The following is a 57,671-nucleotide window of genomic DNA, read 5'->3' as shown; positions in this document are numbered from 1 at the left end:
CCGGCCCAAATACCAATCGCATATTCAGGTGTGACTCCGACGGCCCAGGCATCTTTAAACCCAAAACTTGTTCCGGTTTTCCAGGCAATCGGCTGTGATTCATCAAAGAATTGCCAATTTTCTTCACCCTCAGGTCTGTTTACTTCTTGCATTGCTTTAAAAGTATGGTATATAGAACCAGCATTTAATACTGGGGCTTGAAACTGGTCCTTACCGAAATTAATTTGTTCGTTCAAAAGATAGGAGGCAGATTGAAATTCATTAGAACGGTAAACACTAGAATTTGTATTAAAATAATTCAAAGTGGAGGCCAAAGATGCGTAGGATTGGGTAAGTTCAATTAAAGAGCTTTCTGCTCCGCCTAAAATGATAGGCAAGCCATAATATCCTGCAGATTTATCTAAGCCCTTAAATTGTAAATCATTTAGGTTATTGTAAAATTTTTGAAGTCCGTACTCTTGTAATAACCTCACTGCAGGCACATTTAATGATCGTGATAAAGCACGGTCAGCAGGTACCGCACCAGAATAGTTCTTGTTGAAATTTTTAGGGTTATAGCCATTTATTACCGTTGGTATATCTTCCACCAATGCTTTAGGTAATAACCGACCTTCATGCAATAGCGATGCAAATAAAAAGGGTTTAAGAGTGCTACCTGTACTTCTTTTTTTGGTTAAAATATCAACATAATTATCATGCTCTTTTGAAGTGGGTGAATTTCCTAAATATGCCAGTATTTTTCTAGAACTGACATCCATTACTAGTATGGCTAAATTGTGTATTTCATTATTTTTTAATCGTTGGTAATTTTGGTTTGCAATACGATTTACCTGTTGTTGTAAATTATAATCTAAAGAACTACTTACACGTTCGCCACCATGTTCTTTTTTAGCCCGTTCCGTTAAATGAGGAGCAATATTAGGTAGGGGTAATGGCTTTTTTGGTAATGGTTCCGCTACGGCTAATTCATAAGTGATTTCATCAATTTTATCTTTTTGAAATAGCTTTTTTAGTAATCTATTTCGCTTTAACAATAGCGCTTGTTCATTTCTACCCGGAAATATTAATGATGGTGCATTGGGCAAAACAGCAAGTGATGCAGCTTGCCCCCAGCTTAATTCGTTGGCAGGTATACCAAAATAGCGCCATGAAGCTGTTTCTAATCCAACCACATTACCTCCATAGGGTGTATAGCTTGCATATAGCGTTAAAATTTCATCTTTAGAAAATCCGGCTTCTAAACGCGTTGCTAAAAAAACTTCAATTACTTTTTCAAGATAATTACGTCTTTTATTTTTTCTGCTTAACCTGATTACTTGTTGAGTTATAGTACTTCCACCCCTACGCGTATCTTTAGTTAGATTGTGTTTGATTGCTTTTAAAATTGAAACAGGATTAAAGCCAGGGTGATTGTAGAAATGCTCATCTTCAAATAATAATACAGATTGCTTAAATTTCTCAGGAACACTATCTAATTGTGGAAAACGCCATTGACCATCTTCCGCAATACGAGCGCCAATTAAGGTTCCATTCGAACTTTCTACAACTGTTGATATTGGGTCGCTAAAAAGTGATTTAGGTAAACAAAACAGCCATAGAATAATGAAAATCAGTAAAATACTGAACTTTATTTTATGTTTATAAAATGGCTTCTTCAAAATTCAATATAGATTTCATTTCTTTAATCTAGGCGTATACATATTGATTAAAAAAATCAACTAGTCCCTTTAATTAAAAATTATTGAACAACTTTAACCCATTGTCCTTTAGTTCTTGCAATAGCAGTATTATCATACATAGCTTCAGCTTGACTACCTGGTAAATAATACTCCCCTAGAAAGGAAGCATTCAATTTAATATGAAAAACCTTCGCTTTTCTAGCCTCTAAACCAAAATATAAATTGGTTCTATCATCACGTGTGTCAATGTAATCTGTTTTCTTAGTATTGCTGTTACCAACATTTGCATATGAAGTATCTACAATTTCCCAACCGCTAGGTACAACTTGAGTTAGTGCAATATTATTAATAGCATCATCTGTAGCATTAAAAACAGTGATTTTTGCTTCAAATTCTGTCCCTTGTTTAATCGAGGATACATTTATTAATTTCGAAAGTGGATCTAAATACTGAACCTTTAAATTAAGTTTTTGCTGCTGCGCCAATTCTTTACCAACAGGTAATTTTCCTGATTGCGTCAAAGTAGTATAGATGATGTTATTTTGATTATTTTGAATTGCAATATGCTCTACATTATTGTTAATGCTAATATTTCGTTGGGCAATAGCACGGTCTGACTTCACATTAATTTTTTGACCGTTATGAGTGTAATTTAATGCTATTGATTTTCCACCATTCTTCATAACCATTTTAGCCATGGATAATAATGCATAAGCCGTTTCTTGGGTGCTATACCAACGTTGAGAAGAAAGATTTTTGGCCAATGAAATAGCCAAATCACGTTGTTTAGGACTTTCAAGAAGTACTAAGGTCTCTAAGGCCATGGCTCTATTTCTAAAAACAGACCCATAGGTGTAATAATCGTAATTGTTAGCTTTAAAGTTGACATTAGCAGTTTTTACAAGTAATTCAGCTACTTCTTTTTTTCCAACCATAATATAAGCTGCTGCAAGTCTCCATTTTGCTTCATTACTCATATTTTTTGACTCCCGAAGACGATTCATGGCTGCTAATTCTGGCTGCTGAGCTAGAGCTAATGTATACAATCTATAAGCCTGAGTTAAATCGTTGTTATATGAAGCACTAGTTCTGCTCCATTGTCTAGCTGCATCTTTTTGATAACGTAGCCAATTACTCAAAAAGGTTAATGGCAGTTGATACCCTTTATTTCTTGCTTCAAGCATAAAATGTCCGGCGTAAGAGGTTCCCCAGTCATCAGTATTACTGTAACCGGGCCAATAGCTTAATCCACCGTTAGGAGCTTGAAAATCACTTAATTTTCTAATTCCGGCTTTTATGTTCTTTTGAATATTCTGTTTTTTATCATAAGTAATGTCCAAAATTTCAGATAAAAATAGCTGGGGAAATACCGCTGAGGTTGTTTGTTCAACACAACCATGCGGATATTGAAGCAGGTATTCCATTCTTTTTGAAAAATCCATTGGAGGCAATGTAGAGAATTCTAAAAATGCGGTGTTAGTTCCAGAAGTTCCAAAAGGCTCAAATGAAATCGTATCTGATTCATTTTTTCCAATTGTAAATAGTTTACTTTTTGACGTAATTGGATTGGGGTTTTCAATGTCAATTTCAAGGACCTCACTAGCATTTTCACCAGCCCCAGATGCACTAACTTTTATAGTTTGAAACTTAGATGAAGGTTTTACTTTGAATTTGAAATTTACGATTTGTTCTCCGATCGCACTAAACGTAATATTCTTAGAAGAACCATTTATAGGCTCAAGGGCGCTACCAGTTTCAATGCTAACTTTTACATTTTTCACCTTCTTTTCCATGGCAAATACAGTGACCGGTATAGTTACAGTTTCACTAGGTGTGAGCTTGCGCGGTAAAGATGTTAATACCATTAAAGGCTTTCGAACAGGAGTAGACTTTTCGTAATTACCATAGGCACTTGACTCATTTCCCGCAATAAGCATAGTACGCACAGAGCCAATATAATTTGGCATTAAAACATCGTGTTTTGCCTGTTCTCCCGGTTTTAGGTTAAAAGGCCCCAAATAAGTCACGACAGGTTTAAAACGTTGTGCTTTCCTATTTTTTGCTCCGTTAGCGATTCCCCCGCCACCAATTGCGTATATATTGTCAACACTTAATGAGTAGGCACCCATCACATCATCGAAAATATCAAAGGTCTTTACACCTAAAGCTTGGCGTGCATAAAATGAACTATGGATATCAGGAGTTCTAAATCTGGTTAAATCTAACAAGCCTTCATCAACTATTGCTAGAGTATAGGTCATAGGTTTTTTATTGGCTTCAGAAACCTTTACCGTAAATGATTTTTCGGGCTCAAGTATAGAAGGTAATTCCATTTGAGGTTCTAGAACAGTTGCTTTATTTGTAACTAATAATGGTACTGCTCCATAAAGTCTAATTGGTAGATCATTGGTGGCTTGATTATGCGGTTGTAATAAAGAAATATTGATATAAATGTTAGGGGCCATTTCTTCCGTAATAGGAACGGTTGCCACTGTTTCTTTACTTGAAGTTTCTATCCATTGTTGCGATAAAACTTCGGAGCCATTCTCAATACTCAATAGAGCTCGGCTACCAGCATCGGAAGGAAAAGTGATAATGGCATTTTCTCCAGTGTTATATTCTTCTTTATCGGCAGAGAAAATTAATATTTTGGAGCTTTCAGTATCCCCTGAGGCTGGTCTTTTCCACCAATTCCGGTAAAAGTATGCAACACGCCCAGTGGCATGACCACTAACTTCATCGATAACGCGAATTAAGAATCGCCCTCCTTCATTATCAGGTATGTTTATTTTAAACTTACCTTTTCCATTGGCAGCTGTAGTAACACTCATTTCTTTAAATGGGCGATGAACAGTCGCGTTTTCATAACGTGAGAGATTATCACGACCTCGATTCCACCACCATCGCCACTCTATTTTAAAAATCTGAACAGTTAGTTTTCTATTTGGAGCGGGGTTTTCATTTGCATTTAAGGTAACCACATCAAACTCGGTATTTTCGTCGGTTAAGTAAGATCCGTATTGTCGAGCTTTAGGAGATTTTAATCCAACAAAATGAGTATAAGGTGCTAGCTTTTTAGAAAACACATCAATTGAAAAATCGCCACCACCTTCGAAAACTTTAGTAGTAAAAGTGGCCTCTAACATGCCTGGGGCGTTTGAGTTGACAGGTATTTTTTTATTGATTTTTAGGTTACCCTCAGCATCTAAATCTGAATTTAAAAACTGAATTTCCGTTTCGTTAAAAGTGCGTACGGGGTCTAGAAAAGTAAATTCTTTATGCGAAGCAAAAGAAGTTGAAATAGCTCTGAGCTTGGTGTTGATATCTATTTTTAAATTCCGAGCAGGAGCACCATGCAACCATTTTACATTTACTTTGCCGGTGTTGGATTCATTTGCTTTTAGAACTTCTTCGTCAAAAGTAATCGCAACTTTCAGGCGGTTAGGTTTGACTGTTGCAATTTTGATGCTTTTATTAAATGTTGCCCCTCCTACTATTATTTTTGCATTCCAATTTCCTGTCGGTGCAGCTATTTCCGTTGGTATAGGGAAATAGTAAAAACTACCTTCTTTTTTAGCATATATTCCTTCAGATATTTGGGCGCTTTCCGTTTTTAGTACGGTTCGCTGTACAAGTTTCCCACGGGCATCAGATACTTCTAGTGTAACAGGGTGATTTGTTGGTAAGGGATTACCCTTGTCATCTAAAACAAAGGTCAAATGTACCATATCGCCAGGCCTATGCACACCTCTATCCGTGTATAAAAACCCCTGAAGCCCTTTCTGTAATTGCTCGCCTGAAATATCAAATTTACTCATTGATATAGCATTACCATCTGCCAGCTTAGCGTAAGCGAAGTTATTTTGATTTTCCGCTACCGCGAAAGCAATATTTTTTTCACCATCGTAAATAGCGAAACCTTTGACATCAGTAACAACCTCTGCAATTGCCTGTTGTTGATAATTATACAAGCTAATTTTTGTGTTTGGTTCTGGTTTAGCGGTTAGTAAATTAGTAGCTGCAAAATGATGAGATTTATTATTTCCTTTTTTTACAATAAGTCCCAAATTACTTCCCAAAAGGTTGGTAAAGGCTATTCTATCAGGATTGTAATAAGCTGAATGACAAGGGTTTTCTTGTTCTTCCCAATTATAATTATAATTTCGCCAATAATAAATCTGGTTATCCCAATAGCGCTCTTCTAAATCAAGTTCACTTTGATTTTGCTCAAGGGAAATTGAAGACTCTTCTTCTTTTTTAATTTCAGAATCACAAGCGTAAGAAGTATGTTCTTTTTTAAAGCTCAACTCAATTCGATATAAGGAACCGGGACTGACTTTTATTAGCTCTGAAAGGTCTAAAGCATGTGCTTTCCAATAGCTATTATTTTCATCATTGCTTTCAATAAGTGGAATTACTTTGTAAGCCACCCTTCTTCCTACGGGTCTTAAATCAGAATTATAGCTTTGAGTTAAATCGTTGTTTTGTAAAAATTGCAACACATTGTCTTCAAATATTTCAATTACACGTACTTCCACCGCATTAAGATTAACTGTCTCAAAATAAATAGGTGTGGAGGTTGCGTCTGGTAGTATGGTGCCTTTTGAAATTAACCGAACGTTAGGTTTTAATTGTTCAAAAGAAACCAGTTCAGAAAAAGTAGATTTAAGAGAAAACCCGTAGGCACTTTTTATTCCTTCAAAAGCTTTGACTCGTACTTGTCCTAAGATCCTATTGGATGGATAAACTTTTAAAACGTTTCCATCTATTTCATACCGTAGGTTTTCTGCATTTTCAATAGTTATTAATCCGTTTAGATTTTGATTTTGTTTAAGAGGCTCAGAAAAGTTTAGGGTTAATGCCGCGTTAGGAGCAATAGATGTTTTAGCATCAAGAATCACAAATTTGTTCAATCCAGGAATGACATACTTCTCAGACCCTTCATTTTCAGCTCCAATAGCTTTACCTGACCAATTAATCGTGATAGATTCATCATTAATACCCCTTGGGATACTGTCAATTCTGAAACTGAAATAATTTGCAACGTTTGAAGCTTCATCCCATTTTATTTTTAAAGAGGAATTCTCTTTTTTAGCAGATAGTATGGTTTTAACTTCTTTAGTACTAACTAAATCTGAAGCGTCAAGAACTCCTTCAAGATATTGCCATTCTTTGCTATAAGACTGAAGGTTTCTCAGGTTTACTTTAAAGTTTGGGGTGATTGTTTTGAAAGAAAAATTATAACGATTAAATTCTGAGGGTACATCTTCTACAAGTTTATTCAATAATATAGTGACTGTATATTCAGTATCTGGTTTTAAAAGTTCTAAAGGTTGAAAACTAAGTTCTCTTCCATTTTCAATAACCAGTTTACCCTCAACTTTAGGATTAATTTTTAAGTAACCTGTGGGTATCTCCTGAGCCAACTCAAATTGCTCCAAAGGATTTGCTAATAGAATTTTTATTGAAGTACCAATACTTTGTTGACCCTGTGTATGTGAGCTTATATAATCTTTGAATTTAAATAGATTATCCGTAGTGTTGGTTTGATTCTTTTGTTTACAAGAATTAAAAAAGACAAACAATGTTATAATAAAGACTTTTATATAACGACTCATTATTGCAGTGATTAAGATTAAACATATATACTACCATTGCAAGATAACCTAAAATTAAGGCAGGTAGTTCACTGAAAATGGGGTTTTTGAGTGTTTAACTCTTAGTAATTACGCAGTTATTTTGTCAACAGACTATACATTAAGAATAATTTGTGAAGGTTGTTCAGACCGGTTTAGTCTAGGGTAATGTTGTAAAGTCCAGTATTGTTTTCTTGTAGAATACCGTTGATTTCAAGACTTTTTAATCTAGGGATGCCACCACAACAACCGCCAGATTCAGACAGTTCTATCTCAATAACAAGTGGAATTATGATGTTGTTTTCTAGCACAAGATTATTTTGGAAAGTACCTGTTGACCAGTTATAGTTTTCTAAAACCAATATGGCGTCTGTATTTTCAGTATTGAAAGTGGAAAGACCTATCATAAAGTCATTGGCATTATCTCCTGTAACGGAAATGTCTTCAAGCGTATAGATTTCAGTTATAAAAACATTAGCGTTGTCTTGTTCTATATTGAATGCCAAAACTGGTGGCCCTAGGCATGAAACTGCAGCGCAATCATCTTCAGGACAACAGGTTGCACATAAAAAAATGAAGCTAGCTACAAGTTGTTTTAAGAGCATGAGTTTTATTGTAAGATTCTGAATTGTCTAAGGGTTGCTTAATTTTTGGAAGAAATTCACTTTGTATGATGCTACCAACCGCCAGATGCCCCACCACCGCCAAAGCCGCCACCGCCAAAGCCACCACCAAAGCCTCCACCACCAAAACTTCCACCGCTTCCAAAACCACCTCCAGAGGAACCGCCTTTGTAACCACCGCGCCCCATATTGCTGAGAATAATAATATCCCATATATCTAGTCCACCGCCATTACGTCCTCCACGGTTGTTTTTACCGCCCCCTCGACCTTTTCTACTTGCCAAAATCAGTAGGATAACAAAGAAAATTATAAAGGGTAAAAATGCTTTAAAAGAAAAACCTTGATTGTTAAAGTTTCGTTCTTCGCTAAATTGACCCGTCAGCACCTGAAATATGGCGTCTGTTCCTTTATTGAGTCCATTATAATAATTTCCAAGTTTGAATTCTGGTATAATCACAGATTCTATAATTCGTTTACTTCTGAAATCTGTGAGATACTCTTCCAAACCATATCCAGTACTTATTGCAATTTTTCTATCATCTTTCGCTAATAGAATTAACACACCATTATCTTCGTCTGCCTTGCCAATACCCCATTTTTGCCCCCATTTGGCACCTATGTAATTGATATCTTCTCCTTTTGTAGAGCTTATTACAGCAATAACTATTTGAGTAGAGGTACTATCAGAATATTGAACTAACTTTTGCTCTAACGAAGATTTTTGAGAGCTTGAAAGTAGGTTTACATAATCGTAAACACTAGTTTGTTTTTTGGGTTTTTCAGGTACCGTGAATTGGCCCCATGCAAGTGAGATAAATAAAAAGGAGATAAGAAAACTAACCCTTTGAAATTGCATCGCTCAGTTCATTTGTGTCATTATGATTCCATGGAAAATGTGCCTCTAATTCTTTACCAGCAGTTAAAACACCCTCAACAATACCATCTTTAAATGCATCCTTCTTGAAATGGCTAGCAATAATGGTTTTTGTTGACTCCCAAAAGCCTTTAGGCACGGCTCTGTCGATACCTTTGTCACCATAAATAACAAATTTTTTGTCATGAACAGCAACATACAGCAATACTCCATTTTCATCTTTTGTGTTATCCATTTTTAGAAAATGAAAAACTTGTTGGGCCCGGCTAAAGTGGTCTATTTTTGATGATGCTTCAATATGCACCCGGATTTCACCAGAAGTATTCTTTTCAGCTTTTAATATTGCCCTAACAATTTCTTGCTCTTCATAAACGGTAAGAAAATCTTCTACTTTTGACATCTTTAATTAAAATCAAATTCTACGTCAGGAGCATTCTCTGAACCTGGGTCAGAACTAAACAACGCTAATGCATCAAAACCTGCAATATTTGCAATGAAATTAGTTGGAATTTTTTCAATAGCAATATTATAATCTCCTGCTAAATCATTAAATCGATTACGTTCAACGTTTATTCTATTTTCAGTTCCTTCTAATTGCGATTGTAGTTCTAAAAAGTTCTTATTAGCCTTTAATTCTGGATAACGTTCCACAGTGACTAGAAGCCGAGATAATGCGGATGATAATCCTGATTGTGCCTGTTGAAAAGCGGCAAGTTTTTCAGGAGTTAGATTATTGGCATCAATGGTTGTTGAAGTTGCTTTTGAACGAGCCTCAATAACATCTTTTAACGTCCCTCTTTCAAAATCAGCTGCTCCTTGAACGGTTTTAACTAAGTTGCCTATTAAATCACCTCTTCTTTGATAAGAGCTTTCTACGTTAGCCCATTGTTTTGTTGCTTGGCCCTTCATGTCTACAAGACTGTTATTTGTATTTACATACCAACTTCCTAAAACAAAAATTAGGACACCAATAATTACCAATGGAATTAATAATTTTTTCATTTTCTAAGGTTTTAAGTGTTTATCTTGATTATAGTTATTAATAGGTCAGAAAAAATAGATTTTGTTACAACCTATGAAAGAATACTTCAAAGGTTTTCTTTGATTTTTACCAATTCAGCACGTACTTTTTGAAGTTTTTCAATAACATCAAAATTTGATAATGTTTTGTGCTTTTCTTCCTTCAGGTGAGTTTTGGCTCCTTCTAAAGTAAAACCTCTTTCTTTAACTAAATGATGAATTAGTTTTAGGTTTTTAATATCTTCCGGAGTGAATTTTCGATTTCCTTTAGCGTTTTTTTTGGGTTGTAAAACATCGAATTCTTTTTCCCAAAATCGGATTAAAGATGTATTTACATCAAAAGCCTTAGCAACTTCACCAATACCATAATAGCGCTTTTCAGGAAGGTCTATGTGCATTAATCTAGAGATTGATTTTCTTGTGTAGCAAATTTGAGCATGTTCTCAAACTCTTGTGGAGATAAACTTCCATAATAGAAATTAATTGGATTTATTCGTTCCTTATCTTTCCAAACTTCGTAATGTAGATGTGGTGCTTCAGAACGTCCGGTATTGCCTACAAAACCTATCAAATCGCCACGCTTAACTTTTTGACCTTTACTTACATTGTACTTGCTTAAGTGAGCATATACGGTCAAATATCCGTAGCCATGATCTATTCGTATGTGTTTGCCAAAACCAGAAGAATTGTTATCAGCCCTGGTTACCTTGCCGTTACCTGAGGCATAAACTGGTGTACCTCTTGGTGCTGTAAAATCCATCCCGCGATGCATTTTTCTCGTTTTTAAAAAAGGATCAGTACGCCATCCAAATCCCGATGCCATTCTAGTCAAATCTTCATTGCGAACAGGTTGTATAGCAGGAATAGCTTCAAGAAACTTTTCTTTTTCCTCTGCAAGAATAGCAATCTCATCTAAAGATTTTGATTGAATCACCATTTGTTTCTGAATGATATCTAACCTTTTGGTGGCATCAATAATAATTTCAGAATTGTTGAAACCTTCGAGTGATTTGTATCGATTAACTCCACCAAAACCAGCTTTCCGTTGTTCTTCCGGTATAGGATTGGCTTCAAAATAAAGACGATAAATATTGTTATCACGATCTTGAATATTGGCTAGAACATTTTCAATCTGTTCCATTTTTTTATCCAATATTTCATATTGTAGTTCATAATTAGAAACCTCTCTTTGTAAAGAAAGCTCTTTTGGTGTATTAACTAAATTGGTATTTAGTAAAAAGAGAAGGCCTAAAAAACCAAAAAGAGATGCGCCTAATAAAAAGAACAACACATTGCGATACCGTTTCGATTTTTTCGGCTCAATCTTTCTATAAGAGAGCGTATCTGGATCGTAATAGTATTTTACTTTAGACATGAAGTGAAATTATCCTATTTTTGGTCATTCGTTTTAAGGTAACAAACAAATATAAAAATTGTTTTGTTTATTCTGCTAAAATTAATTAAAGCTTAACTCCCAAGATGACATCTCAAAAGGTTAGAGAACAGTTTTTAAACTTTTTTAAATCAAAAGAACATAAGATTGTTCAATCAGCACCAATGGTCATGAAGAATGACCCTACTTTAATGTTTACCAATGCTGGTATGAACCAGTTTAAAGAATTTTTTCTCGGAAATTCTAAGGCTAAATCAAAAAGAGTTACCGATACTCAAAAATGCCTACGCGTTAGTGGCAAGCATAATGATTTGGAAGAAGTAGGTAAAGATACTTATCACCATACGATGTTTGAGATGCTAGGTAATTGGAGTTTTGGGGATTACTTTAAAAAAGAGGCAATTCATTGGGCATGGGAGCTTTTAACGGAAGTCTATGGAATAGATAAAAACAGTCTATACGTATCCGTTTTTGAAGGCAGTGATGATGCTGATAATCTTAAAATGGACCAAGAAGCTTTTGATTTGTGGAAGGGTATTGTACCAGCGGATCGCATAATCATGGGTGACAAAAAGGATAATTTCTGGGAAATGGGGGATCAAGGTCCTTGTGGCCCTTGTTCAGAAATACATGTAGATATTCGCTCAAAAGAGGAAAAAGCAAAAATATCAGGTGCTTCATTAGTGAATCAAGACCATCCATTAGTGGTTGAAATTTGGAATCTTGTATTTATGCAATACAATCGTAAAGCCAATGGAAGTTTGGAAGATTTGCCTAATAAGCATATTGATACAGGGATGGGCTTTGAACGTCTATGCATGGTTTTGCAAGATGTAAAATCAAATTATGATACTGATGTTTTCACCCCTTTAATTAGAGAAATTGAAACCATAACCGGGGCAGATTATGGTAAAGATCAAGAAATTGATATTGCCGTACGAGTAATAGCCGATCACGTTAGAGCAGTTGCGTTTTCAATTGCTGACGGACAATTACCAAGCAATACTGGAGCGGGCTATGTTATTCGAAGAATTTTAAGAAGAGCTATTAGGTATGGTTTTACATTTTTAGATACTAAAAAGCCATTTATATATAGATTGGTAAAGGTCTTAGGAGAATCAATGGGGCAAGCTTTCCCAGAATTAAAACAACAATACCAATTAATTGAAAATGTAATTAAAGAGGAGGAGGCCTCATTTTTAAGCACCTTAGAACAAGGATTAATCTTGCTTGACTCTGTCATTAAATCAGCAAAAACTAAGACAATTGATGGCTCTAAAGCTTTTGAATTGTATGATACTTTTGGTTTTCCAATAGATTTAACTTCATTGATTCTTGAAGAGCGCGGATATGAATTAGATGTCGACGGATTTGAAAAGGCTTTAAAGGCTCAAAAAGATAGGTCTAGAGCAGCTTCTGAAACCTCAAAAGAAGATTGGACGGTTTTAACTGAAGATGCTGAACAAGAATTTATCGGATATGACAGTTTAGAAGCTACAGTGAAGCTTGTCAAGTATAGAAAAGTAACTAGCAAAAAAGAAGGTGATCAATATCAATTAGTCTTTAATTTGACGCCCTTTTATGCTGAAGGAGGTGGGCAAGTTGGTGATAAAGGGTATTTAGAAGCTTCAAATGGTGATGTAATTTACATTACTGATACTAAAAAAGAAAATAATGAAATTGTTCATTTTTCTGAAAGTCTTCCAAATCATATTTCAGACCATTTTAAAGCCGTTGTAGATGCAAAACAACGCCAACGTACAGCAAGCAATCATTCTGCCACTCATTTATTACATCAAGCGCTAAGAGAAGTTCTTGGAGAGCATGTGGAGCAAAAGGGCTCCGCTGTACATTCAAAATATCTACGTTTTGATTTTTCGCATTTTTCTAAATTGACTATAGAAGAATTGAGAGAAGTTGAGAATTTTGTCAATGCACGTATTGAAGGACAATTACCTTTTGAAGAAGGTCGCAATATACCTGTTAAAGAAGCGCTTGCACAGGGGGCTATGGCGCTTTTTGGAGAAAAGTATGGTGATACTGTGCGCACCGTACGTTTCGGACAGTCTATTGAGTTATGTGGAGGCACTCATGTTAAAAACACAGGTGATATTTGGCATTTTAAAATTACTTCTGAGGGAGCAGTTGCTGCAGGAATAAGAAGAATAGAAGCCATCACCTCGGATGCGGTAAAAGACTTTTATTTTAAAAACAACAGAACACTTTTCGAAATAAAAGATTTGTTGAATAACACTAAAGAACCTGTAAAAGCAGTTACGGCTTTACAAGATGAAAATTCACAATTAAAAAAACAGGTTGAGTTATTATTAAAAGATAAAGCCAAAGGACTTAAATCCGAATTACTAAGTGAATTGACTACTATTAATGAAGTTAAATTTTTAGCAACGAAGGTTGATTTAGACGCTGCGGGTATAAAAGACCTTTCGTTTGAGATAGGGAATAATAAACAAGACCTTTTCTTGCTTTTAGCTTCTGAAAAAGATGGTAAGGCTATATTATCATGCTATATCTCAAAAGAACTGGCTTTTGAACGTAATTTAAATGCTGGTACTATAGTTCGAGAATTGGGTAAATATATTCAAGGCGGCGGCGGCGGACAGCCCTTCTTTGCAACAGCAGGGGGTAAAAACCCAGCTGGTATACCTGAAGCATTAGAAAAGGTTAAAGACTATTTAAAATAGATGAAAAAAGTTCTTGTAGGTGTAGTAATGACATTGGCTTCGGTTTTGATTTATAAGTCATGCACTGATGATTCAAAACAGAAATCCAACCTGCAAGAGAATTCAATGCTAATTGAGCAGCAAATTAAAAATGTTTCAAAACTAATTGTGACCGAGGGTCATTTTGCCGAGGTTTACAATTACGCAGATTCCAAGGAGCTTTTTGGGCCATTGATTACTGCAGATAAAAAGGCCTTAGTAGTGGTAAACGCCGAGGTCTTAATTGCCTATGATTTAAGTAAAATAAATTTTGAGATTGATCAAGAATCAAAGACGTTGTATATTAAAGATATACCTCAACCTGAGATTAAAATAAATCCAGATTTTGAATATTACGATGTTACTGCGGACTATCTAAATCAATTTGACGCCAAAGATTACAATAAAATCAAACGTAACGTTAATACATCGCTTCTAAAAAAAATAGAACAATCTTCTTTGATAAGCAATGCAGAAAATCGGCTTTTAAGTGAGCTTTCAAAGTTTTTAGCATTGACTAATTCTCTAGGATGGAAACTGGTTCACAATAATCAATCACCAATTATTGAAATAAATGATTTAAACCTGAGCGGTAACGCTTTGATTGACTAAAGCCAAACCGTCATCAATTAATTGCCCAATCTTTGGGGTATTCTGTTTTACCTGCTCTAAATGTTTTAAAATATTATTTGCGAGATTATTTTCGTTGGTAGATTTGGCTAACTCATACAACTCAATTGATAATAACCAATCATTCGGAAACGTTTTACTCACTTCTTGAAATACTTTGTTTCGTGAAATTGTACTGTTGATTCCATTACGGTAATCACGAACTTGTTGATAGTAATTTTCTAAGACAGTTTTTTCTTTACTTTTTTTGTTTTTTTTTGGTGTATTGCTTATTTCATGACTAATCAAATCAAAACTGCTTAAATCAGCGGGTCCGTTAAACGCGGAAGTGATATGTTCGCCAACCGCCATATGGTACAACCCCCATTCTGGTAAAAATAATACAGTGTCATCATGCGTTACGCGACAATCTTTGAAAGTAATCAATACGATTTCTCCTTTTAAATTTCGCGTTCCGGTAATAATTTCACCAGTCACAATTACTCCACCTTCAAATTCTAGAGTCACCTGCTCACCTTCAAAAATATTGTAAGCTTTCAAATCGCGCGGTCCCATGTCCTCTATAGCGAGATTTATACCTTTTAATTTTCCAATTGGTGAGCCAAATCCATTTGGGTGATTATTAGTGCCGTGGCCTACTAGTTCTTTTTCTCGATAAGCTAATGCTGTTGGTCCAAAGGTTCTAAGGTAAATCGGTTTGCCATCATATGCTATAAGGTTATCAAAAATCCCTGAAATTTGAATTCCTGTACTCAGTTCTATCGTCCCTAATGCTTTTGAATGTACTACTTTTTTTAAGCCTCTTAAACCTCCTGTTCTAAGAGCCATGCTATTTGCAAAGTCTTCAAGAACTTGACTTAAATGAGCAAAATCAGGCGTAACAAATAGTTGTGGTTGAGGTTTGGTAATATCAAAACCTATATAGGTTGCATCCAAGGTGTATGGCTTCTTTTTTACATCATCGGTCATACACCATGCACTTTCGCCAATTGATGATAAAAGACCAGCGCCATAAAGTTGCGGTTTCTCTATTGTTCCTATGAGGCCATATTCGACAGTCCACCAATGTAAATTTCTGATTAATGCCATTTCGCTAGGCTCACCCATATTTTCTTGAAGAAATTCAATATGTTTTTCTGCTTTTTCAATTTCATCATCTGGGGTGCCTTCAGCTTCTTTGATGATTGATAAATGACGGACGGCTTCATAAAGCTCATAATCCTTGGCGCTTGAAATTGCTTTACAGCCAATTTCTCCAAAACGTCTTAAGTATTCTGCATATTCTGGGTTAGCAATAATTGGTGCATGGCCTGCTCCTTCGTGGATAATATCCGGAGCAGGGGTATATTCAATATTTTCTAATTGCCGAATATCTGAAGCAATTACTAAAACGTTAAATGCTTGAAACTCCATAAAAGCGGATGGGGGAATAAACCCATCAACAGCTACTGCTGCCCAACCAATTTCTTTGAGTATTCTGTTCATTCCGTACATGTTCGGAATGTTGTCTATGTCAATACCTGTTTTTTGGAGGCCTTCAATATACGATTGGTGTGCAACTTTACTGAGGTAATCCACATTTTTTCTCATTACATAGCGCCAAACAGCTTGGTCTATTGCTGTGTAATCTTCATAATTTTGAGGTTTTATATATTGTCGTAAATGCGGTGGTAATTTATCTAAAATAGGATTGCTTTGGTATGTAGTTTCCATAAATCAATGCTTCTTTATTCTAATGATTCTAATTTTTTAGCCGACACTTTTTAAATGACTTCTCCTTGGGCATTAAATAACTGTTTCATTGAAAAAGCTGAAGCTGTATCGCCATTAAGCTCTAATTCTTCAAGCTTGTTTTTAGCCATTTGTAAACTTGGTAATTCATTTACAGGTAACCACCACATTACAAATTGGGAAGGCCCTTTAATATCAAACCACTTCTTTTTGTTTTTTAAAAAATAAGAATGTACTGTACCGTAAACAAAAGCTTTAAAAGAATCAAGATCTTTCCAAACGCTTATATTCACAGCCATCATTTCATCTTTAAAAGGAGATTCGATGTAACTTGCGGATCTTCCTGTATCGTCTTTCAAGCGCCATACAAATCCATTACTTTCTTCAGCAAATTTATTAACGGGCTCTAAAAAATCAACGAATTCTTTCATGATAGGGCTATCAAGGCTTGCATTAAAACGAGCAATATTCGCTTGTGTTAAATGATATTTCATTAAAGGCATATTTCTTATAAAGTTAAGATGAAAAGTTTAAATAGTTGTTTTAAATATAAAAAACAGTAATATTCACTATTTTGTAAATATTTTTAAGGAAAAAGTGTTATTTTGACTGTAAATTGTTTAGGTAAAGAGGAAAAAATATGTATTCAGATTTGGATGATACCGATAGAGCGATATTAAAAATCTTAGAAAACGATTCAAAAACTATTGCAAAAACTATTGCAGAACAGTTGGGTTTAACTAAAACCCCGGTTTACGAACGCATCAAAAGATTAGAGCAAGAAGGTTTTATTAAAAAATATGCTGCCATCATCAATAAAGAAAAAGTGGAGAGTAGTATAACGGTATTTAGTTTTATATCCTTAGAGGTTCAAAAGGGAGCGATGATGGATGATTTTTTAGAGTTGGTTAATCAGTTTCCCGAGGTGGTTGAATGTTTTGTTGTTGGTGGTGAGTTTGATTTTTTACTAAAGGTTATTGTAAAAAATCTTGATGCTTACTATACATTTGCTAAAACTAAAATCGCCTCTTTACCAAATATTGGCGCTGTAAAAAGTGCTTTTGTGCTAAAAGAGGTTAAAGACGAAATTGCTTTTCCATTATTATAATAAACAGCGAAGTAATTAAGCTTATTTGCGATAAACACTTAAAAAGGCTTACTAATTACTTCGCTGCTTGAAATTATCTTGCGACTATAGAAGGTGGATAAGCTTCTAATATTTGAGAAACAAATTCTTTGATTCTTTCTTCCTTCTTTTCAATATTCTTTGTGTTATTCAAAGTGCCAACACCACGACCTTGCCAAACCAATTCTTTATTCTTATTGTCAATAAGGTCAATGAAAAGTGATCCTTCGGTTCTAGTTGAAACATTAGGGCCAAAATTACCGCCCCAACCAAATCCAGGGCCCCAGCCCCAACCCCAACCAGGTCCCCAACCGTAACCGCCCCAACCAAAGTTGTTGTTGTATACGTCAACTTGCTCACGTTCCTTGGTAAATATGCTAACTAGTAAATCTGGATCTTGCGATTTTGAAAAACCACGTGAAGTCATTTCAGCGTCAATTGCTCTTAATATGCGTTTTTTATCTAAATCTGAAATTTGAGCTTTGTCAATTCCGGTTTTGTAAAAGGCATATGTCTTGTAGGTATTAAAATTAGCCTCTTTATCATAATCAGCTAATACACGAACCGAAACACATGAACTTAAAAACACCAGCGCTATTAAGGGTAAAACAAATAATTTCCATTTTTTCATAACAATTTTATTTTGAGTTAAACCAGAACTTTATGCTCTTTAAAGACATCAAATACTATGCCGAAAAGCTATATTTAACTAGTAGAATTCGTTTTTTGGTTATATCCATAAGGGCAATGTCTGCAACCACTTTCGCAGCAGAAGCCCCTCTTTAAATGATATTTTTCAGTAAACACCTTATATCCTTCCGGTGAAAGGTAAAAGTCACCATCTTCTAAGGGTAATATTTTCTTCATTTATCATTTTTCAATACTTTCAAAATTAGCTATTTAGCCTATGAAACTAGTATCGTTTTAGAACGATTTAACGAGTTATTTAGGTTTTTGACAGTAAAAGGGTAAGAAAATTCCTTTGTTTCCGTTCTTAGCACTGTTAAAAAATTATATTTGTGAGCCCCACTATTCAAAACAACCTCAAAGTTGTCAAAGATGGTCGTAGTATTTAAACATTTTTTTCGAAAGAATTATGTGGGTCTTACCATATGGCCTTTTATAATTGTCAAAGAAGATAATTATAAAGACGATGCCGTTCTTATCAACCACGAACGTATTCATCTGAAACAACAACTAGAGTTGTTGGTTATTCCTTTTTACTTATGGTACTTTTTAGAATGGTTGTTGAGAACAATCCTATATTTAAATAGCTATCGAGCTTATCAAAATATTTCTTTTGAACGCGAAGCTTATGCTAATGAAGATGATTTGGATTACACTAAAAGTCGAAAATTATATAGTTTTATACGCTATATTTTTAGAAAATAATTTTTGCAAGTTCTCAATCAACAAATAAACTTACCGCTCCTCCAAGAAAAAGGTATTTCACTTTCAGTTAAGAGAGAAGATGCTATACATCCGCTGATTTCAGGTAATAAATATCGAAAACTGAAGTATAACCTGCTTGAAGCCAAAAGACAGAATTTCAAAACCCTTTTGACTTTTGGGGGCGCTTACTCGAACCATATTGCAGCTACCGCTTACGCTGGAAAAATTCATGGTTTCAAAACCATAGGTGTTATAAGAGGAGAAGAGCTTAAAGAAAAATGGCTTGACAATCCCACATTATTTCAAGCCAATAAAAATGGAATGACTTTTCATTTTACAAATAGACAATCTTATCAATTAAAAGAATCAGAGTCGTTTTTAAACCGACTACGATTAAAATTTGGTTCTTTTTTTGTGATACCCGAAGGTGGTACAAATTCTCTGGCTATTAAAGGATGCGAAGAAATATTGACAGAAAATGATAAGGAATTCAATTTTATAAGTTGCTGCGTGGGCACAGGGGGTACAATTGCCGGGCTAATCAATTCAAGTAATAGTAATCAAAGAATTTTAGGGTTTCCTGCTCTTCAGGGCGATTTTTTAAAGGACGATATTCGTAAATTTGCACAAAATGAAAATTGGGAACTAATTTCTGATTATCATTTTGGTGGCTATGCTAAGGTTGATAAAAGCCTGGTTTGTTTTATGAATGATTTTAGATCTGAAACAGGAATAATCCTAGATCCAATCTATACAGGCAAAATGTTTTATGGGCTTTTTGATAGAATTACTAAAGATTATTTTCTTCCGGGAACAAAAGTTTTGGCTATTCATACTGGAGGTTTACAAGGCATAATTGGAATGAATAGTATACTGAAAAAAAAGAATTTACCGTTGTTAGACCTATGAAGAAGCATTTTCTGCTAATTATTTTTATTAGTGCCATCCTAGTTGCTTGTGGCACAAAGAAAAGAACCACAGCAGCCAAAAAAGTTAATACCACTGATAAAGTTGGAGTTTACAAGCCTAACACAGGCATTAATGATACCAAATTCAATAAGTCAGAATTATACCCTTTACCCGCAGATCCAGGATATTTTAAAAAGTTTCCGATTGCATCTACTACAGAATATATAAATGAGTTTTCAAAAATTGCGCAGTATGAAATGCGTGCTTTTGGTATACCTGCAAGTATAACATTAGCGCAAGGTATTTTAGAAAGTGGTTCTGGCAAAGGAGAATTAACACAAAAAACGAATAACCATTTTGGAATAAAATGTCATACCGGATGGCAAGGCGAATTTGATTTCCACGATGATGACGCCAAAGGAGAATGCTTTCGCAAGTATAACCATCCTATGTTTTCGTTTAGAGACCACAGTATATTTTTGGCCTCTCGTTCTAGATATCGTTTCTTATTCAATTATAGAAGAGATGACTATAAAAAATGGGCGTTTGGATTGCGACAAGCTGGTTATGCAACGGATAAAAAATATCCTCAAAAATTAATAGCTCTCATCGAACGCTTTAATCTTGATGAATTTGATGATGAAGTTGTAAAGGGTGGTTTTGAAACTATACGTAAAACAAAAAAGTACGATGTCTTTACCCATCAGGTCAGAAAGGGTGATACCCTTTATGGCATTTCAAAACAATATGGAGTTCCGGTCGATGAGATAAAGCGCTTCAATAGTTTAAAAAATAACACCATTTCTGTAGGTCAAGTAATTAACCTAAGAAGGATAACTTCTAAGTAAAGATTTTTCATGCGATATCAACGTAGTAGTGCACTATTTTCTGAGGCAAAAAAATACATTCCTGGTGGTGTTAATTCGCCGGTTAGGGCTTTTAAAGCGGTCGGTGGAGATCCTATTTTTATTAAAGAGGCTAAAGGTGCTTATCTATATGATGAAGATGATAATCAGTATATAGATTTTATCGCGTCTTGGGGTCCACTAATTTTAGGACATGCACATGAACCAGTTTTGAATGCGGTAATAGAAAAAGCTAAGAAAGGCACTTCTTTTGGTATTCCAACAGCTATAGAAACTGAGCTGGCTAAACTGGCAGTTAGTATGGTGCCTAATATTGATAAGATTCGTTTTGTGAATTCTGGTACTGAGGCTTGTATGAGTGCTGTTCGACTAGCTCGTGGTTATACAGGTAAAGATAAAATCATAAAATTTGCTGGATGTTATCATGGCCATTCCGATTCTTTTTTGATACAAGCGGGTAGTGGTGCAGTAACCTTTGGTAGTCCTAATAGTCCAGGAGTTACTAAGGGTACTGCGAAAGACACACTGCTTGCTAATTATAACGATTTGCAAGGAGTTAAAACCTTGGTAAAGGCCAATAAAGGAGAAATAGCCGCCATTATTATAGAGCCTGTTGCAGGAAATATGGGCTGTATTATTCCAACTGATACCTTTATAAAAGGACTTCGAGAACTTTGTACGCAGGAAGGCATTTTATTGCTTTTTGATGAGGTAATGACTGGTTTTCGATTAGGCAAAGGTGGTGCTCAAGAAGCTTTGGGTATTGATGCTGATATTGTAATGTTCGGCAAAGTCATAGGTGGAGGTTTACCTGTAGGTGCTTTTGCAGCACGCGATGAAATAATGAGCTATTTAGCCCCTGATGGACCTGTTTATCAAGCAGGTACTTTAAGTGGAAATCCATTAGCGATGAGTGCAGGTTTGGCTATGCTAACAGAATTAAATAATAAACCTGAAACCTTTACTAGTTTGGCAAATAAAACGAAATTCTTGCATGAGGGTATCGCTGAGGTTTTAAATGAAAAGGGGGTTACTCACCAAATCAACAGATTTGGGAGCATGATAAGTGTGCATTTTTGTGATGAACCGGTAATTGACTTTGCTTCGTCAGCAAAGGGGAATAATGAGTCCTTTAAAAAGTATTTTCATGGAATGCTAGACAAAGGTATTTATTTACCACCTTCTGCTTTTGAAAGCTATTTTTTAAATGATGCTATTAGCTATGCTGACTTAGCAAAAACTATTGAAGCAGTAAGGAGTATTTTTTAATTTTTGGTTGCTTTCCATATTTTCCATCCAAATAAAAGACAGCAAAATACAAGTGTAATCAATGCCAAATAATGAAACCAAAAAGGTTGAGCGCCCTCAAAATCACCTTTGGCCCTTGCAACATAGGTAATTATCATTACAATACTCACATAATTAAAATAGACCAATTGCCAACCTAATTTAAGTTTATGCAAGACTAATGGAGCACAAACTATCATTAGATAAGCTAAAGCACCACCAGTTAGTTTAATAGGTACAATTGGTATTTTATTTAAAACCACATTTGTAGCTAAAAACCCAAAATGAATTAAATGAACTACTGCAAAAAGTATAAGCCAATAACGTAGTCTTTTATTTTCATTAATTGGTTTTGGGTGGCTAAAAGTGAAAAGGTAAAAAGTCACTAAAAATACTCCGAAAGACAAACGTCCGGAATATCGGGCCGCATGCCGGAAGGTTTCTTCTAATGAAGGTTGCATTAGATAGGCACAAACAAAAATTAGTATTTCAATTATACTGCCGAGAACTAACAGCTTTCCTAAAGGATTTTTCATATTGGGTTGGTTAGACAATGCTAAAGATATAAGAATTATCTATTTGTTTTTTTAGAACTAGTTAATGCGATGAGCCCAAAGATTGGCCCGACTGCTAGTGACGTATAAATCCAATTACTAGCGTAATTTAGTTGTAAATAAACCATGAGCTGAATGCTTATAATGGTAATGGTGAATCCAATACAGTTTACGATTGTTAAGGCAGTTCCTTTTAACTCTGGTGTGGCATTTTGCGCAACTAAGGTTGAAAATAGTGGAGAATCGGCAATGACTACCATTCCCCAAAAAAACAGAAAACCTACAAAAAGGCTTGTGGTAGTAAGAGTAAAAAACAATGGTGCTGCTAGACAACAGCATCCTGAAAGAAATAAAGCGGTACTTGCCGTTTTTTTTACTCCAATCTTTTGTGAAATATGACCACTTAAAACACATGCGATTCCTCCAATGGCTATTATACCGAATGAAAGCAATGGAATATTTAAGGATGATTGGTTTAAGCTCTGGTAAGTGCCTAGCATTATGGGTACAAAAGCCCAAAAAACATATAACTCCCACATGTGCCCAAAATACCCCAAAGCGGCAGCTCTAAAATTTGGGTTTTGAAATACTTTAAAGAAGGCGCCTAAATCTGGTTGCTGACTTTTCTTTCTAAAAGGCCCATTAGGCACCAAAATAGCCAATAGTATTCCACCTAAAATGGCTAAAACAGAAGTTGTTATAATTACTGATTGCCATGAAAAGTATGTTGTTATTCCTTTTAATAAATGTGGAAATGCGGTTCCAAGTACTAAAGCACCTACTAAAAAACCTAATGACTTACCTAAACCTTTGTCAAAATAGTCAGCTGCGATTTTCATTCCAACTGGGTAAATACCTGCTAAGAAAAACCCTGTCAAAAATCGGAAAGCAATTAATGTCAGTAGTGTGTTCCCTGGCCAAAGCATACTCCCATTAAAGATTGCCCCTAGAATAGCGCTCATTAAAAATACTTTTGACGGAGAAAATCGATCTGTAATAGTCAATAAAGCAAATACTAAGGTGCCAGATATGAAACCAAATTGTACTGCAGAGGTTAAGTTACCGAGCGTGTTGGTGTTTAAATTAAAATTAGTTATGAGTTCTTCTAAAACGCCGTTACTCGCGAACCATAATGTAGTGCAACAGAATTGTGCAAGCACAATGATAACTAAAATTTTTTTTTTTGATTTCAATGTATGTTGCGTTGTTATATGCGCCATGGAGGATTTAGCCTATTTTCCCCGGCAAAATATAAAATTAATAGGTTGCCATCTGGGTCTTTTAATCTAGCTTCTCTCCATAACCATGACCTATCACTTGGCAGTTCATCAAAGGCAATACCATTTTTCTGTAAATCTGAAACCCTTTCATCTAGGTTCTCACATTCAAAATATACATAAATGCCTTGACCTTTAATCAGTTTGTCAACCAAGTGAATCGAAAAAGTGGTATTACCCTCAGGGCAAACAAAACGTGCATAATGGGGTAATGCCTCTACGATAAGTTCTAAACCCAAAGTTTTATAAAATGCTATCGATTTAAGAACATCTAATGATGGAACAGTGATTTGGTTGAGGTTCATACCTCTAAGTTAATATATTGGTTTAAGTTAAATCTATTATTAGTTATTAAACGATATTGATATGAATCAGTGCCGCAAGTTTTCTTTTGAAGTTTAGCCAAATTGTAGCAGAGGAGTTATAGTTTTTTCACAGTTCATCGATTATTGGATTAAACAGTCCATAAATTAAAAAACAATTCTACCGTGGTGCCTAAAATAAAACTACCAAAAGCCCCAACCATAGAAATACGCCCAAGCGCAAAGGTATGACTGAAAGACAGCCAAAACGAAACTAAAGCGCAGCCAACAAGTATTATGGTTGCATTAAGGGGTAGTAAACTTGTAAAAAGCCCAGTTGAACTAAATAATGAATCTAAAAGGGCCGTAAAGGCAAAAACTGCTAAGGCAAAATTGGTTTTAAGGTGTTTTTTAAATAAATAATAGCCCGCAATCAGCAATTCTATACTTATGGCCAATGGCTCAAATTGATTGTAGTAAACTTAATTGAAGTACCCGCTAAATGTTTCTAGTAAATTAATCTCAAGTAAAAAAGCGTACTAAGAACCAAGGCTATACTAATGAATAGTGTCGCTGCCATTTTTCTCTTTTTCATTTCAAAATAATTCTACTTTAAAGTTAGTCAAGAAATCTAAAGAAAGATTTTTGAAGGACAAATTAAGCGAAATGTGGTACTAAAAGTTCTCCTAGTTCTTCTACGACTTCACCTGCAGGTCTAGTGCTGTATTTTAAATTTAAAATCACATGATTTACTCCATGGTTCTCAAGGTTTTTCACAAACGATTGTAAATAGTCCATCCCTGTTTGAAAACCTAAGTGAATAGGTTTCGGCATTGCCTTTGTATCTTTAATTAAATCTATATAGAGTGATTGCATGTAAGGTTTCCAAGGCTGTTTGGTCTTCTCTAAACTATCTTGCCAGTTTTGCATGCTTTGTTGTAAAAAATTCAAATCCCGAGGGTAATATAACCAGCCATCAGCATGTTCAGCTATCCAATCTAAACTTTGACCAGAATGGCCGGTAATAAAAAGTGGTGTTTGAGATTCATACTTGGGAACTAAATCTATTGATCCATTTAATTCTCCAAAGTCTGGTGAGTAATATCTGGGAAAATCAGCTTGTAATGCTTTTACATACCCAAAACTATCACGGAACAGTTGGCTTTTTTGGTTGAGGTTTTTTTGAAACGCTGGATATTCATTGGGGCGGTCACCTGAGGCAACACCCATAAGTACTCTTCCTTTAGAAAGTACTTGCAAACTCGCCAATGATTTTGCTGTATGTACAGGGTGTCGTAATGGTAAAATAATACTTCCTGTGGCTAAAGCAATTTTCTCTGTTTGATTCATGATATGAGTCATATAGATCCATGGGTCATACAGCTGGCCAGCATCGCCGAAAGTAGGGTCATGAAAAGGTACATCTCTGAACCAAAGTGCTTTAAAACCTAATTCTTCAGCCCGTTTAGCCAATTGCTCTTGATGCTCCATTTTGGCAATAGAACCTTGATAAGCCTCTATCGGAAAGACAAGACCTAAAGTGAGTTTTCCTTTTCGAGCTACTTGTTTGAAGACGTTCATTTTATGTAATTAATCTTGTCAAAAGTTCTTCGGTAGCGCTAATAAGTTGCCCAATTTTAATTTCATTATAGGCGTCAGCATGGGCTTCACCAAAAGTACCTCTAGGGTCACCCTTGTCATTGTCAAAATACAAGCCTGTTTTTTCTTCAAATTCTGATAAAATAGCCAAGTCATATAGGAGCGAAGCCCCTTTATCCGCTGAAGACCAATGGTTGCCATATGCTTCTTTAACCATTTTGGTATTCAATAATGATCCTGGGTTGACGGCAATAATGGTGACATCTTTTTCTTTTTGGGCCAAATCGAAACTCCACATAGTTAGTGCTAATTTACTTTGTGCATAACCCTCTTGGACACCAATAGTTTTGCTTCCTTTTAACGCTTCTAATGAAACTGATGCTTGGGCTGCGGAACTTAAATTGATAATACGTGGGGCTGTGGCCTTTTTAAGAACAGGTAAAAGTCCTTGTGTAAAAAGATATGGTGCTAAGTAATTCACTACAAGCCTTAAATCTATTCCATTAGAATTTACTAACTGAGAACTTTTAAAAACTCCGGCGTTATTAATAAGGACATCTAATTTAGGAAGTTCAAGAGCTGTTCGTTTTGCCATTTTACAAACACTTTGCAAGTCTGAAAAGTCGGCAACGGAACCAAAAATAGTTTTGGTATTAGCTTCTTTTCTTATTTCAATGATGGTGGCTTCAAGCTTTTTAGGGTCACGACCATGTAAGAAGAGAGAATGTCCCTCTTTGGCCAATTTTAAAGCGGTTAATTTTCCAATACCATCGGTACTACCTGTGATTAAAATGTTCTTTTTCATGATCTTAGTAATTTACACCGTGACTATAACCTTGCCAACCGTTCTTCCGCTTTCTAATTGTAAGTGTGCATCGCCCATATTTTCTAAGGGGAAGGTACTTGAAATATGCGGTTTTATGGTGCCTTTGTCTAGTAGCTCGGCTAGCGTTTTCATACCTTTTTCACTTGATTGTACCATAAGAAATTGCAAGTCGACATGACGTTCTTTGGCTATTGCTAGAATCTCTTCTGAAAAATCTGGAGTTGGTAAAGAAATAATGCTACCGCCTTCTTTTACTACTTTCAGGGAATTTAAAAGGATATCTCCGTTGAACATATCAAACACAAAATCCATGTCAGTTAAGAGTTCTTCAAACTTTTGAGAACGATAGTCTATAAACTCATCTGCGCCCAAAGACAATACGAAATCTTTATTTTTTAATGAACTTGTAGTAATAACATATGCTCCCAAAGATTTTGCAATCTGAATGGCAAAATGTCCGACACCACCAGAACCAGCATGTATTAATACTTTATCACCTTCTTTAACTCTTGGTTGAAGCACTTGTAGTGCTGTAAGCGCGGCTAAAGTTGTAGCGGCAGCATCTTCAAAAGAAACTCCATCAGGTATTTTTGCCAAGTGATTTTCTGGTGCTGCCACGTATTCTGCATATGCATTACCTCGACCAACAAAATTGACCATTCCGAAGACCTTATCCCCAATTTTAAATTTAGAAACCTTATCTCCGACTTTAGTTATGGTGCCCGCAATATCCCAGCCTATTACAACAGGACGTTCTTTACCCATTATCATATCAATTACTGCTGGATTACGTCTTACCTTAAAATCCACTGGGTTAACACTAATGGCCTTGGTTGAAATTAAAACTTCATGGTCTTTTATGGTAGGTTTTTCTACCTCTTTAATTAAAAGATTCTCAACTCCACCTGCTTGTTCTAATAGGATTGCTTTCATAGGTTCTTATATTTTATATATACTATCATTTTTATAGTAGCAAAAATAGTTATAGTATATTAGCAAGTCAAGAACGGTCAAAATTGATAGTGCAAATTTTAATGTTAGTCTGATGTAAATATTTCAATTACCGTTTTTTTTAAAACTACTGAAGAACTAATTTTTTGTCTTGTTTGTGTTTTTTTTAATGAGTAACTTTCATAAAGCTATGACAAGAGACATTATTAATATCAATAATTTTTCATATCAAGGGACAAATTTTCGGTACTAAAACCTTCAACATTAAATTCTTTTTTTATATCCAACTTAATTCTGGAAACCTAAAAATATGATGGTTAGACTTCGGAAAAATATATTTGACAAAGTGGTTTTGTCTCGTTAATTTAATTTTAGAGTCTTCCTTATTAACGTATCATAATTTAACAGTTAAATGAGAACTTTTTGTACTTCTAAATAACTTTAAGGAGTAACATCTTTTGTTAAAGAACTAGATGAGTTTAACTAAAGATAATTCTGATTACTTAACATAAACTAAAGAAAACTAGAACAAGCTTAATTTTCTAGTAATATTCTACTAACCCAGAAGCTATTTCCGTTACATATTTTTAGAAGAAACTAGAGAACACATAAAAATGGAAAGAAAAGTACAATCAAGAAGAGCCTTTTTGGCAAAATCGATATTAGCTTCGGGCGGGGTAATTTTAGCCTCTCAACTCACGGCCTGTGAAAAATTAGATGATTTTTTAGGAGGTGGAAATGATAATGATGTTATACCTAGGTTTTTACATGGGGTGGGTAGTTTTGACCCAATAGCGAATGCTGTTATTATATGGACACGATTTACCCCAACGGCCGATGAGGTGCAACAGGCAATTCGAATTAATTGGCAAATGGCAACGGATATTGATTTTCAAAATATCGTTAAAGAGGGGATGCAGTACGCCAATTTAGAAAATGACTTTACGATTGTACAAGATGTTACCGGTTTGAATTCAAATGGAAAATACTACTATCGCTTTATGCAAGAAGATCTAGCCGTAACCTCAATGATAGGTGAAACTATTACGCTTCCTGAGGCAGGTGTTCCGGTTGATAATCTAAAAGTAGCAGTCTGTTCTTGCAGCAATTATCCAGCGGGACTTTTTAATGTCTATGATGCTATTGCAAATAGTGATGCTGATTTAGTGCTTCATCTTGGAGATTATATCTATGAATATCAGGTTGGCGGTTATGGCACAAATGAAAATACTTCTGTTTTGGGCAGAGAACATGATCCAGCAACTGAAATTTTGTCTTTAGAAGATTACCGATTAAGATATCGTCAATACCGTACCGATGAAGGTTTGCAATTGGCGCATCAGAAAAAACCTTTTGTAGTCGTTTGGGACGATCATGAGATAACCAATGATGCTTATAACGAAGGTGCCGAAAATCACGATGAATCCGAAGGAGATTACGAGGCTCGTTTGCAACGTGCCATTCAAGTTCACAGTGAATATTTGCCAGTTCGTACAGATACGCTGGGGGTCATTTACAGAAACTTTGAGTACGGTAATTTAGTGAACTTGGTTATGCTGGATACGCGTATCATAGGTCGCGACAAACAACTTAGCTTTACCGATTTCTTTGGTGCCGGTGGCGCTTTTGACTTTGCGGGTTTTGCAGACGCCTTAGGAGACCCAAGCAGGGCATTGATGGGACAAGAGCAATTGGCTTGGACCGCTAATGCGGTTGGCGGCAGTAGCGCTAAATGGCAGGTACTGGGGCAGCAAGTATTAATGGGAACTATGACGGTTCCTGCAGAATTATTGATTTTAATTGGCCAAGTAGCGGCTGGTGACACCTCCCCAGAAACTTTAAGCGCCTTGCAAACAGCAATTGTAGATTTATCTACCCTAAAAGCACGTGCCTTGGCCGGAGACCCAACATTGACAGAAGCAGAATTAGGGCGATTGGCAGCTCAAGTTCCTTATAATCTAGATGCTTGGGATGGTTATGCGGTTGAGCGAGAACAGCTCTATGGCATTTTAAATGGGAAGTCCGCTGTTGTCTTTGCTGGCGACACCCATAATGCATGGCATAATATTTTGACCGACATCAATGGAAATAAAGTGGGTGAAGAATTTGCGTGTTCATCGGTGACATCCCCCGGTTTTGAAGGCATTTTTGGGACTGACCCTGCGACCATAGCCGGTATTGAGCAGGCATTCACTTTATTAATCGATGGTCTTCAATATTTTGATGCTAAACAACGAGGTTATGTTCTTGCAGAGTTCACACAGGGCGCTGCTACAGCATCGTATCGTTTTATTGATACCTTAGCTTCTGCGGCTTATACCGAAGTAGAAGGAAATACAGTAACATATTCAGGGTAGAAAAATATAAAGCCCCCTTGGTACTTTGTAACCACACAAAGCAGGGGGCTTTAAAATCAACAAAAAACACTATCCTCTGCGTCCCTCTTTCTGCATTCTTTTTTTGCCTTGAGCATGCTTTTTCATGCTAATTTCTTTCCACAACTGGTATTGTTCATTGTTAAGAATCTGTTTCATTTGTTCTTGATGCGCCAATTGTTTGTCTAAACGAGAGTTTATCATCTCAAAACGTTCTTCTGAAGATGGTTTTTCAGGTTTTGAAGTTTCACTTTGTTCTTTTCGTTCTTCCATTTTTGCTTTTCTTTCTTCAAGTCGAACAATCGTCAAATCCATGATTTGTTTTTGTTGTGTTTTAGAAAGATCTAATGCTAGCGTCATTTTTTTAGTTTTCAGCGTCGCTATTTGCTCTACCGTAAGGTCTTTTGCAAATTGTTGCTTTTTCCCTTTATGACCGCCTCTTTGGGCGAAGGCTGTAAAACCTGCTAAAAGCATTATTACTACGATTACTTTTTTCATGATATTAAATTTTATGATTTACTCATAAGACAGGCTTTAGAGATCATGGTTTAATAGCACAATGAAGTTTGTGAAGTATTTAACAAGTAACGTTAAGAAATATTTAAAATGCTCTATTGCATTTCAACGTCTTCTTCTTCAACCTTATCATTTTCTAATTCAATATCGTCTTCAAAAGTAGTATCTACAGTTTCGGAACTAATAAATTGGTTTTGAAAAGTATTTTCTTCGTATCGGTTGTACAGAACTGCCGCGAGGATAAAGCAACTCAAATAAATGAGACTTTTAACTTTGTAGGATTTCATAATGTAGGATTTGGGATTCCTAATTTACAAAAACTAAGCAAACGAATTTTTGATATGTTGTGAAACGAATCATTATAGTTGTGAAATAGCGATTTCTATAATCAAAACACTACAATTTCATGGTAAACGATATTTCTCATACTTTTCGCTACTTTACAACAGAGTTCTAATAACCTTTAACGACTCAATTATTTAAAATCACCAACTTCTAAGTCCTTTGCATCAGCCATTGCATCTTCGAATTGATTTTTCGAAATTTCAATAGACTCTACATTTTTATCAAGTTCACTTTGAATTGAAGTACTCTGATAAAAGGTTGCAGCTGCTATAAAAAAACATAGATATATAAAACTCTCGATTTTGAAATTTTTCATAATAGTTAGATTTGTTGAGGCTAAACTATAACATCAAAAAGCCCAATTGTTTTAAAAACATACGAATACAAGATAAGTGTAGACGAATGGTAAAAACTGTTGGTTAAGAAAAGGGCAAACCAACTAGTTTGCCCTTTTTTTATACTGAAAGCAATTTGCTTTAACTATTTTATTTTGGATCTAGAATGTTATTAATACGCTCTAATGCATCTTGTAAGTGATATTTGCTCATGGTGTCACCATTTCTAGAAATACCGTTTCTAACATCACGCTTTAAGTTATTGAGCTCCGCTCGAGCAACAGAACGAATGTCGGATTGACTTGTATTAACTACCGTCGATTTTTGATAACCTCCGAAAGCGGGTCGTTTTTTTAAATTTTCAGCGGTCATTAAATAATGCAACCTATCAATATGAGCTTTTTGAAGATTACGTCTGTAAGTATCGATTTTTTTACCAGACCGAGTTTCTGCCCATATTCCTCGTCTTAAATCTGACATCATATCAACCAATTTATAGGCATCACTACCATTCAAGGTTTCATTTTCAATCATACGAGCCATTTTTCCTAGGTGCAATACAGTATTCAAGCTTCGTTCTTGCATAGCTCGAATTCGTTCGACAGAACCAGAGTATTGTACTTTATTGAAAATATTATTATCTAACATCCATTCCGGAGTTTCAAATAATTGCTCGTGTAAAAATTTCAAACTATTTTTTTGATGATCCGCCGGAACATGAGTATAAACTGCTCCTTCTTGATCTGCAGTTTTATGATATTCATAAACTCCACCAATATTGTTAGCTACATGGCCCATATAACGTCTGAATTGATTAACAACTTGGCCATACATCGTTTCTAAATTATCATAATCTTCACCATCTTCAGTGGTCCAATCCATGAGCTTGGGGACTATTCTTTTAAGATTAGCTATACCATACTCACTTGCTTTAATAGCATCATCCCCTAAATCTTCAGTTTGAGAGCTTGGGTCATGAATGTCACCAATTTGTTGATGACCAAAACGATACATTGGGTCGTCAGCATGTTCCAAAATCCAACTATTTAAAGTAGCTTTTTCATCTTCTGCTGATTTATCTAAAATTGGCCGATACCCCCAATTTATTGCATGCTTATCATAAACACCAATATCTGGCATTAAAGCAACACCTTCGTCACCTGGTTGCGCTACATAGTTAAAACGTGCATAATCCATTATAGATGGTGCTGTGCCAAATTTTTGAGTAAATGATTTTGAACGTAGTGAATCAACCGGAAAGGCTACACTACTGCCCATATTATGCGGTAATCCAAGTGTATGACCTACCTCATGAGACGACACAAAGCGAATCAAACGACCCATAATTTCATCTTTAAATTCGGTTGATTGAGCTTCAGGGTTAATAGCAGCGGTTTGCACAAAGTACCAATTGCGCAATAAACTCATAACATTATGGTACCAATTGATGTCAGATTCTAATATTTCACCACTTCTTGGATCACTTACGTGAGGCCCATTTGCATTAGGTATTGGAGATGCTAAATAACGCACTACTGAATAACGTACATCTTCAGGTGACCATTCTGGGTCTTCCTCAACCGTTGGTGGGTCTTTTGCGATAATCGCGTTTTTAAAACCAGCCGTTTCAAAAGCTACTTGCCAATCTTCAATACCTTGTTTAATATAAGGTAACCACTTTTTAGGTGTTGCTCTATCTACATAATAGACGATTTGTTTTTTAGGCTCTACGAGTTCACCAGAATTGAATTTTTCAATGTCCCCATCTTTTACCTCAAGGCGCCATCTGTCTAGATAAGTGACCCTTTTGCTTTCTTGGGCATCAAGACCGTAATCTACTTGACCTCGAGCGAACCATCCCACACGCCTATCGAAATAGCGTCTCTTCATGGGTTCTTTAGGTAGTAGAATCATAGAATTATTTATTTCTATGGAGATAGAACCTAGACTTCTATTGCTAGGCGCACTTTTAGCTGCATAGGTTTTTACATGGCGAGCCTCAATATTTAAAGGGTAACTTTTGATGTTTTCTATATAACTTCTTTCTCCGTCTAACCTACTTACTTTATATCTTGTTCTATAAAAATCAGGCATTCCCAAAGCATTAACATCTTTAGTAAATAGCGGGTCAACCTCAATAACTGTTGCAGGATTTAAAGAATCTTTTTTATTGATTGCCTTAATATCAAAAGCAAATAAAACTGGTTCAAAATTTGAGTTGACAACAGCTTCGTGTATAGGTAATGAATCTGCGGCAACATTTCCATATGATACTACTCGTAGTAGTACTTTTTTGGGTTTCTTCTCCCAACGTAAGACTTGTGTGTTGATTTTACCGCCTCCAAAACCGATACCGGTTGCAGTTTTTGAAATTCTGGTTACCATTAGCATCTCACGTTTAAATAGTGAATCAGGAATTTCGTAGAAATGTTTATTCTCAACTTGATGCACTTTAAATAGACCTTCATCAGTTTGGGCATCTTTTGTAATCACTTTGTCATAAGGTTGAATGTCTCCCTTTTTTGGTTTTGGAGCCGCCTTTTCAGTTTCTTTTTTCTTCTTTTTCTTGAAAATCTGAGCATTTGAAGTTTGAAAAGTTCCTAATAAGAAAATAAGGAACAGTCCACGCGTAATAAATTTGATATCCATTTTGGTCAATTTTGATTTAGTCAAAGTTTTCAAAGAACTTAAAAATACTTTTAACATAGTGTTAAAATCATATTAACAAGAAAAATATTTCTAAAACAGTTGAACCTTTCGGAACCTTGCCTTTTATTGATATTTCAGCTTGTATTGCCCAGTATAGTTGAGCTTGAGAGTATCGATAGAATTGTTAAAAATCTTCAAAACCTGTAACAATTTTAATTTTAGATAGTCTTATAAGCATATTACATCAATCATCAAATCAATCAAAAAATGAACAAATTATTATTAATTTATGGGTGTTTCTTTATGAGTAGTTCACCCATAGCAGATGAACAAGTAAGTACGGTGAATGCTAAATTAAATGCCACGCGTACCATTGAAAACAACTTTACAGCATTAAATGTTTATGCTGAAGACAAAGAGAGTGCTCCACTTTACATAATGAAATTTAATATTGAGGAGCCAGTTGAATTAAGTTTAAGTGAAATAGAATTCGTTGAAGAAGAATCAGTTCTGGATTTAGGTTTTGATACTACTGATTACCTTCCTGAAGGTTTTAATCCTTATGAGAGTTTTGTCGACTTAAATAGTATAAGCTATATAGACGAAGAGAATGAGATAGACCTTGGTTTTGAAACTGAAGACTATTTACCCGAAGATTTTGATGCTTACGCAAATAATTTCGATTTAAATTCTATCAATTATATAGAAGAGGAAGATATGGAGCTTGGTTTTAATACTTCTGAATATCTACCGGCAGAATTTAATCCTTATACAAGTTATCTTGATATAAAATCAATTGAGTTTTTAGAAAATGATTTTGAGTATGAATTAGGTTTTGACACCTCAAAGTATTTACCAGTGGGTTTTGATGCTTATTCAGAAACCTTAGCCATCAGTTCGATAAACTATATCGAAGAAGATGATATGAATTTGGGCTTTGATACGGTAAAGTATCTTCCCAATAATTTTGACCCGTATGCAAGGTCAAACTAGGTAGGATGTTTTCATTTTATCAAAATTTTTGAGTTAGTTAGTTGAAAGAACCCCGGCAATTAGTCGGGGTTCTTATTTTGATATGTTTTATAAGCTCTTAACAGAAATATAACAATAAAATCGATAAAGTGTTTTTGTTAATATTACAATAAAAACAATGGTAATAATGCAAATTTAAGCCCTTAACACTAATTATTTATCAGTAATTCAAAAGCCTTATTGATAATAATTTTCTTACAGATTTTAGGGGTATGTTAATGAAAGTAAAAAGCATACTAATAATAGATTTTAACAGTTTTACCTTTGAAGAAAAATTGAAAATATATTATTATGAAATATAGAAAATACATAGCAATTGCTTTTATCGGAGCGCTTTTCTTGCCTTTATTGAGTGCTAAAGCAGAAAAGACACCAGTTGAAAAATTTAATATCAAATCAATAGTTTTTGTAGAGCAAGAACAAGAAGAAGCATTTGATTTTGATACTGCTGATTATTTACCGGAAGAATTTAATGCCTACGATTCTAATGAGTCAGTTAATTCATTAAATTTTATAGAAAACGATGTTATCGATTTAGGTTTTGATACGACAGACTATTTGCCTGAAAATTTTAATCCGTACGGTAAATAGAACGATTCATTCTATAGTAAAGGAATACAATATTTTAAGAGCCTCGATAATAATCGAGGCTTTTTTGATAGTATTTCATCGAAAAAATGGGAATATAGTAGAATACAAACCTCAATTTTACCTACTTTGAGAAGCTAATTAAACAGTTACACCACATTTTATTGTATTTAGTCGATACATTTTTGAATTTAGTGTTGTTGTAGCTTGACCAAATCAAATTATAGATTATGAAAACATCAAGATTATCTACCTTACTAGTAATTTTAGTCTTATTCTGTGCCAACCTACTTATTGCTCAAGATGAAGTAAGTCAACGAGAAGTTATTGCTTTATTAGAGTTAAAAGCCAAAACTAAAGGTCATCAATGGACCAATCAATGGGATGAGAGCAAACCCATTTCTACATGGCATGGTGTTACAGTTAAAAATGGTAAAGTTGTTGGTTTAGATTTATCTAACAACAACCTTCAAGGTAAAATTCCGATTACCATTGGTAATTTAAGATATTTAGAAAGTCTGAATTTATCCAATAATAGTATTAAAGGTAAAATCCCAGGTTTATTTAGAAAGTTTGATAATTTAAAAGCTGTTGATTTGGGTAAAAACGAATTGGTAGGCAATATTCCAAACACGATAAACAAACTGCAAAGTTTACAAGAATTAAATCTTAGTGATAACAAGCTTGAGGGTACTTTACCAGAAACAATTAACGAGCTGTCAAAGCTAAACACTTTAGCTCTCGCTAACAATGATTTGGATGGTGCAATGCCATCTGGAATGGAAAATTTAAAGAAGTTGAAAAAACTATATCTTTCAAACAATGAGTTTTCAGATATGAACGGTTTGAGAACCTTATCTGAACAACAATTAGTATTGACTGATTTCAAATTAAAAGATGGTGCTGTATTACCTATTGACTTTACTCAATCTCAAGAAGGATTATCAAAATTAGAATTTGAAGATTACGAGGAAGAAAATTAGTGCTTTAATCCCATAATATTTTAAAAAGCTCCATAAAATGGGGCTTTTTTTATTTAGAATAATAATGGTATTACAAATTGAAATACAACAATTAGTAATGCAACTGCTATTAAATTGAGAATGATACCAACCCGAGCCATTTCAGGTACTTTTACATACCCACTGGCAAAAACTATTGCATTCGGAGGTGTTGCCATAGGGAGCATAAATGCACAACTACTAGCCATCGTTACTGGAATCAACAAATAAAGAATTGGAATTTCTAAGCCTATGGCTATGCCTGCAACGACAGGCGCTAAAACTGCCACCAATGCCACATTACTCATTAATTCTGTCATAAAAAGCATCAAGAGAATAAGTAATGACGCTGTTAATAAGATACTTATTTCACTACTAGCAATGGCATTTGCAACCAAATCTACAATACCGCTAACAGACATACCTTTAGCCAAAGCCAAACCACCACCAAAGAGTATTAAAATTCCCCATGCCAGTTTTGAGGTATCTTTCCAATGAATAATAAAATCCCCTTTCTTTATATTATAAGGAATCGCAAATAACGAGATAGCCGCAAAAATGCTAATCATGGTATCAGAAAGCCCTAAATCAGGAAAAATTTTATTTATAAGGGTTCTAAAAATCCATAAAAAAACGGTTACACCAAAAATTATTAACACCATTTTTTCTTTTCCTGAAGTTGAGCCAAGTTTTTCAAGTTCTACTTGAATCACTTCTTTTGAAGCATTAAATTTCAAGTCTCTATTTGGGAACATCCATTTTACCAATACTAAATAGGAAATGGAAATCATTACAATGGAAAATGGCAGACCTAAGGTCATCCATTTTAAAAAGGAAATTTGAATGTTATATTCATTTTCTAAAAGACCAATAAGAACAGAATTTGGCGGTGTTCCTATTACAGTTGCAATTCCACCAGCGTTGGCTGAAAAAGCAATTCCAAGCATGACACTTAGCGCAAAATTTTTATCATTCTTAGTAAATCCATCTTCATCATTAATCAATAGATTGATAACTGATAATGCAATGGGTAACATAACAACAGTACTGGCGGTATTGCTAATCCACATACTTAATGATGCAGTAGCTATCATAAAACCTAGAACTACTTTATTTGGAGTAGTACCCGTTAATCGTATAATATTTAAAGCGATACGCTTATGAAGGTTTACTTTTTCTAAGGCTAAAGCCATAACAAATCCACCAAAAAAAAGAAACACAATGGGGCTACCATAATTAGCGCCAACTTCTGCAATTGGTAATATTTTTAGTAAAGGAAAAAGTAAAAGTGGCAATAAAGCAGTTACAGAAATGGAGACAGCTTCTGAAATCCACCAAATAAGCATCCAAACTGCAACGGCAATGACATTATCTCCCTCTGCAGAAACTAGTTGAAATGGTAGATTGATTAGAATTAAAAATACGATTGGCCCAAAAATCAGGCCTAGTTTTTTGCTTAGTTCCATGATGATTCTAAACTAGGCTATTTTTTGGAAATAATAAAAAATAGATTTTAACCAACTTTTTTTGCAAACAATCCGTCATCGCGTTTTTCAACAACGAATATCCCCAACTTTGATAGATTTTTAGTGCTTTTATCCCATTTTTTACCGCTAAGACCAGCTTTATTTTTTAATTCTACTAAAGGTAATTCTTCAACAGTTTTAAGCAAATCCATGATGACTTTCTCCTCATCAGTCAATTCAATTGCTTTTTTCTCAGGTCTCATTTGAGGGAAGAATAAAACTTCTTGAATTGATGAATTATTGGTCATTAACATCACCAAACGATCAATACCAATGCCAATACCAGAGGTTGGTGGCATTCCATATTCTAAAGCTCTTAAAAAGTCTTGATCAATGAACATTGCCTCGTCATCACCTTTTTCAGAAAGTTTTAATTGCTCCTCAAAACGTTCACGTTGGTCAATAGGGTCATTAAGCTCAGAATAAGCATTAGCCAATTCTTTACCATTAACCATAAGCTCAAAACGCTCCGTAAGAGCCGGATTTTCTCTATGTTCTTTGGTTAACGGACTCATCTCTTTTGGGTAGTCGGTAATAAAGGTAGGTTGCACATAAAAGTGCTCGCATTTTTCGCCAAATATTTCGTCGATCAGTTTACCAATACCCATGGTGTCATCAACCTCTAATCCTAATTTTTGAGCAACTTCACGCAATTCAGCTTCGTTCATTCCAGCAACATCAAAACCTGTGTGCGTCTTTATAGCATCTAAAATAGGTACTCTGGCATACGGAGCTTTGAATTCTATTTCGTTTTCCCCGACAGTAATTTTTGTACTGCTATTGGTATCTAAAGCAATTTTTTCTAATAATTGCTCAGTAGTATCCATCATCCAATTGTAGTCTTTATATGCAACATACAGTTCCATTACAGTAAACTCAGGATTATGAGTACGATCCATGCCTTCATTTCTAAAGTCTTTAGAAAATTCATATACTCCATCAAACCCGCCAACAATTAGTCTTTTTAAGTATAATTCGTTTGCAATACGTAAGTATAATGGAATATTTAAGGCGTTGTGATGCGTTAAAAAAGGTCGCGCAGTTGCACCTCCAGGTATAGGTTGTAGAATAGGTGTTTCAACTTCTAAGTACCCCTTTTCATTATAAAACTCTCTAATACTATTAGTGATTTTTGTACGCTTGATAAAGGTTTCTTTAACCTTCGGATTTACAACTAAATCAACGTAACGTTGACGATAACGCAATTCGGGGTCGTTAAATTCATCATACGAATTGCCATCGGCATCGACTTTTGGAAGTGGTAACGGCCTCAATGCTTTACTAAGCAATGAAAAGTTTTTCACCATAACGGTTTTTTCACCAACTTGAGTGGTAAAAAGCTCTCCTTCTATACCAATAATATCACCAATATCCAGTAATTTTTTATAGACATCATTGTAAAGGCCTTTGTCTTCTCCAGTGCAGATTTCATCTCGATTAAAATAAACTTGAATTCTGCCCTCACTATCTTGAAGTTCAGCAAAAGACGCTTTACCCTGAATTCTTCTTGACATTAACCTTCCAGAGATTACTACTTGATTACCTTCAGAAAAATCATCTTTGATACTCTTTGATGTAGCATCAACAGGAAATAAAGCCGCAGGATAAGGGTTAATACCTAATTCACGAAGCTTAGTTAGTTTTTCTCTACGTACGATTTCTTGTTCCGATAACTGCATTCTAGAAAGCTATTAAAAATTAAAGCGCAAAATTACACTTTTGCGCTTTAACTATGGCAAACTAGATTGTTTCACTTAGAATAATTCGGCTTATAAGTTTCACTAGTTAAAATTGCTAACATATCTTCTTCTAAAGAGGCAAGTGGTCGTTCAACTATTCTATTGATTTCTTTGCCATTTTTAAAGAAGATAAGCGTAGGGACTTTTATAATATTCAGTCCTTTTTCTTCACCGCTTGGGCTTTTTTTGTAGAAACCTTTTCTTCTATCAAGTGCAATAATCTCTAAATTTTCTAAAGGGAATTGTGCTTGCTCCAGAATTTTTACCATCCTAGGCATTTCACGTTTACTATCACCACACCAGGTTCCTAAAAAGAGTTTGAGTTGGTAACCTTTTAATTGTTTTTTGAGTAGCTTGGTTAAGGACTTATCAACGGAATAGTTAACGTAAGAACTATTGAACCAGTTTTTATATGGCTCACTTTGAAGTCCTATCAAATTAATAGGTCCTACGAGAAATTGATGACCTTTTTCTGTTTTAATTTCTTGATTGAGTTTTTGCCCAAAACTTAGGTTGACACTCAGGAATAAGATAATAAGAATACTTGCTTTCATGATTTTTAGTTTTGATTCCAAAAATCATTTTTTAAAAGCCTGCTAACGGGTTATACTAGGTTGATATTCGTACTAGTACCCCGGTTGAATTTGCTAAAAAAGGGCTTTTAGTTCTTCTCTTGAGGTAACGTTTAACTTTTTGTATATGTTATTAATATGTGTTTTTACGGTACTTAGGCTAATAAATAATTCCGCTGCAATCTCTTTGTTTGATTTACCTAGCCCAATTTTTTCTATTATTGTTTTTTCCTGAGTAGTAAGGGTGTCGAAATATTTTTTATTGTTTTTACGCTCTTTTTTTCGGTAAAATATATAGGCAATGGTAAGGCCTACAACACCAATCATGATGTATACAATGTAATCTGATAAAACGGAAATGAATGATGTCGTGGTATCTTCGGGCATTATTTTATCCGCTGTGATCTCTCTTTGAAATTGTGTTGTAAAAGAAGTATTTGGATACTTGTTTTTTAATCTATTTAATAACTGGATATAATATTCATTATGTTGAAGATGATTTAGATAAAAAGCATGTGTTTCACTGGCTCTATCAGACAAAAAATTATAGATATAGAGTTCTGCTACAGGTTCACCCGAGTCAATACCGAACTTTTGTAGTCTTGAAAACCATTTTTTGAAGTTTAAATCTTCATTAGCTTTACTTGGGTATTCTAGAAAGTCAAGAATCATTTCTTCTCTAAGAGTATTAATTTCTAAAATAAGGGTCGAGGTATTATTGGTAGAATTGATTTCGCATAATGCTTGATTATTAGCTAAGAGCGGTATCGAAATGGTATCTCTATTCTTTGCTAAAAACAAAAGACTTTCTGTGTAGTTACATTCTTTTAAAAAATGAGCGGTTTTTTCGCTGGTATAATTACAATCATCAATGTGAATGCGATATAAATGATTCTTATCTGATAAATTATCTCCTTCAAATCTAAAGGATCCAAAATTATCTGTGGTTGTAGTACTTATGATTTGATCTAAATAAATTCGAGAGCTTTTTCTATAATTCTCGACAATAGATAAATACACTGTTTGATTTTTGTGATCATCAGAAAGTTGCCCGTTGAATTGGTATTGCCCAAACATTACAAGTGGAGTACATAAAAGCCAAAACAAAAGTGTTCTCATACAATAGAAATCATTTAAAAATAATGGTTTTTTATGTAACAAATGTGGAGTTTTGAATACTTATAAAGTACATCAATCAAAATCATTATATGAGTTTTCTAAGAGTTTTATTAGCCATTATTTTCCCACCTTTATCAGTCATTGGTAAAGGTTGTGGTTCTTTCTTAATTGTACTACTTTTAACCTTCTGTGGCTGGGTTCCAGGTGTAATTGCAGCACTAGTAATTTTAAATAATCCCAATTAGGTTTTTATGAAAAAAATAAAATATACTGTAGCGATAATTTGTGCATGTTTTATTGTTGCATGTAATTTTACTGAAGAGGTTTATTTGAACGACGACGGTTCTGGTAAGCTATCAATTAATTTTGACGCTAATGAAATGATGGGAATGTTAAGTTCTTTGGATACTCTAAAACAAGAGAAATCGATGGATTCGACCATTGTATTCAAAGATTTTTTAGAAGAAAAAAAGGACAGTATTTCAAAATTACCGCTTGAAGAACAAGCAAAACTTAAAAAACTAGAACCTTTTAGCATGCATATGGTTATGGATCCTGAGGTTGGTGAAATGAAGTTTGAATTGTTCAGTGAATTCAAAAATATCAATCAGGTGAATGATGCGTTCAATGCTTTTCAAAATGCAAGCTCTATTGGTCCTATAGCTGGTGCAGGTAGTAAAGCAGGTCCGCCAATGCCTTCTTCAGAACCTACGACCAAAGTCAATTATAATTTTTCTAATAATAAGTTTACAAGAACTACCGAGATTGTAAACCAAGAGCTATTCGAAAAAAGTTTGGATAGTCTTGCAAGCGCTGAAATGTTTTTGTCAGGTTCTACATATACTTTCAAGTATCATTTTCCTAGACGAGTTAAAAATGTTAATGTTGAAGGCGCTACATTTTCTATGGATGGAAAAACCATGATTTATGAAGTGAGTTTCCTTGATATGATGAAAACTCCAGAAAAGCTAATTTTAGAAGTAGAATTAGAAGACTAAGTTTGGGTTCGTATCTTTGCCTGATGAATAAAAAGGTTCTTTTACAAGATTTAGGACTCAAAGATTATAAAGAAACTTGGGACTATCAAGAACTACTTTTTAAGGAGATAGTTGACTTAAAAATTAAGAATAGGAGAGAGGCGGCTGGCCTTCAAACTCCAAACCATTTTCTATTTGTAGAACACCCTCACGTTTACACCCTTGGTAAAAGCGGTGATATTAATAACTTGCTTATTGATGAAGCAAAGCTTAAAGAGAAAGAAGCTACATTTTATAAGATAAACAGAGGTGGCGATATTACTTATCACGGTCCCGGTCAAATAGTCGGTTATCCTATTTTAGATTTAGATAATTTCTTTACAGATATTCATAAATATCTTCGATTTCTAGAAGAAATGGTTATTCTAACCTTAGCTGAGTACGGCATAAAAGCAGAACGCTCAGAAGGGGAAACAGGTGTTTGGATAGATGTTGGTACGCCATTTGCCCGTAAAATTTGTGCCATGGGTGTGCGTGCTAGTAGATGGGTAACCATGCATGGTTTTGCGCTTAATGTAAATTCAGACTTAGGTTATTTTGATTTAATGATACCCTGCGGAATAAAAGATAAAGCTGTCACTTCCTTAAACGTTGAGTTAGGTCAAAAGGAAGTTGATATGAACCAAGTCAAACAAAAATTACTACAACATTTTGAAGTACTTTTTGAGGCTAATTTGACAAAACAAAAAACCCCGGCATAAGCCAGGGTTTTTGTGTTATCATAAAAATTATTTTGAAAAACTAGTCAGTTCCATTCTACTTTCTAATTTCCCTTTCTTATTGTAGGTTTCTTGTTTAACAATTCCAATACCTTGTGCCAGCCATAATTTATCTGATATGGTAACTTTAGCCATCATGGCCTTACTCAAGATGTCTGCAGTTATTACCATGCAATCAAAAGTGCCAGCTGGTGTCGTCACAGATTCTTGGGCGACTACTTTTCTATTAGTAGTTTTAGCTTCAACTTTCATTTTCATACCACTAATACTCATTGCAATATTGATATCAGCGTCTTTTAATTCTTGTCCAACACTTAGATTATTTGGCAATTCAATGTCAGTTCCGGTAATATCCATTTCAACGTCCATGTCTTTATATTGTTCTACCATTTGGTTTGGCATTAAACTATTGAAATCTATACGAATACCCTCACCAGTACAGGTGAAATTATAATCCATCTCAAAGGTTTCACTTTTCTTACTACCTTGATAGTTTATGTTTAATGAGGCTATGGTTTCGCTTCCATTTGTAGTTACTTCCTGAACTTTGTAGTTTGATGTTCCATTCACCTTATCTTTTTTATCATAAAGTTTGTAAGTGAAAGTCGCACCTTCAACCATAGGGTAAAAAGAACTACAATTGTCTTGGGCTTTAATTACAGTAAAACTTATTAATGCAATTAGAATAATAAATTTTTTAAGTTTCATAGTGTATTTGTTATTGTTTAATAAATTCTACTCTTCTGTTCTTGGCTTTACCGTCAAGGTCAGTATTCTCTGCTACTGGTTCAGTTTCACCTTTACCTTCAGTGGAAAGCCTATTGTTAGCAACGCCATAAATAGTCATTAATGCAGTTTTAACAGCATCTGCTCGGTCTTTTGAAAGTCTCATATTAGCGTCATCTGCACCGTCACTATCAGTATGGCCAACAATTTTTAAGTTAATGGTAGCATCTTGTTGAAGAACTTGATAAATCTGTCTGATAATACCCATTGATTCAGGCTTTATGTTTGCCGAACCAGAATCAAATAAGATACCGTTAGTAGAAATTCTACCTTCAGAAATCAATTGTCGTCGTAAATCAACTCCACCTTCAGCTACTTTGAGATTACCTAAAAAAAGACGTTCCTTAGTATCTTTAAATCCTTCTAGTTTGAATTTTAAAGTAGTTACTCTTGTTTCAGTAGGCATTATACGAGGAATATCTACGTACTTCGTTTCATTTACCCAAAGACGAAATCTCTGTTTGTTGACTGCTATTGAAAAATGCGGTTGTTCTAAGACTGCTTTTCGAATATCTGCTTTAATTGAACTGTTAATTCCTCCATTTGTTCTATTTATATGATTGTTCATTGAAATGCCCGAGGCAACATATTGTACATACGGAATGGAAGTTCTTACATAATTATCACCCGTTTTAAATTTTGGATCATCACTTAGTAAAACGCTTAACCTTCCTGAAGAAGAAGTACGATTATCTATACCAACGACCCTGGTGTCAAATTCAATGGTGTATTCTTCTGGAAGTTCGGGTACATCTGGTATATAAAAAATATTGTATCCTGGTTTCAATTCTAACCATTTGGTGGAAGAATCTCCAAGGGTTACAACCTCGCCATTTCCGTTGGTGTTCCACATTGCAGGGAAATCTCCAATAAAGTCATTGGAAAAATCATCAAAAAATAGTTGTTCGTCGCCCGGTACAAAGTCAAATTTGCTATAAACCTCTAAAGTTTTTGGTTCATTTGGCGTCTCATCACCAGTATTTTCATTGCTCTGCTCAGACGTTTTAATAGTTGAATCTGATGAGTTGTTATCTTGTTCAGAAGTGGTTTCAGTTTCTTCTTCACTACTACCGCCTTTTTGTTGGTTTAATAACAATTCCTTAGATGTTTTTATACTGTATTTTAATGCTTTTTTGGCTCGATTTATTTGTAAAGTTGCTTTGCTTTGTTTTAACACACCTATGCCGTCAATATCAGATAGAATATCAGGGGCGCTGTCACTTAGGCCTGTAACATCATCTAAAGCTTGTTCAAGTACATCTATGTCCTCATCGGAAAGAGGAGTGCCTGCTTGGGCGTAACCATCATACATATAGACCTTGTCATAAAGGTCGAAGGACTCTCGAACAAAAGTGTCTACGCTATTTACACCAACTCTACTGCTAGGGCGTTTGAGTTTTTTGGTTTGGGCTTGACCAACTAGAGAAAAAATAAAAAAAGCCAGAAGTGCTAATAGCGGACTGCTATTTGATAGTGATTTCATTTTGTTTTAACATTTGATAAGAAGTGACTTAAGGTATGAAAAATACCATTGCGAAAACTATGAAAAATTCTGTTGAATTGTTTTTTGAGATGTATGTTTTGTATTAAATCTTGTATAAGAAGTTGTTAATTCATCTTGTAGACGATAATGGAGTTTTCTTGGTCTTTGGCAACAAATTCTAATTTTCTATCTCCATCCATATCTACCAAATCTATTAGCGAGTTACCGTAAACTGGGAAGTTAGCAATTGATTTTGCCTGGCTATCAAAAAGATAAATCTTTTGATTTTGCAAGTCAGTAACACTAACATAGATTTTATCATAGATATAAAATATTTTTGGCGCGGTGAAGACCCCTATTTCTAACTCCACTTTTTTTCCTTTTATGCTTAAAATGTTCTCATTCATTAAAGCCAGAGTCTTGCTAGTTGCGAACATCCCGTGATTTTCATTGAGATTGAAATTGGTTTTTGATAGTTTGCCCTTGGTGTCAATTTGGTGTAATACGCCTTTTTTATCTGTAACTGAAAATTTGTTTTTATATAAAAACAAATCATTATCCGAGAAATCAATTTTGTCATTGACTTTTAAGCGTTGTTGACCCGCGCGATGGCGAATAGCGAGCGAATTGTTGTCCAAGGCAAAAATGAGATAATCTTTTTTAGCAATTCTAAAATGCTGAGGTGCCTTTATGATGCTACTATTGGCCTCAGTAAATTTAAACCCGTCTACGATTTCTGCTTTGCTATTATACATGTATACTTTTCGACCTTGGGTAACTACAAAACGATAATTCTTTGTGTTTTCGTAATCAAATACCGCTAATGGATTCAAATTACCGCCTTCAAATTTTTTATTGAAAGGTGAGACTTCTTCTCCGTTTCTATCCAAAACAAGAAACTGATTGTTGGTACAAAAAGCCAATTGTAATTTTCCGTTTTTAAAAATATCTACCTGATATATTTTTCCTCGAATTCTACCTTCTAATTGTTTTTTCCATAAGACTTTACCTGTAGTAGAAATCAGGTATAAAAAGTTATCAGTGTCTTGAACAATTATCTCTTGTTTATTCGTACGATGATTTTTTACAAACTTGGGATCAATAGCTAAATCGGTGTCTAGCTCAAGAGTAAACAATGGTCCTACACTATTATTTTCAACAGTTTTATTGATTTTGGATATTAGTGCTGTAGAATGATAAAAATTTTGATCAGCAACTAATTGTCCAGCAAAAGTGTAATCGTCAAACTTGATTTTTTTAAAATCATCACTTAGCGTTTGGTTGAAATCATTATCTAAAAAGTATTGTATCCCTTTTTGGTTAGCTAAAAAGAGTAATGAAGACTCATTGGCTAATGAGGTCATCGCTGTTTCGTAAGTTCTAGAGGTATTAAAGGTATTTCCGCTTTTAACATTGGCAATGATACTTTGAATAGTTTCTTTATTTGACGCAAATACAAATGAGTTAGAGATAATCGTAGCGTAATTGTTTTCAAAGTCTCTGATTAAAGGGTTAAATGCCTTTGATAACCAGTTCTTATCTTTTATTTCAAATAATTCATTGCCTTGATAACTTGAGGTTTCACCTGATAAATTCGATATTTTTTCTGACAAACCCTCCCCGCCAAAAGTATTAAGAACAAAAGCCTTTTTCGAATTCATGTAAATAATACCGACTTCCTCTACTGTATTAAAAATTGTGTCTTGACTTTTAACTTGGTCCAAGTATGACTTTTGATTGTTTAAAAAAACTTCATAATTACCAAATGCATAAGACACAAAACCGTCTGCGTTTTTTGGCGCTATTTGAGAAATACCATTAGCTAAGGGTGTAGTCCCTTTAAATAAGTTGATAAAATTCTTGGTGCTATCATTGGCAAGCGCCACTCCACTTAATGTTAAAGCGTTTTGATTAGTGGTAAAATCTACAGCGACCCAGTTGGCAAATTGTTTTGGGTTAACTTTTGTAGATTCTTTCAAAAGCCCAGAGAAAATAGTGCTATTATCCTTTAAATTGATAAAAATGGAGGCGGCTTTAGTTGGGTCTGCTGTGGTATAAAGCTTTTCTAAATGTTCATTAGTTGAGTTATTATATCCAGCTCTTATCGAATTTTCAAGAAGCATTAAAGAGGAAGTGACAATGATTTTTTCTTCGATTATTATGCTGAAGAACTCAGAAGTTTCAAGCTGATATTTATTAATGGTTTTATTTTCATAAGTCAATTCTTCAATTCTTTTATTGGCAACATTATCTAAATCAAAAAACTGAGGGTCTTTTTCTGCAATAAAGAAAAATTCAAAATTGTTTTTCCCAAGTTCATAAAAAGCAATAGTACATGTGGTTTCTGGGTTTAAAAAATTGATACCATCAATTTTGTTGCTAATGGTTTGGTAAAGTCTTGTTTTATCTATTTTTGATAATATTTCACTATTCTTAAGCTCACTTTTAAAGTTAGAAAGCGTATTGACTTTTAAAACAGCTGCTGCATTTTGAGGTAGAAATGATAATATGGAGTCTGTTGTTGTTTTTTGTTCTGTGCAAGCTAATATCAGCACAAAAAGGAAGACTATTTTGAATTTCATTGATTCAAGTTTGAACAAAGTTACAGTCTTTGTTAAAACTCAAAAGCTATTTGCTCAGGTAATTGTTTGAAACTTTTTCTATGGTATTTTGTTAAACCATATTCTCGAATGGCATTCCGATGCTCTTTTGTAGGATATCCTTTATTCTTTGCCCAATTATACATTGGAAACTCTTCATGAATCTTTTTCATGTAGGCATCACGGTAGGTTTTTGCTAATATAGATGCAGCGGCAATGCTTAAAAATTTACTATCACCTTTGATGATACACTCATGTGGAATTTGTTGATAAGGCTTAAATCTGTTACCATCAACAAGTATCAATTTAGGTTTTTCTTTGAGCTGATCTATTGAACGATGCATGCCTAATATGGAAGCATTTAAAATATTAATAGCATCAATTTCAGTTTCAAAAACGTGACAAACGCCAAAGGTTAGTGCCTCTTTTTCTAGTATAGGTTTAAGTAGGTCTCTCTTCTTTTCAGAAAGCTGTTTGGAATCATTGATAATACTATTTTGAAAATTCTCTGGAAGAATAATAGCAGCAGCAGTGACCGGGCCTGCAAGGCAGCCCCGGCCAGCTTCATCTGTGCCTGCTTCATTTGGGTATTTGAAATTTGATAATAGCTTACCCAAACTAAATATTATTAGCCTATCTTAAATGAAAAAACCTCAGAAGAAGAAGTATTTCCAGCGCTGTCCGTTGTAACAACTATCCAGTAGTAAGTAGCTCCCGAAACAACGGTTACATCCGCTACAGTAGTCTCGGTCACTGAACCAATCGAAGTAGTTGGTTCGGCCTCAGTTCCAAAAAACACTTCATAACTAGCGATATCATTATCAACATCACTACCACTCCATTCTAGATTTACGGCCGTTGTGCTCATTGGTAAATTCACCCCTCTTGCCGGAGCTATTGCTTCAGCTGGGAAAGGCGCATAATTTTCAACCCCCGGGCCTTCGTTGTAAAAACGGAATGTACCACTATCCGCAGTATCACGGGTACCATCAGCACGAGAAGTAATAAACCAAGAATAGGGCACACCGCGTAGAATGGTAGCGGTAACTTCATTAGTGTCTGAATTAACAAACGTAGCTGAATTGGTATTCAAGTTTGTTATAGTCACGGTATAGCGATCTGTGTTTTGAGACGCGTTCCATTCAAAAGTAACTGCGCTAAGGTTTTCATCATTTACATCAACAATACCGGTATTACACTCGGTATTGTCTTCAGGAAATATCAAAGTGGCCGCACTCGGTGCTGGAATTACCGGCTCATCATCACCACCCCCTGTTGGCGGTGGAGTAGGTGTATCATCACCAGAACTGCTGCTGCTGCAACCAACCATAAAAATAACAGCCGTTAATATGCTTATATATCTAATTGTATTTAATTTCATTTTCTTAAGATTTTATAATTCAACAACGAATTGTCAGTTTTAATGTTAAGGATGTAAATACCCTGCGGCAAACCACTAATGTTCATATTAATATATCCACCATTGGGTTTGTAAAAGTCACCCATTACTTTTCTACCATCTGTTGAGAAAATAGATGCTTGAATTTCATTAAATTCATCGGACCCTAAAAACACATTAAGGTTCTGACTGGTAACTGGGTTTGGATATACAAGAATCTTATCACTTAAAACAATGGTTTCTTCATAAGTGCCTTGACATTCTTTATCAGTTCTAACTGAAAGAACATTTTCAACATTTTTCAGCTGTAATGTAATTTCATCTTCTGTCGTAATAAAAGCTTCACCGTTCAATTCAATTAAATATTCTCTACCTCCTTTTAAACTAAGTACCACTTCGCTTTTGAGCGAACTCACTTTAGAACTCACGCTTAAAGGCTCTGGTTCTGTAATAGTAATATCAAAACAAAGTTCGTAGCCGGCTTGACCTTCTACTGTTAGGCATAAGTTATAATTGCCCGCAGATAAATCATTAAAAGTAGTCTCATCGGAAAAGGCTGCAGCCGTTGCCATAGCATCAGTATCAGTTAGTGTTGCAGTATAATTGAGTGCAGTATCAAGAGCACTAACATTTACAGTTCCATTGTTAGAGGCAATACACGATTCTCCAGTACTTCTAACGCTAAAATTATTAGCAGGTAATGTGAAGATTACACAGCCATCAACATCGACAATGGAATCTGCTGGTGTTTCCGCACAAATATCAGCATCGTTCGGTACGCCATCACCATCAATATCATCGTCACAAATATCACCAATTCCATCACCATCAAAATCTGCTTGGTCTGGATTAGCTGTAAACGGACAATTATCATCAACATCTAAAATACCGTCGTTATCATCATCAGAATCACATACATCGCCCTCACCGTCACCATCGTTGTCTGCCTGGTCTGCATTGGCGACTAAGGGGCAATTGTCATCAACATCTAGTATGCCATCATCATCATCATCATCATCATCGGTGAAGCCTTCCATGACAAAGTCATCAACGATAGCCCCTTCTTCGAATACAGCTTGATCAGAAACAAAGATGATTCCAAATTGAATATTGGTTTCTGCGGTTAAATCCGTTTCTCCTATACCTGCATTTCGAACAAAATCATAAGTATATTTAGTCATTGTTGCATTGGTTCCTGTCCATTGGGCTCCCGGGCAGTTAAAACAGTTGTTGTCGGCTCCTGAGGTTGCATTTGTTCTATCGCTTGTATACCAGTTGGGCTGACTATTCACAGAACCGAGCACTGCTGCATTTTCCCAATTATTGGTAGTGTAGATAACATAAACAATATCCCAATTTTCCTCAAGCTCATAAGCCATTTGAAAGCTTAATTTAGGAGCTATAATAGAAGACATGTCATAACAAGGGCTATATAATATAGAAGTCGTTTCATCGGTATGATCACCGTCTAGGTTTGTTCCATATACCTGTGTTCCGGAACTTGCTGAATTTAATAACGTTCCTTCAGGTACGCCACGTTCCCATAAAGAAGGTACATCTAAAGGAGTAGTGCCTACTATTGTTAAGAGAGGGAATTGAGGGTCTAAAGCGGTAATACCTCCAGTATTGAAAGCAAATAAGGAAGTGGCTTCCGTTTCCATATCAAAAAGCTCTTGGCTGGAACCTGCTCTATTGGTAACAAAAACACTTGCTTGACCATCATTGTTATCATCGAAGGCATCATCTACAATATCCACATTTACTTTTAATAGTGAGCTTTCTCCTGCATTTATACTAGCGAGTGGTGGTAAACTAAATAAAGCAGTTTCTCCACTAGCAATCACGTTGGAATACGTAAAATTTTCATCGGCATTACCATTGATGTTATAGGTAACAATAACCTCGGTAATATCATTTACCCCATTATTTTCAACGGTAACCGTTGCGTTTACATCGTCACAAGTAACCCCAGCTGTCACATCAGTTGAGACCTCAACAATCTTAATGTCATTAGCTGCTACTTCAAAAGGTATGGGAGAGGTCCATACACCTGCACCATAAGTACCGGCAATAATAAGTCCTTGGTCTAAGTCTATTTCTAAGTCAGCTACCCCCATATTTGGTAAGTTGGTAGAATACTGTTCCCATTCTGTTAAGGTATCATCCGTACGAAAAACGCCTAAGCTCGTTCCAACATAAATCGGATTATTCGCAGCTCTACCTTGATGAACGATACTAAAATATGCCTGATCTGTCGGTAGGTCATAGGTGATATTTTCAATACTTACTAAGGTGTTGCCATCAACTGTAACTTTAAATACACCTCTTTCAGTAGGTTGACTAGAATCAGGAGTTATACCTACAGTCCTTGCCGTCGTTAAATAAATAACACTTTCATTATTACTATTAATGGTAATGTCAGAAATTTGAGTTGCTATCGGTATAATATCATCATTAGCATCTCGCTCATTAAGTACTATAAAATTAGCTCCTGCGTCTTCACTTCTGTAAAGTATTCCAGCATCAACGGCGTAAATAATCTGTGGGTTCTTTTGATCAATTTCAATATCATCAATATTACCATTAGTAAAGGCATCTGTTGTAGCTTCCCAAGATGTTCCTACTAATTTATACATTGTATCAAAACCTGAGTATACCGTACCTTCACCATCTATGGCTAAAGGGGTCACCCAGTTTCCTTGTGCAGGTGAACCTACCGTGGTAACTGTTTGGCCTAAATCATCTGTTATCCATAAGAATCCAAATTGTGAAAAACCATAGGCAAGGCTGCTATTGGTCGGGTCTATTTCGTAATCCATACCATCACCTCCAGAATAAATATTCCAGGAACCATTATTGTACACAAATCCGGAATTATCTTGGGTTCCACCTACTATGATGTCTGCATTATTTTTGGCAATACCAATACGATAGAATTGAGTAATATCTAAACCTTCATTTTTACTGGTGAAAGTAGCACCGCCGTCATCACTTACATAAATACCACCATCAGTACCTACGAAAAGGTTGCCGTTAAAAAACTTAAAAGTATGGTTGTCAACGTGCGTGTAAGCTGGACCTACGTTATTGTCGTTGCTGTTTAACCTAGTAAACGTGTCTCCACCATCAGTTGTTTTCCAAATATTGATGGCACCGGTATAAACTTCATCCGCATCTGTTGGAGAAACCGCAATAGCCAAGTCATACCAAGCTTGATCTCTTTCTATAAGGTCTGTTTCGTTAAGGGTTTGTGTAAAAGTTTCTCCACTATCAGTAGATTTAAACAAACCTTGATAACAAGTATCACAGTTAAAGATGTCTGAGAATAAAAGATAAAGAACATCAGGGTCTGCCGGTGAAACACCTATGACAGCACGTCCACCATCATCTGGTAGGATATCGGTAATTCTATCAAAGGAATCACCTCCATCGGTAGATTTAAAAAATACAACATCGCTACTACCAGTAGTTCTGGTTTGTCCTGTAACGGCGTAAATTGTATTAGGATCACCTGGTTTTAATCTAAAATCAGTGATGTTCCCAGTTCGTTTTACTTCCCAAGTTATACCACCATCAATTGATTTTTGAAGGCCTTGTGTACCACCAACCCAAAGAATGTTAGAATCTGTAGGGTCAATGAAAATTTCATTAAGTTGATCAAAGTTTTCTTGAGTGTCTGGCCCTAAGCCGGTTGGAGCCCATGTCAGTCCAGCATCTTCACTTTTAAAAACACCAATACTATAGTTGTCACCAGCATCGTCATCTCCAGTAGCTATAAAAATAGTATTGGAATCATTAGGGTCTACAGCAATACCAGAAATGCCTATCTGAGGAAACTCTTGAAAGGTGTTAATCCAATTGTCACCGGCATCAGTTGATTTCCAAAAACCACCTGAAGGCGCTCCAACATACCATATATCTGGGTTATTTGGATCAACGGCAATCGCATTTACACGACCTACACCAGGTTGTCCAAAACCAGATGTTCCTTGTGAACTGGTTGCCAAAGAGGTCCAATTACTTGTTGGATTTACTGGGCCTGCACTATTCTGCAATTGTTCCCAAGTCTCCCATTGTTCTTTTGCTGTTGGCAAAAAACCATCTGGTTTTACAAAATGAGACCAGTAGTTTCTCCAACGCATAAACGGTTTAAATCCGCTGCCCTGTTCTTTACTCTTTTCTTCTTTTCCTTTCCAATAGTTGTCAAAGGCATTTGTAATTTCAGCAAAAGTGTAAACTGGTGTTTGAGCAGTACTGCCTGCTCTTCCTTTTGTTACTTGTGCATTTTTCTCTTTCAATTCTTTCATCCAAGGAGCATTCGCATTGTATTGAGCGAATGTGAAACTTGAGATCAAAAAACCAAGCAATAGTAATTTTTTCTTCATTTGATTTTTTTTAGCTATCGAGGGGTTAAAATATGGAATTTTTTAGGTTTTTTTAAGAAATGCAGATTTTTTTAGGTAAAATCATAATTGACCTACAGTTTTTTGAATAAAACTTTCACATTTCGTTACGAACAAAATTAAATACCTTTGTCCCTCCAAGCAGTTTAAATGAAGTATTATTTCCTGTTCTTATTCTTTGTCGGTCTTGTTTATTCATCTTATGGGCAAACTGATTCTACAGCTACTTTAAAAGAAAAAGAAATTATCAATAATCCAAGACTAGGACAGTTGGATTCTCTTGGTGGAAGAAAGACCAAAGAGAACTATGGAAATAAACCAGATGGTTTAAAAATTGAAGATTACAAAATCATCTCAAACAACAGAGACACGACATTTTTAGATACTACCTTAACCTTAAAAAAGGAGTATCGGTATAATTTTTTGCGTGAGGACGATTTTGAGTTCATGCCATTTTCTAATATTGGACAACCATATAATGCACTGGGTGTGAATCTTGAAAATAAATCCATGTACCCAGGTATTGGGGCTAGGGCTAGACATTTTGGCTTTTTTGATGAAGATGATGTTTATTATTACAATGTACCCACGCCAATGACAGAGCTTTTTTTTAAGACCACTTTGGAACAAGGACAATTGTTAGATGCTTTATTGACCTTTAATACTTCACGAAGACTTAATTTTTCTATAGCCTTTAAAGGTTTCAGATCATCAGGTAAATACAGATTTGACCAGGCTGAGTCTGGTAGTTTTAGAACCAGTTTTAATTATCGTACGGCCAATAATAGGTATTGGCTTCGTGGGCATTACGCTTCTCAAGATATCGAAGCTGAGGAGAACGGTGGTTTGTCAAATAAAGAAGATCAATTTGAATCTGGTAACGAAGACTTTATTGATCGTTCTCGTATAGATGTAGTGTATACAAATGCGACGAATAGAGTGCTGAGTAAACGCTATTTTTTAGATCATCAATTTAATGTGGTGCGACCTAAAAAGGATAGTTTAAAAACAAGATCGACCCTTCTTGCAATTGGTCATCAATTTAATTATGAATCTAAATTTTATCAATTTCTCCAAAGCTCAGCTTCCTCAACTTTTGGAGAGAATGTATTAAGTAGTCCTATAAACGATAAGGCAACCTTAAAAACAATGTTTAATCAAGTTTCCGCTAAATTTTCAAATGAAACATTAGGCAGCCTATCAGGTAGCATTAATCTTTATAATTACCAATATTTCTTTAACAGCCTCTTAATAACTGATGAACAAACTATTCAAAACAAGATTGATGGTGATGAGATTGCTTTAGGTGCAGATTACAAAAACACCATAGGAAAACTTTTTCTACAAGGAAAATTGCGGTACAATCTTTCAGGCGATTTAACTGGAACTCTATTTGATGGTTTTGCCAAATATCAGCTAAATAACAATAATAGCCTAACAGCTGCTATACATGGTTCTTCTCGAGCTCCAAATTTTAATTTTTTATTATATCAAAGTGATTACGAGAATTTTAATTGGCAGAATACAGAACGTTTTGAAAAACAACAAATACAGACCTTAACTTTTGGTTTTGATTCTAAACTATTCGGAACTCTTGAAGCTAAATATTCCGCTATTGATAATTATACCTTTTTTGGGCTCGATGATTCCATTACAGATGATGACTTTGAAAATGATTTAGAAAATGCTTTTGTAAGACCTAAACAAGAATCCAATACAATTACCTTTTTAAAGGTGAAATATAACAAAGAGTTTAAGTACAAAAAATGGGCTCTGAATAATACCCTTATGTATCAGAATGTCGGACAAGACAATCAGGTATTAAATATTCCAGATTTTGTTACAAGAAATACCCTATATTATTCTGATGATGTATTTAAAAAGGCTATGTACATTCAGACTGGGGTAACCTTCAAATATTTCACTTCATATAATATGGATGCCTATCATCCATTATTAGGTGAGTTTTATGTTCAAGAGCAAGAAGAGTTGGGAGCTTTTCCAATGATTGACTTCTTTATAAATGCCAAGGTTAGGCAAACGCGCATCTATTTAAAAGCAGAGCATATTAATACAATTTGGAGCAAAGATTATAATTATTACAGTGCGCCAAATTATCCATATCGAGATTTTGTTATTCGTTTTGGTTTAGTTTGGAATTTCTTTTCATAAAATTCAGCAAAAATTAGAGCTCTTAGCAACTGAAAATCAAGGGGGTATTTTTTTAATTAAAAAAGAGTCAAAAAAATAGTTGTTTTTGTTTTGTCTGGTTAAAAAAAGGTTTTTATATTTGCACCCGCTTTGCCGATGAGGTGAGTGTTAAAGGAGATAAAAACCGTAGGGGTTTTTATTTTTTTTGAGAAGGAATGAAGAAGTTCATATACATATTGGAATAGACAGCGTAGAAGAGAATAAATAAAACCATTTTGAAGTCAAAGAACTTAGAGGGGTTGATGTAGGTATCGCGAGATATTTAACGATCAACAATGAAGAGTTTGATCCTGGCTCAGGATGAACGCTAGCGGCAGGCCTAACACATGCAAGTCGAGGGGTAACAGAGGTGCTTGCACTTGCTGACGACCGGCGCACGGGTGCGGAACGCGTATGGAACCTACCTTTATCAGGGGAATAGCCCAGAGAAATTTGGATTAATGCCCCATAGTACTGTTTGATTGCATGATTAAATAGTTAAAGATTTATCGGATAAAGATGGCCATGCGTACCATTAGTTAGTTGGTAAGGTAACGGCTTACCAAGGCAGCGATGGTTAGGGGCCCTGAGAGGGGGATCCCCCACACTGGTACTGAGACACGGACCAGACTCCTACGGGAGGCAGCAGTGAGGAATATTGGACAATGGAGGAGACTCTGATCCAGCCATGCCGCGTGCAGGATGACGGCCCTATGGGTTGTAAACTGCTTTTATACAGGAAGAAACCTTTCCACGTGTGGAAAGCTGACGGTACTGTAAGAATAAGGACCGGCTAACTCCGTGCCAGCAGCCGCGGTAATACGGAGGGTCCGAGCGTTATCCGGAATCATTGGGTTTAAAGGGTCCGTAGGCGGGCCTATAAGTCAGGGGTGAAAGTTTGTGGCTCAACCATAAAATTGCCCTTGATACTGTAGGTCTTGAGTTATAGTGAAGTTGCCGGAACATGTGGTGTAGCGGTGAAATGCATAGATATCACATAGAACACCAATTGCGAAGGCAGGTGACTAACTATATACTGACGCTGATGGACGAAAGCGTGGGGAGCGAACGGGATTAGATACCCCGGTAGTCCACGCCGTAAACGATGGATACTAGCTGTCGGGACTTCGGTCTCGGCGGCCAAGCGAAAGTGATAAGTATCCCACCTGGGGAGTACGTTCGCAAGAATGAAACTCAAAGGAATTGACGGGGGCCCGCACAAGCGGTGGAGCATGTGGTTTAATTCGATGATACGCGAGGAACCTTACCAGGGCTTAAATGTACATTGCATAGCGTAGAGATATGCTTTTCTTCGGACTATGTACAAGGTGCTGCATGGTTGTCGTCAGCTCGTGCCGTGAGGTGTCAGGTTAAGTCCTATAACGAGCGCAACCCCTACCGTTAGTTGCCAGCATGTAATGATGGGGACTCTAACGGGACTGCCGGTGCAAACCGTGAGGAAGGTGGGGACGACGTCAAATCATCACGGCCCTTACGTCCTGGGCCACACACGTGCTACAATGGCCGGTACAGAGGGAAGCCACCACGTAAGTGGGCGCGGATCTATAAAACCGGTCACAGTTCGGATCGGGGTCTGCAACTCGACCCCGTGAAGCTGGAATCGCTAGTAATCGGATATCAGCCATGATCCGGTGAATACGTTCCCGGGCCTTGTACACACCGCCCGTCAAGCCATGGAAGCTGGGAGTGCCTGAAGTCCGTCACCGTAAGGAGCGGCCTAGGGCAAAATCGGTAACTAGGGCTAAGTCGTAACAAGGTAGCCGTACCGGAAGGTGCGGCTGGAACACCTCCTTTCTAGAGACGATGCGCCTAATTGGCCCCGTTTTTTGACTAAGGAGTG

At 35.5% G+C, this 57,671-nt stretch carries 48 protein-coding genes and 1 rRNA gene (1 of these 49 running past the window's edge); 16 read left to right on the top strand and 33 right to left on the bottom strand.

Annotation, left to right across the window (positions count from 1 at the left end; translation table 11 throughout):
- From pbpC to RM542_RS12550, 8 genes are all read right to left on the bottom strand, one after another.
- Positions 1-1,658: the 5' portion of a penicillin-binding protein 1C gene (gene pbpC / locus RM542_RS12585; protein WP_311386092.1), read on the bottom strand. 694 nt of this gene lie to the left of the window's left edge; the window shows 1,658 of its 2,352 coding nt (coding positions 1-1,658); its start codon is at positions 1,656-1,658; its stop codon lies off the left edge, out of view.
- A gap of 80 nt (positions 1,659-1,738) precedes the next feature.
- The gene (locus tag RM542_RS12580) at positions 1,739-7,297 is read right to left on the bottom strand and encodes an MG2 domain-containing protein (protein WP_311386091.1); all 5,559 of its coding nucleotides are present in this window, start codon (positions 7,295-7,297) and stop codon (positions 1,739-1,741) included.
- Positions 7,298-7,470: 173 nt separating this feature from the next.
- The gene (locus tag RM542_RS12575) at positions 7,471-7,920 is read right to left on the bottom strand and encodes a hypothetical protein (protein ID WP_311386090.1); all 450 of its coding nucleotides are present in this window, start codon (positions 7,918-7,920) and stop codon (positions 7,471-7,473) included.
- A 71-nt stretch (positions 7,921-7,991) separates the two neighbouring features.
- Entirely contained in the window at positions 7,992-8,795 is an 804-nt protein-coding gene (locus RM542_RS12570; protein ID WP_311386089.1) for a TPM domain-containing protein, read from the bottom strand.
- On the bottom strand, positions 8,776-9,213 hold the full coding sequence (locus tag RM542_RS12565) for a TPM domain-containing protein (RefSeq protein ID WP_311386088.1): 438 nt from the start codon (positions 9,211-9,213) through the stop codon (positions 8,776-8,778). Before RM542_RS12565 ends, RM542_RS12570 begins: the two co-directional genes overlap by 20 nt.
- A 2-nt stretch (positions 9,214-9,215) precedes the next feature.
- The gene (locus RM542_RS12560; RefSeq protein ID WP_311386087.1) at positions 9,216-9,815 is read right to left on the bottom strand and encodes a LemA family protein; all 600 of its coding nucleotides are present in this window, start codon (positions 9,813-9,815) and stop codon (positions 9,216-9,218) included.
- Positions 9,816-9,901: 86 nt separating this feature from the next.
- Positions 9,902-10,231 (bottom strand): MerR family transcriptional regulator, encoded by a 330-nt coding sequence (locus RM542_RS12555; RefSeq protein ID WP_311386086.1) that lies wholly within the window; start codon positions 10,229-10,231, stop codon positions 9,902-9,904.
- On the bottom strand, positions 10,231-11,208 hold the full coding sequence (locus RM542_RS12550; protein ID WP_311386085.1) for a M23 family metallopeptidase: 978 nt from the start codon (positions 11,206-11,208) through the stop codon (positions 10,231-10,233). The genes RM542_RS12555 and RM542_RS12550 overlap by 1 nt, the downstream gene beginning before the upstream one ends.
- 104 nt (positions 11,209-11,312) lie before the next feature.
- Here RM542_RS12550 and alaS point away from each other — a divergent pair, with 104 nt between their 5' ends.
- Both alaS and RM542_RS12540 read left to right on the top strand, forming a co-directional pair.
- Complete coding sequence (gene alaS / locus RM542_RS12545) at positions 11,313-13,928, top strand: alanine--tRNA ligase (RefSeq protein WP_311386084.1); 2,616 nt, start codon at positions 11,313-11,315, stop codon at positions 13,926-13,928.
- Positions 13,929-14,558 carry a DUF4230 domain-containing protein gene (locus tag RM542_RS12540; protein ID WP_311386083.1) on the top strand — a complete coding sequence of 210 codons (630 nt, stop codon included), beginning with the start codon at positions 13,929-13,931 and terminating at the stop codon, positions 14,556-14,558.
- On the opposite strand, the gene RM542_RS12535 is transcribed toward RM542_RS12540, so the two are convergent.
- Positions 14,526-16,289: an aromatic amino acid hydroxylase gene (locus RM542_RS12535; protein WP_311386082.1), complete on the bottom strand. Its 1,764-nt coding sequence runs from the start codon at positions 16,287-16,289 to the stop codon at positions 14,526-14,528. The genes RM542_RS12540 and RM542_RS12535 overlap by 33 nt on opposite strands.
- Positions 16,290-16,339: 50 nt before the next feature.
- The gene (locus tag RM542_RS12530; protein WP_311386081.1) at positions 16,340-16,801 is read right to left on the bottom strand and encodes a DUF3291 domain-containing protein; all 462 of its coding nucleotides are present in this window, start codon (positions 16,799-16,801) and stop codon (positions 16,340-16,342) included.
- Between the two features lie 146 nt (positions 16,802-16,947).
- On the opposite strand from RM542_RS12530, the gene RM542_RS12525 reads away from it, so the two are divergent.
- Positions 16,948-17,415: an Lrp/AsnC family transcriptional regulator gene (locus RM542_RS12525; protein ID WP_311386080.1), complete on the top strand. Its 468-nt coding sequence runs from the start codon at positions 16,948-16,950 to the stop codon at positions 17,413-17,415.
- A gap of 73 nt (positions 17,416-17,488) precedes the next feature.
- On the opposite strand, the gene RM542_RS12520 is transcribed toward RM542_RS12525, so the two are convergent.
- Together RM542_RS12520 and RM542_RS12515 are read right to left on the bottom strand one after the other, a co-directional pair.
- The gene (locus RM542_RS12520) at positions 17,489-18,064 is read right to left on the bottom strand and encodes a DUF4136 domain-containing protein (RefSeq protein WP_311386079.1); all 576 of its coding nucleotides are present in this window, start codon (positions 18,062-18,064) and stop codon (positions 17,489-17,491) included.
- A 74-nt stretch (positions 18,065-18,138) separates the two neighbouring features.
- Positions 18,139-18,300 (bottom strand): DUF5522 domain-containing protein, encoded by a 162-nt coding sequence (locus RM542_RS12515; protein ID WP_311386078.1) that lies wholly within the window; start codon positions 18,298-18,300, stop codon positions 18,139-18,141.
- A gap of 192 nt (positions 18,301-18,492) precedes the next feature.
- Between RM542_RS12515 and RM542_RS12510 the strand changes: the two genes are divergently transcribed.
- Genes RM542_RS12510 through hemL form a run of 4 tightly spaced genes read left to right on the top strand, consistent with a single transcriptional unit; the run spans position 18,493 to position 21,869 of the window.
- Positions 18,493-18,825, top strand: a complete 333-nt coding sequence (locus RM542_RS12510; RefSeq protein ID WP_311386077.1) for a hypothetical protein — start codon at positions 18,493-18,495, stop codon at positions 18,823-18,825.
- A 3-nt stretch (positions 18,826-18,828) separates the two neighbouring features.
- Positions 18,829-19,734, top strand: a complete 906-nt coding sequence (locus RM542_RS12505; protein WP_311386076.1) for a pyridoxal-phosphate dependent enzyme — start codon at positions 18,829-18,831, stop codon at positions 19,732-19,734.
- The gene (locus RM542_RS12500) at positions 19,731-20,582 is read left to right on the top strand and encodes a glucosaminidase domain-containing protein (RefSeq protein WP_311386075.1); all 852 of its coding nucleotides are present in this window, start codon (positions 19,731-19,733) and stop codon (positions 20,580-20,582) included. Before RM542_RS12505 ends, RM542_RS12500 begins: the two co-directional genes overlap by 4 nt.
- A gap of 9 nt (positions 20,583-20,591) precedes the next feature.
- Complete coding sequence (gene hemL / locus RM542_RS12495; RefSeq protein ID WP_311386074.1) at positions 20,592-21,869, top strand: glutamate-1-semialdehyde 2,1-aminomutase; 1,278 nt, start codon at positions 20,592-20,594, stop codon at positions 21,867-21,869.
- On the opposite strand, the gene RM542_RS12490 is transcribed toward hemL, so the two are convergent.
- From RM542_RS12490 to RM542_RS12460, 7 genes are all read right to left on the bottom strand, one after another.
- Positions 21,866-22,423, bottom strand: a complete 558-nt coding sequence (locus tag RM542_RS12490; protein WP_311386073.1) for a hypothetical protein — start codon at positions 22,421-22,423, stop codon at positions 21,866-21,868. The genes hemL and RM542_RS12490 overlap by 4 nt on opposite strands.
- A 35-nt stretch (positions 22,424-22,458) precedes the next feature.
- Complete coding sequence (locus tag RM542_RS12485) at positions 22,459-23,634, bottom strand: MFS transporter (protein ID WP_311386107.1); 1,176 nt, start codon at positions 23,632-23,634, stop codon at positions 22,459-22,461.
- Positions 23,635-23,648: 14 nt separating this feature from the next.
- A complete protein-coding gene (locus tag RM542_RS12480) occupies positions 23,649-24,023 on the bottom strand; it encodes a VOC family protein (RefSeq protein ID WP_311386072.1) in 375 nt (124 codons plus the stop codon).
- A gap of 149 nt (positions 24,024-24,172) precedes the next feature.
- Positions 24,173-24,478, bottom strand: coding sequence for a hypothetical protein (locus RM542_RS12475; RefSeq protein WP_311386071.1), 306 nt, complete (start codon positions 24,476-24,478; stop codon positions 24,173-24,175).
- A 199-nt stretch (positions 24,479-24,677) separates the two neighbouring features.
- Positions 24,678-25,601 (bottom strand): LLM class oxidoreductase, encoded by a 924-nt coding sequence (locus RM542_RS12470; protein ID WP_311386070.1) that lies wholly within the window; start codon positions 25,599-25,601, stop codon positions 24,678-24,680.
- Position 25,602: 1 nt separating this feature from the next.
- Positions 25,603-26,424, bottom strand: coding sequence for an SDR family NAD(P)-dependent oxidoreductase (locus tag RM542_RS12465; RefSeq protein WP_311386069.1), 822 nt, complete (start codon positions 26,422-26,424; stop codon positions 25,603-25,605).
- A 12-nt stretch (positions 26,425-26,436) separates the two neighbouring features.
- Positions 26,437-27,378 carry an NADP-dependent oxidoreductase gene (locus RM542_RS12460; protein ID WP_311386068.1) on the bottom strand — a complete coding sequence of 314 codons (942 nt, stop codon included), beginning with the start codon at positions 27,376-27,378 and terminating at the stop codon, positions 26,437-26,439.
- Between the two features lie 632 nt (positions 27,379-28,010).
- Here RM542_RS12460 and RM542_RS12455 point away from each other — a divergent pair.
- On the top strand, positions 28,011-29,753 hold the full coding sequence (locus tag RM542_RS12455) for an alkaline phosphatase D family protein (RefSeq protein ID WP_311386067.1): 1,743 nt from the start codon (positions 28,011-28,013) through the stop codon (positions 29,751-29,753).
- A gap of 69 nt (positions 29,754-29,822) precedes the next feature.
- On the opposite strand, the gene RM542_RS12450 is transcribed toward RM542_RS12455, so the two are convergent.
- The 4 genes from RM542_RS12450 to RM542_RS12435 all read right to left on the bottom strand — a co-directional run bounded on the left by RM542_RS12450 (position 29,823) and on the right by RM542_RS12435 (position 33,616).
- A complete protein-coding gene (locus RM542_RS12450) occupies positions 29,823-30,269 on the bottom strand; it encodes a hypothetical protein (protein ID WP_311386066.1) in 447 nt (148 codons plus the stop codon).
- A 113-nt stretch (positions 30,270-30,382) separates the two neighbouring features.
- Positions 30,383-30,574 carry a hypothetical protein gene (locus RM542_RS12445; RefSeq protein WP_311386065.1) on the bottom strand — a complete coding sequence of 64 codons (192 nt, stop codon included), beginning with the start codon at positions 30,572-30,574 and terminating at the stop codon, positions 30,383-30,385.
- 188 nt (positions 30,575-30,762) lie between these two features.
- On the bottom strand, positions 30,763-30,948 hold the full coding sequence (locus RM542_RS12440; RefSeq protein WP_311386064.1) for a hypothetical protein: 186 nt from the start codon (positions 30,946-30,948) through the stop codon (positions 30,763-30,765).
- A 169-nt stretch (positions 30,949-31,117) separates the two neighbouring features.
- Complete coding sequence (locus tag RM542_RS12435; protein WP_311386063.1) at positions 31,118-33,616, bottom strand: zinc-dependent metalloprotease; 2,499 nt, start codon at positions 33,614-33,616, stop codon at positions 31,118-31,120.
- A 267-nt stretch (positions 33,617-33,883) separates the two neighbouring features.
- On the opposite strand from RM542_RS12435, the gene RM542_RS12430 reads away from it, so the two are divergent.
- The 3 genes from RM542_RS12430 (at position 33,884) to RM542_RS12420 (ending at position 36,219) form a co-directional block, all read left to right on the top strand.
- Positions 33,884-34,609: a hypothetical protein gene (locus RM542_RS12430; RefSeq protein WP_311386062.1), complete on the top strand. Its 726-nt coding sequence runs from the start codon at positions 33,884-33,886 to the stop codon at positions 34,607-34,609.
- A 330-nt stretch (positions 34,610-34,939) separates the two neighbouring features.
- Positions 34,940-35,239 (top strand): hypothetical protein, encoded by a 300-nt coding sequence (locus tag RM542_RS12425; RefSeq protein ID WP_311386061.1) that lies wholly within the window; start codon positions 34,940-34,942, stop codon positions 35,237-35,239.
- Between the two features lie 227 nt (positions 35,240-35,466).
- Complete coding sequence (locus tag RM542_RS12420; protein ID WP_311386060.1) at positions 35,467-36,219, top strand: Two component regulator three Y domain protein; 753 nt, start codon at positions 35,467-35,469, stop codon at positions 36,217-36,219.
- Between the two features lie 53 nt (positions 36,220-36,272).
- On the opposite strand, the gene RM542_RS12415 is transcribed toward RM542_RS12420, so the two are convergent.
- The 4 genes from RM542_RS12415 to RM542_RS12400 all read right to left on the bottom strand — a co-directional run bounded on the left by RM542_RS12415 (position 36,273) and on the right by RM542_RS12400 (position 41,193).
- Complete coding sequence (locus tag RM542_RS12415; RefSeq protein WP_311386059.1) at positions 36,273-37,703, bottom strand: DASS family sodium-coupled anion symporter; 1,431 nt, start codon at positions 37,701-37,703, stop codon at positions 36,273-36,275.
- Positions 37,704-37,750: 47 nt separating this feature from the next.
- A complete protein-coding gene (gene lysS, locus RM542_RS12410; RefSeq protein ID WP_311386058.1) occupies positions 37,751-39,442 on the bottom strand; it encodes a lysine--tRNA ligase in 1,692 nt (563 codons plus the stop codon).
- A gap of 71 nt (positions 39,443-39,513) precedes the next feature.
- Positions 39,514-40,056 (bottom strand): thioredoxin family protein, encoded by a 543-nt coding sequence (locus RM542_RS12405; RefSeq protein ID WP_311386057.1) that lies wholly within the window; start codon positions 40,054-40,056, stop codon positions 39,514-39,516.
- Between the two features lie 93 nt (positions 40,057-40,149).
- Positions 40,150-41,193: a LuxR C-terminal-related transcriptional regulator gene (locus RM542_RS12400; protein WP_311386056.1), complete on the bottom strand. Its 1,044-nt coding sequence runs from the start codon at positions 41,191-41,193 to the stop codon at positions 40,150-40,152.
- Between the two features lie 89 nt (positions 41,194-41,282).
- On the opposite strand from RM542_RS12400, the gene RM542_RS12395 reads away from it, so the two are divergent.
- Genes RM542_RS12395 through lipB form a run of 3 tightly spaced genes read left to right on the top strand, consistent with a single transcriptional unit; the run spans position 41,283 to position 42,931 of the window.
- Positions 41,283-41,438 (top strand): YqaE/Pmp3 family membrane protein, encoded by a 156-nt coding sequence (locus RM542_RS12395; protein ID WP_083467550.1) that lies wholly within the window; start codon positions 41,283-41,285, stop codon positions 41,436-41,438.
- A gap of 6 nt (positions 41,439-41,444) precedes the next feature.
- Positions 41,445-42,191, top strand: a complete 747-nt coding sequence (locus tag RM542_RS12390; RefSeq protein ID WP_311386055.1) for a hypothetical protein — start codon at positions 41,445-41,447, stop codon at positions 42,189-42,191.
- A 23-nt stretch (positions 42,192-42,214) separates the two neighbouring features.
- A complete protein-coding gene (gene lipB / locus RM542_RS12385; RefSeq protein ID WP_311386054.1) occupies positions 42,215-42,931 on the top strand; it encodes a lipoyl(octanoyl) transferase LipB in 717 nt (238 codons plus the stop codon).
- A gap of 27 nt (positions 42,932-42,958) precedes the next feature.
- Here lipB and RM542_RS12380 read toward each other — a convergent pair whose 3' ends face one another.
- The 6 genes from RM542_RS12380 to RM542_RS12355 all read right to left on the bottom strand — a co-directional run bounded on the left by RM542_RS12380 (position 42,959) and on the right by RM542_RS12355 (position 53,602).
- Positions 42,959-43,657, bottom strand: coding sequence for a hypothetical protein (locus RM542_RS12380; protein WP_311386053.1), 699 nt, complete (start codon positions 43,655-43,657; stop codon positions 42,959-42,961).
- Positions 43,658-43,667: 10 nt separating this feature from the next.
- Positions 43,668-45,218, bottom strand: coding sequence for an OmpA family protein (locus RM542_RS12375; RefSeq protein ID WP_311386052.1), 1,551 nt, complete (start codon positions 45,216-45,218; stop codon positions 43,668-43,670).
- 125 nt (positions 45,219-45,343) lie between these two features.
- Positions 45,344-47,800 (bottom strand): DUF3352 domain-containing protein, encoded by a 2,457-nt coding sequence (locus RM542_RS12370; protein WP_311386051.1) that lies wholly within the window; start codon positions 47,798-47,800, stop codon positions 45,344-45,346.
- 32 nt (positions 47,801-47,832) lie between these two features.
- A complete protein-coding gene (locus RM542_RS12365; RefSeq protein ID WP_311386050.1) occupies positions 47,833-48,435 on the bottom strand; it encodes a ribonuclease HII in 603 nt (200 codons plus the stop codon).
- An 11-nt stretch (positions 48,436-48,446) separates the two neighbouring features.
- Entirely contained in the window at positions 48,447-49,199 is a 753-nt protein-coding gene (locus RM542_RS12360) for a hypothetical protein (protein WP_311386049.1), read from the bottom strand.
- Positions 49,196-53,602 (bottom strand): thrombospondin type 3 repeat-containing protein, encoded by a 4,407-nt coding sequence (locus RM542_RS12355; protein WP_311386048.1) that lies wholly within the window; start codon positions 53,600-53,602, stop codon positions 49,196-49,198. The genes RM542_RS12360 and RM542_RS12355 overlap by 4 nt, the downstream gene beginning before the upstream one ends.
- A gap of 168 nt (positions 53,603-53,770) precedes the next feature.
- On the opposite strand from RM542_RS12355, the gene RM542_RS12350 reads away from it, so the two are divergent.
- Positions 53,771-55,792: a putative porin gene (locus RM542_RS12350; protein ID WP_311386047.1), complete on the top strand. Its 2,022-nt coding sequence runs from the start codon at positions 53,771-53,773 to the stop codon at positions 55,790-55,792.
- Between the two features lie 311 nt (positions 55,793-56,103).
- Positions 56,104-57,625: ribosomal RNA gene (locus tag RM542_RS12345) — 16S ribosomal RNA — on the top strand.
- Positions 57,626-57,671 lie beyond the last annotated feature (46 nt).

Source organism: Croceitalea sp. P059 (assembly GCF_031846365.1).
GTDB lineage: Bacteria > Bacteroidota > Bacteroidia > Flavobacteriales > Flavobacteriaceae > Croceitalea > Croceitalea vernalis.
This window is presented reverse-complemented; position numbering and strand designations above follow the sequence as displayed.

Excerpts from the sequence above, each read along its gene's own strand:
- RM542_RS12560 (WP_311386087.1), bottom strand. The coding sequence starts at position 9,815 with ATGAAAAAATTATTAATTCCATTGGTAATTATTGGTGTCCTAATTTTT.
- RM542_RS12360 (WP_311386049.1), bottom strand. The coding sequence starts at position 49,199 with ATGAAATTAAATACAATTAGATATATAAGCATATTAACGGCTGTTATT.
- RM542_RS12470 (WP_311386070.1), bottom strand. The coding sequence starts at position 25,601 with ATGAACGTCTTCAAACAAGTAGCTCGAAAAGGAAAACTCACTTTAGGT.
- RM542_RS12500 (WP_311386075.1), top strand. The coding sequence starts at position 19,731 with ATGAAGAAGCATTTTCTGCTAATTATTTTTATTAGTGCCATCCTAGTT.
- RM542_RS12450 (WP_311386066.1), bottom strand. The coding sequence starts at position 30,269 with ATGAAAAAAGTAATCGTAGTAATAATGCTTTTAGCAGGTTTTACAGCC.
- RM542_RS12520 (WP_311386079.1), bottom strand. The coding sequence starts at position 18,064 with ATGAAAAAATGGAAATTATTTGTTTTACCCTTAATAGCGCTGGTGTTT.
- RM542_RS12430 (WP_311386062.1), top strand. The coding sequence starts at position 33,884 with ATGAACAAATTATTATTAATTTATGGGTGTTTCTTTATGAGTAGTTCA.
- RM542_RS12565 (WP_311386088.1), bottom strand. The coding sequence starts at position 9,213 with ATGTCAAAAGTAGAAGATTTTCTTACCGTTTATGAAGAGCAAGAAATT.
- RM542_RS12510 (WP_311386077.1), top strand. The coding sequence starts at position 18,493 with ATGGTCGTAGTATTTAAACATTTTTTTCGAAAGAATTATGTGGGTCTT.
- alaS (WP_311386084.1), top strand. The coding sequence starts at position 11,313 with ATGACATCTCAAAAGGTTAGAGAACAGTTTTTAAACTTTTTTAAATCA.
- RM542_RS12435 (WP_311386063.1), bottom strand. The coding sequence starts at position 33,616 with ATGGATATCAAATTTATTACGCGTGGACTGTTCCTTATTTTCTTATTA.
- RM542_RS12370 (WP_311386051.1), bottom strand. The coding sequence starts at position 47,800 with ATGAAATTCAAAATAGTCTTCCTTTTTGTGCTGATATTAGCTTGCACA.
- RM542_RS12490 (WP_311386073.1), bottom strand. The coding sequence starts at position 22,423 with ATGAAAAATCCTTTAGGAAAGCTGTTAGTTCTCGGCAGTATAATTGAA.
- RM542_RS12550 (WP_311386085.1), bottom strand. The coding sequence starts at position 11,208 with ATGTCTAAAGTAAAATACTATTACGATCCAGATACGCTCTCTTATAGA.
- RM542_RS12535 (WP_311386082.1), bottom strand. The coding sequence starts at position 16,289 with ATGGAAACTACATACCAAAGCAATCCTATTTTAGATAAATTACCACCG.
- RM542_RS12460 (WP_311386068.1), bottom strand. The coding sequence starts at position 27,378 with ATGAAAGCAATCCTATTAGAACAAGCAGGTGGAGTTGAGAATCTTTTA.
- RM542_RS12455 (WP_311386067.1), top strand. The coding sequence starts at position 28,011 with ATGGAAAGAAAAGTACAATCAAGAAGAGCCTTTTTGGCAAAATCGATA.
- RM542_RS12575 (WP_311386090.1), bottom strand. The coding sequence starts at position 7,920 with ATGCTCTTAAAACAACTTGTAGCTAGCTTCATTTTTTTATGTGCAACC.
- RM542_RS12570 (WP_311386089.1), bottom strand. The coding sequence starts at position 8,795 with ATGCAATTTCAAAGGGTTAGTTTTCTTATCTCCTTTTTATTTATCTCA.
- RM542_RS12425 (WP_311386061.1), top strand. The coding sequence starts at position 34,940 with ATGAAATATAGAAAATACATAGCAATTGCTTTTATCGGAGCGCTTTTC.
- RM542_RS12445 (WP_311386065.1), bottom strand. The coding sequence starts at position 30,574 with ATGAAATCCTACAAAGTTAAAAGTCTCATTTATTTGAGTTGCTTTATC.
- RM542_RS12380 (WP_311386053.1), bottom strand. The coding sequence starts at position 43,657 with ATGAAACTTAAAAAATTTATTATTCTAATTGCATTAATAAGTTTTACT.
- RM542_RS12400 (WP_311386056.1), bottom strand. The coding sequence starts at position 41,193 with ATGAGAACACTTTTGTTTTGGCTTTTATGTACTCCACTTGTAATGTTT.
- RM542_RS12390 (WP_311386055.1), top strand. The coding sequence starts at position 41,445 with ATGAAAAAAATAAAATATACTGTAGCGATAATTTGTGCATGTTTTATT.
- RM542_RS12580 (WP_311386091.1), bottom strand. The coding sequence starts at position 7,297 with ATGAGTCGTTATATAAAAGTCTTTATTATAACATTGTTTGTCTTTTTT.
- lipB (WP_311386054.1), top strand. The coding sequence starts at position 42,215 with ATGAATAAAAAGGTTCTTTTACAAGATTTAGGACTCAAAGATTATAAA.
- RM542_RS12480 (WP_311386072.1), bottom strand. The coding sequence starts at position 24,023 with ATGAACCTCAACCAAATCACTGTTCCATCATTAGATGTTCTTAAATCG.
- lysS (WP_311386058.1), bottom strand. The coding sequence starts at position 39,442 with ATGCAGTTATCGGAACAAGAAATCGTACGTAGAGAAAAACTAACTAAG.
- RM542_RS12355 (WP_311386048.1), bottom strand. The coding sequence starts at position 53,602 with ATGAAGAAAAAATTACTATTGCTTGGTTTTTTGATCTCAAGTTTCACA.
- RM542_RS12440 (WP_311386064.1), bottom strand. The coding sequence starts at position 30,948 with ATGAAAAATTTCAAAATCGAGAGTTTTATATATCTATGTTTTTTTATA.
- RM542_RS12350 (WP_311386047.1), top strand. The coding sequence starts at position 53,771 with ATGAAGTATTATTTCCTGTTCTTATTCTTTGTCGGTCTTGTTTATTCA.
- RM542_RS12540 (WP_311386083.1), top strand. The coding sequence starts at position 13,929 with ATGAAAAAAGTTCTTGTAGGTGTAGTAATGACATTGGCTTCGGTTTTG.
- RM542_RS12530 (WP_311386081.1), bottom strand. The coding sequence starts at position 16,801 with ATGAAATATCATTTAACACAAGCGAATATTGCTCGTTTTAATGCAAGC.
- hemL (WP_311386074.1), top strand. The coding sequence starts at position 20,592 with ATGCGATATCAACGTAGTAGTGCACTATTTTCTGAGGCAAAAAAATAC.
- RM542_RS12375 (WP_311386052.1), bottom strand. The coding sequence starts at position 45,218 with ATGAAATCACTATCAAATAGCAGTCCGCTATTAGCACTTCTGGCTTTT.
- RM542_RS12555 (WP_311386086.1), bottom strand. The coding sequence starts at position 10,231 with ATGCACATAGACCTTCCTGAAAAGCGCTATTATGGTATTGGTGAAGTT.
- RM542_RS12420 (WP_311386060.1), top strand. The coding sequence starts at position 35,467 with ATGAAAACATCAAGATTATCTACCTTACTAGTAATTTTAGTCTTATTC.
- RM542_RS12515 (WP_311386078.1), bottom strand. The coding sequence starts at position 18,300 with ATGAAGAAAATATTACCCTTAGAAGATGGTGACTTTTACCTTTCACCG.
- RM542_RS12395 (WP_083467550.1), top strand. The coding sequence starts at position 41,283 with ATGAGTTTTCTAAGAGTTTTATTAGCCATTATTTTCCCACCTTTATCA.
- RM542_RS12525 (WP_311386080.1), top strand. The coding sequence starts at position 16,948 with ATGTATTCAGATTTGGATGATACCGATAGAGCGATATTAAAAATCTTA.
- RM542_RS12405 (WP_311386057.1), bottom strand. The coding sequence starts at position 40,056 with ATGAAAGCAAGTATTCTTATTATCTTATTCCTGAGTGTCAACCTAAGT.
- RM542_RS12415 (WP_311386059.1), bottom strand. The coding sequence starts at position 37,703 with ATGGAACTAAGCAAAAAACTAGGCCTGATTTTTGGGCCAATCGTATTT.
- RM542_RS12465 (WP_311386069.1), bottom strand. The coding sequence starts at position 26,424 with ATGAAAAAGAACATTTTAATCACAGGTAGTACCGATGGTATTGGAAAA.